The following is a 57,090-nucleotide window of genomic DNA, read 5'->3' on the forward strand; positions in this document are numbered from 1 at the left end:
CTCTTTATCTCGGCATATGCGCTCATGGTCTCGCTGGCTGTGCTCGGATTGGTTCCGTTCGCCCTCGTCTTTGCCGCCGCATTCATTCCGGTACATCTGTGGGCTTCGCGCCGCGCCATGCTGGCCGGCCTGACGTCCGAGAGCCTCTATCGACTGCAACGGTGTTACCGGGCGCTCTTCGCCACCATTGGCATCGTCATGATTGCGATGGTCGCTTTGTCCTAGCCGGCAGTGTCGGGTTCCACACAACAGGCGACTTTCCGGCCTCGAGGTTCCATGCTTTCCGTAATCGTACCGGTCTTCAACGAAGCAGTCACATTGCCGCACGTGTTGGCGATGGTGAGCACAGCACTTCCCGCCGTGGCTAAGGAAATCATCATCGTCGATGACGGCTCCTCCGACGGCACCCGCGAGTGGCTCAAGGCCAATTTTCCGACCGGTTCTCGCTGTGCCACGTCCCTGACCGTCGACATCGACGGAGGTCTGGTCTTCACCGAGGAACCGGGGATTGCCCCGGTCACGGTGCGCGTGTTCCATCACGACAGAAATAGCGGAAAAGGTGCCGCGCTGCAGACCGGGCTGGCGGCGGTCAAGGGCGACGTCATCGTCATCCAGGATGCGGACCTTGAATACGATCCTGCGGATTGGACCGTTATGTATGATCTTATCGTCAGGCGAAAAGTTGCAGATGTGGTCTACGGCTCACGCTTCTACGGCCGGCCTCATCGGTCGCTCTATTTCCACCATTATCTGGCCAATCGCTTCATCTCCCTGGTGTTCAATCTTCTCTACAACCAGACGCTGACGGACATCGAGTGCTGCTACAAGATGTTCACGCGAGACGTCATGAGCCGGCTGCGTCTGACCTGTAACGACTTTGGCTGTGAAATTCAGCTCAGCGCCCAGATCGCGCTTGCCGGCCGCTGGCGTATCTACGAGATCGGCATCAGCTATTTCGGCCGCACCTACGAGGAAGGCAAGAAAATCGGATGGCGCGATGGCGTCAAGGCAATCTGGTATCTCGCCCGCTTCCGGCTCTTTTCCTGAACCACTGACGGCGGGGCAAACCAAAACATGCGCCGCAAACGCTGAGCTCGTCAGCGTCCGCTATCGGCAGCCGAGTTGATTTTCTCCAGTTCTGCCGCAAGCGTCCTGGCATACTCCGCGGTCTCAGCCCGCGAGTGTTCGAGACTTCTGGCGTATTCGGTCGTGGCGTCATTCGCCTCCCGCAGTTGAGCCACCGTCTCTTCCAGGGATCTCGCGTAACGCGCCGCCTCCTCGGCACTTTTCGACCGCTCTTCCAGGGCGACCTGCAAGCTGTGCACATATCGGCCAACCTCGCCCTTCAGGGCATCGCCGCCGGCGGCTTCCTCGGCCTGGGCCCGGGACTGTTCGAGGCTTCTGGCGTATTCGGCCGCGGCCTCGTTCGCCTTCCGCAACTGGACCAATGTGTCTTCCAGGGAGTTCGCGTAACGCGCTGCCTCCCTGGCATCCTTCGATCGCTCTTCCAGGGCGACCTGCAAGCTGTGTACAAATCGACCGACCTCGCCTTTCACGGCGTTGCTGTTGGCGGCGATGATCGCCTGGGCGGTGCTTCGCTCGAGTTCCATTTTTTCCAGGTGCTCGATGCCAATCGTCACCAGGCTTGATGGAAATTCGCCGTTCTGCCGCCTTATCCAGTCGGCGCTTCCCACGGCCACAATGGCCAGAGACGCGTAGTCGAAAGTCAGCCCGGTCTGCTTCGCCACGACGCTGGCATGGCCAAGGCCATCCCGGTCCTGAAAAAGAATGGCGTCGAAGTGCTTGGCGCGGAGGTGTTTGAACAACTGGATCGTTGAAGCCAGAAAGGACGGCTGGTCCAGCGGGATATCTCCGTCGAGATATTCGATGTCGAAGGAATGGCTTTCGGCAAAGGCCGCGAAGGCATTCTCGTCTGCCTCGGTAAATGCGCCGATGTCGACGATGGAAACGTCGATGCCGGCGGCTATGGCGGCGTCGACCGCGGCTCTCGCCGCGCCGTCACCACTGACAGGCTTCCAAAACAGGTCGCCGACAAAGCATATTTTTCGCTGGCCCGCACGCCGGCGCATGACGCGTAGGCCAGGATGGCCAGTTGATCGCGGCGGCGCAGGAGGATGCTGAATGCCGGCATGGACATCGTCGAATGACTGCTTCACCGCACCGAAAACGGCTGGATCAGGCGCGCGGCCTTCGGTAGCGCGACGCAGTTCGGAATAGATCTGCGCGATCCATGCAGACCACACGCCCTGACGGCAATCCAGGTCCTCGGGCTCCTGATGGTGCCGCAGTTCCCGCGACAGAAAGCCGTCGATCTCGGCAGCGGCATCCGGGATGGATCTTGGCCACGCGATCTTGAGTTCATCGCCGAGACGGCGCGCGACCGACCTCCAGTCGTCCAGCAACGTCGAATAGTCGCAGAACGCCCTGTCGACGTCGCGCGTGTGTTCCTCGGCAGCCAGATTGTACCGCAACCACAGCAGGCCTCCCCGATCCAGAGGCCAGGATTGCCAGTCACCTGCCAGGCTCTGTCGCTTCGCCAGCGACAGCGCTACTTCCATAGGATTGCGCGAGATGACGACCGCGGCGCACCGTATTTCCAGCTTGGCCAGCGCGGCGCGCCACAAGGGAAACAGCAGCGATATCCGCGGATCCTTCAGCACGAAGAGCGGGTCGTTGCCATATTCGTCGGCGATCAGATCTTTCAGCCTGTCGACGAAACCCTGTGCCGCAGGGCTGTGCAGCCATTCGCTCGACGGTCCCTGGACATCGTTTAGCGGCGTTTCAGCCAGGTCCAGGATCTGGTCGTTGAGGCGCACTGCGGCTTCAGGTTCCCAATGGCCGATCTCGTTGCCCAGACCCGCGGGATTGAGGTTGCGCGGCAAGGAGGCACCGAGAAAACTGAGCATGCGCGCCAGCGCGGATGTGCCGCTGCGGTGCATCCCGACGACAACTATGGCGGTTCTGCTGGTCATAAAAGTTCCAAGGCTGCGCGTTCGACACCTGACGGCGATCGAACGTTGCGTAGGGACGGCACCGTGCGCTCCCGATTGCCGTCGGGGAAATCAGTTGAAGTGTTGGCAACGATGGAACCCGCATGCATAGTCGCCGCCTGGCGCTGGTAACCGGCATATGATGTTCGGGGCAAATTTTCATCTCCTGATAGAAGCAGGACTTGGAGGAGATTAGAGAGATGCACACCCGAGCACCAGTGACCTCCGCTGACCGAGACAGGGCCCGGTCGATCGTTTCAAAGGTACCGCATTGGCACCACAAATTTGAAGTGTACCCCGGCGTGGTCACGCCGGGTTCTTACGATCCCCAGTTCCTGCTCGAAAAACTGCGATTGCCTGAAGATATGACCGGCTTGCAGGTGTTGGACATAGGCCCGTCGGACGGCTTTTTTTCGATGAACATGGCGCGCCGCGGAGCGGGGGTAACCGTAGTCGACTATCGGGCCAAAAATGGCCATGGATTCGAAGCCATGGAGCAACTTACCGGTCTGAAATTCGATTACAGGCAGATGAACCTGTACGACATCCCCAGCTCTGATATTGGCGAGTTCGATATCGTGCTGTTTCTGGGCGTTCTTTACCATCTGCCCGACATGATGCGCGCGCTGAACATCGTTGCGCAGCTGTGTCGGAGCCGCCTGCTTGTTGAAACCCAGTTCGAACCGGACCTGATGCCCGGCGTCGCGGTTGCGCAGTACTACGAAGCAGGGACACTTGCCGGCGACATCACCAATTTCTGGGTCCCCAACAGGGAATGCCTCTTTGCCATGTTGCGCGACGTCGGCTTTCAAATCGATCGGGACGAGAGCTGGGGCAAACGCCTTCTGGTGGACGCGTCATCAACCACCATGGCAAGGACGAAGATGGGCCTTGCCTACGGGCTCGTACCCACCTGAGGGATCGGCAGCCAACATCGATCAGTGCGGCCGCACGGACCTCCCACAGGCGACCCTGAAGTCGTCTATCGTTTGTCGTCCGCTTCCAAATGTGTAGCAGCCACCTGCTACCAGCGACCGGAACTCCGGTGCTACATGTTATGGATGGCGAACCTCACCGAGGCGGTGTAGGCTCACCTCAAAAGAAGAAGAATTGAGCCGTACCCTCGGCCAAGCCCGAGCGAATCTGGGAGGATTCATGGTTGAGATCATCTCCAAGCGGGATGGCCCGCGGCGCGAGGACGTCCAGGTCAAAAGACTAATCGAGCAGAACCGCTCGACCATCGTTCGCCTTGCCGACCAGATCAGCGGCGGCGGCTATTCGGCTTCCAGGCAGCCACGCCAGCAACCCAAGGCGGAAGGCCTGATCATCCATGTCGGCGGCAGCGCGGCAACCGCCTCCGAAGCGAACCCGTCAATCCGTGTCACCATGAACGGCCGCGTGATCTCCAAGGATCAGAACACCGGCCGCCAGCTTCATCATATCGGCGACGTCCGCAACCGGGATGGCGACCAGATCTTCGTCCTGGCAACGAAGCAGAACGGCTTTTTCTCGCCCGTCGACGAAACCATCGCCCAGGTCCTTGCCGAGCTCGATGGATCCCGGCTCACCGCGACCTACACCGAAGACCAGCTTGCCGCCGACATCGGTGCGAAACTCGGCATCGACTGACGACCGGCATTCGGGCGTCCCTGCGCGTCCAATCCGCGACAGCATACAGAAATGGCATACCTCAAAGGTACTGTGATGGCTGAATGAGACACGCGAACGGCCCCGATCAGACGAAGACCGATGCTCTTCCGGCGCGCGCTGCAATGGCCACCGGACAATTGTTCCTGGACAACATCGACTATGACGAGCGCGCCACCATGCGCGCCTGGGAGAGTTTTCTTTCCGACGAGCCGACTTGCGCCCGCGATCCGGTCCACGTCCGCTCGCTGATCCACGATTCCTGGTACCGTAGCGCCACCGGTGGCATCAATGCGCAAGGCATCGAAGCGCCGCTGAGCAGCGATCGAAACGAGATCGAATACCTGACCCGCGCCAATGCCGAACTGCTTTCGGCGGCGAGGCGGTCATTCGCGTCGCTTGGCCAGTTGCTGGACGGAACGGGAGCGATGCTGGTGCTTGCCGACAGCGATGGCGTGCTGATCGACGCCATCGGCGACAAGAAGACATTGCATGACGGCATGGACATCCATCTGGCCGTCGGCGGCAAATGGAACGAGGATGCCGTCGGAACCAACGGCATCGGCACCGCGCTGTGGACCGGCCAACCGATTTTCGTCCACGCTGCCGAACATTTCTGTGCCGGCATCAAATCCTGGACCTGTGCCGGCGCCCCGATCCGCGACCCCCTGGACGGCAAGATCATCGGCGTTGTCGACCTGTCGGGCTATTCGCCGATCTTCCGGCCGCATAACACGGCGCTCGTTGCAGCCACCGCCAGGCAAATCGAAAAGGCTCTCGCCGAACAGCAACAGGAGCAGCGCACGCGCCTGCTCGAAGCCTTTATTTCCTCGGCACCCAGCTACCGCCGGAAGGACGGGTTGGTGATCGTCGATCATCGTGGCCGCGCGATCTTCTGCAACAACGTGCCCAACGGCGACGCGACGGAGATGATGGACGGCCCGATGGAGCCGGGCCGCGGTCGTTGGCTCATGAACCTGCCGGCCTCCGGCTCGGAGACCGATCTCGCCAACGCGCTGCCGGCGCATCTGCGATCCTGCCATGTCACGCCGCTGAAGCTGGATGGCGACCTTCGTGGCGCGGCTCTAGTGTTTCCCTCCGTACCGGCCGTCTCCAGCATGACGGTGATGCGTCGGGAGGGGGACAAACACCTGCGGGCAGCCGCGGCGATGATCATCGGTGAAAGCGAAAAATTGCTGGCTGCCGTCGATGTCGCTTCCCGGGTGGCTGGATCGAACGGTGTCACCTCGCTGCTGATAGAAGGCGAAACCGGTGTCGGCAAAGAGCTGTTTGCACGGCTTGTCCATGCCGGCAGCCGGCGCACCGAAAACGACCCATTCATCGCGATGAACTGTGGCGCTATCACCAAGGAGCTGTTCGGCAGCGAATTGTTCGGCCACGTGGGCGGAGCCTTTACCGGAGCTTCGCGGGACGGCAAGCCGGGCATCTTCGAACTCGCCAATGGCGGTGTGCTCAGCCTTGACGAAATCGGTGAGTTGCCGCTCGAAATCCAGCCCTTCCTGTTGCGTGTCCTGGAGGAGCGCGTGGTTCACCGCATCGGCGACTCGAGGGGCCGTCCGGTGGACGTGCGACTGGTCGCCTCGACCAATCGCGATCTCAAGCAGGAAGTCGCGGCCGGACGCTTCCGCAGCGATCTCTATTACCGGATCGGCGCGGTCTCGATTCATGTCCCTGCGCTGCGCGAGCGCGGCGACGACGTGCTGTTGCTGGTCGAACATTTCAATCGTCAGATCGCAAAACTGGCGGGCACTGATCCGTTGGCGTTTTCAAACGAGGCGCTCGACGCGCTGCTGGCCTATCGCTGGCCGGGCAATGTGCGCGAATTGAAGAACCTGATCGAGCGCCTGCATATACTGGCGCGCGACGGCACGATCGGACTCCAGGACCTTCCCGGGGAAATCAGTGCGGGCAATCGCAACACCATGGCCATGCACAGTGACCATCCCACGGCCATGCTCGAAGCACCCGTGTGTACATTCGAGGATGGAGAACGCCAGGCGATCAAGAATGCGCTTGTCGCTGAGGGCGGCAATCTCAGCAAGGTTGCACTGAGGCTCGGCATTTCGCGGCCGACGCTTTATCGCAAACTCGGCCAATACGGCATCCGGCGCGGCTTCCTCTAGGTCCAATCACCGGCAAGAAACCCGCGGCATTCGCGCCGCGGGTCGGGGAAGTTCGTCGACTGAAATGCCTTCAGGGAACCTCGACTGAAATTGCGTTCAGGGAACGATGACACCGCGGCCGGTGAACCGGCGGTTCTTGAAATCGTCGAGCGCGGTGTTGATGTTGGCGAGATTGTATTCGGTGTAGTGCATCTTCACCTTGCCGTCGGCATTGAGCTCCATCAGTTCGACAAGCTCGGTGAAATTGCCGACCAGGCTGCCGCCGATGTTGATCTCCTCGATGACGAGATGCGCGGTCGGTACGTTGATGTTGCCGCCATAGCCGACGACGAACAGTTGCCCGCCCTTGCGCACCATCTTCCAGCAGATGTTCTCGACACCGAGTTCACCGACGAAATCGATCACCACATGCGCGCCACCGCCGGTGATCTGGCTGACTTCCTCGACAACGTTTGGCCCGCCATCGAGGACGAAGTCGGCGCCAAGGTCCTTAGCCAGCACCCGCGCTGCCGGCTCGCGATCGACGGCGATGATGCGGCAACCCGAAATCGCGTGCAGCGATTGCAGCGCGATATGGCCGAGCCCGCCTATGCCGAGCAGCACGCAGTAACTGCCCGGACGCAGGAGCTTTGCGGCGCGCTTGGCGGCGCGATAGGCGGTGATGCCGGCATCGGCCAGCGGCGCCACCTCGATCGGCGTGATGTTGGCATTCAGCTTGATCAGCGAGCGTTCGCTGGTGATGAAATACTCGGCGAAACCGCCATTCATGCCAAGGCCGGGGAACTGGCCGTTGTCGCAATACATGTCCTCGCCATGGCGGCAGTTGAGGCAGATGCCGCATGAGCGGAAGGGGTGGCAGATCACCGCGTCGCCACGCTTGACCGATCGGACGCCGCTGCCGACCTCCTCGACCCAGCCGGCATTCTCGTGGCCCATGATGTAGGGCAACAGCGTGCCTTCGGGATCCATGGTCGGCTTCCACACCCCTTCAATGATGTGCAGGTCGGTGCGGCAGAGGCCGGCGGCGCCGACCCGCACGATCACCTCGTCGGGCGCGGTGATCGTCGGCGCCTTGACCTCCTCGATCCTGAGTTGGACGTTCATCTTCGGATCGTATTCGTAGAGTCTGGCAGCTTTCATCGTCGTATCCTTTCAACGTCGAAATCGTTGCGTTGCAATGTTGCTTCAGGCGCGGCCGAGCTTTTCCGAGCCGCCGCCACGCGCCGGTCCGGCCGTCGGGTCCTCATCCTCGGCGAGATCGCCAATCAGCGTTTCGGTGGTCAGGATCAGCGTCGCCACGGAAGCTGCGTTGGCGAGCGCGGTGTAGGTGACGCGGACCGGATCGATGATGCCTGCCTCGAACATGTTCTGATACGCGCCGGTCGAGGCGTTGTAGCCATAGCCGCCATTGATGCGGGTGACCTCGACCACCACGGCTTCGGGATCGGCGCCGGCATTGGCGGCGATGCGCCACAGCGGCCGCGACAGGACCGAGCGCACCAGGCGCACGCCTTCGGCGACATCGCCATCGACGCCGGCCGCCACCTTGTCGAGCAGCGGCGCGATCTGCGCGAGTGCCGAACCGCCGCCGGCGACGACCCCCTCCTCGGATGCGGCGCGAACCGCATTCAAGGAGTCCTCGATCAGCTGAATGGTCCGCTTCTGCTCGACCGGCGTGACACCGCCAGCATAGAGGATCGCGGTGCCGCCGGAGAGCTTGGCCAGGCGTTCGCGCAGCTTGTCCTGGTCGATGTTAGGCTGCGAGGCTTCATACTGCCGCTGTACCTGGGCGCGGCGCGACGCGATTGCGGCATGGTCGCCGCCGCCGCGAATGATCGAGGTGTAGGACGAACTGGTCTTCACCCGGTCGGCCGTCCCGAGATCCTCGGCGGTGACGTCCTCCAGCCGGCCGCCGAGATCGCGGGCGATCACCTTGCCGCCGGTGATAATGGCCAGATCCTCCATCATCGCCTTGCGCCAATGGCCATATTCCGGCGGATGGACGACGAGGTACCGTCCCGGTCCCTGCTTGCCGAGCAGCGTCACCACCACTTCCGGCGACATTTCCTCGGACACGACCAGCAGCGGCCGGCCATCCTCGTCGGCAATGCGGCGCACCGCATCGAGTTGCCCGGGTTCCTTGATCTTGAGGTCGGTCATCAGGATGTAGGGCCGTTCGAGCACGGCCTCCATCTTCTCCTGGTCGGTCACCATGTGATGCGAGAGGTAGCCGCGTTCGAAGGACATGCCCTCGACGACATCGAGCGTGGTCTCGGTGGTGACGCTGAAATCAGTGGTGATGACGCCTTCGGCGCCCACCCGCTGATGGGCTTCCGCCACCAGCGCGCCAAGCTTGGCGTTGGTCGCCGCGATATTGGCGACCGAAGCCAGGATGCCGTTGCCGTTGGCGGGTTTGGCCGAAGCCTTGAGCGCCGCCACCACAGCGGCGACGGCAAGGTCGATACCCTTGCACAGATCGACGGATTTCACCCCGCGCTCATTCGCCTCGACACCGCCCTGGATCAGCGCGTTGGCGAGCACGATGGCCGTCGTGGTGCCGTCGCCGGCGATCTCGTTGGTCTGCATCGACACTTCGCGGACGACCTGCGCGCCCATGTTTTCGAAGCGGTCGTGCAGTTCGATCTCGGAGGCGATGCTGACACCGTCGCGGGTCACCATCGGCGTGCCGATCGGCCGGTCGATCATGGCGTTCATGCCTTTGGGGCCGAGCGTCGGCTCGACGGCGGCGGCGAGCCGGAAGACGCCACGGGCGAGAGCGCGGCGGGCCTCGGAATTGTGAAGCATTATCTTGGGCATGATTCCTCCTTCCGCCTTACGGGCGGGTTGTTGGTTGGGGGCCTCGTGCGAGGGAGGCCGTTGCTGTCAGCGCTGCTTCAGGCGGTCGGTGCGGTCCTGGCCGGCACGCGATCCAGAATGAAATCGACCAGCGTCGGTTCGCCGTCGACCACCTCCAGTTCCTTGTATCTGGTCTGCTTGAGCCCCCGGCACAGCGCGCCGTTGAACTCCATGTTGATGCGCACACCGCGCAGCTCGGCCAGATGGGTACCGAGTGCGCCAGGCGGTATGCGCTGCCCTTCCCAGGTCACAAAGACCGGATCGTCCGCCCGGCGATCGGGAAAACGCTCGAGCAGAGCCGCCCTATATCTCGGCTTCTGCTTGGCCGCCTCGCCCGGCTCGAACCGCGCGACGTCGTAGGCCGCAAGATCCATGCCGAGGATTTCGCGATCGGTCAGACCGTGCTGGCGCAGGCCGCGCAAAACCGCTTCCTGGCGCCGCTTGAAGGCCTTCATCCTGAAGGTCTCGCGCAAGCCGCCGAGATCCTGGTCCTCGGCAAGCACGGCAAAGATGTCGCCGAATGTGTTGCCGGCTTCCATGCCGCGATTGACCTCGTTGGCGAACATGTGGTCGTGCAGCTTGACGCGATAGGCCGGCGCCCAGGAGAGCTGGTCGAGCGCCTTGCGGACGCCGTCCAGCATCAGGAACGCGAAGTTGGGCGAACACCAATAGGTCGGCAGGCGGAAGTCTATCTCGACGCTGCCGTCGCCCGCCACGACGGCCCGCTCGACGAAGCCCATCTCGGTGATGGGCTCGTCGAGTTCCGGGTCGTTGACCTCATCAAGGCGCCGCCAGAGTTCCTTCTCGCGGCTGCCGGAAACGCTGGCGGTTGCCATGGCTTCTACTCCGCAGCGATGCTGAAGGGCGTGCTGGCCAGCGCCTTCTTCTTCGCCTCGACGTCGATGTTGTAAAGACGCGCGGCGTTGAGGCCGAGGATCTTCTCCTTGATCTCGTCGGTCAGCTGCACGCCCCGTTCGGCGGCGATGTCCTGCGGGATTTGATAGGCCCAGAACTTGTCGACCAGCCAACGCGGCGTCCAGATCGCGTAGTCGGACCCGAACAGGATCTTCTCCGGCCCGAGCCAGAACAGCAGCTCGGCGATGACCTCGCCGAAATAGCGCGGGCGCGCATGAATGAACGGCAGCGCCACCGCCAAGCCGCCATAGACGTTGGTTTCCTGCGTCGCGATCCAGCAGAAATCGTCGAGGCGCGGCAGGCCGCAGTGCTCGACAATCCAGTTGAGGTTCTGGAAGTCCGTCGCCGCGTGGTCGACATCATGGACGTCGAAGGCGTCCTTCGAGAGCGGGATGATCGTCGGGCCCTTGTGGACGTGGATGTTCCTGATGCCGAGCTTGTCGCAGAGTTCGAAGCATTTGTAGGCATCGGGATCGGTGAGCTTCCAGCCCTTGGAAGCGCCGTTCCATTCGGCCGTGTACATCTTCACGCCCTTGACGTCGTAGGTCTCCTTGAGGAAGTGGATGTATTCAAGCGCCTTCTCGCCGTCGCGCGGATCGAAGGCGCCGTTGACGATGAAACGCTCGGGATAGCGCTTGGCCACCTCGGCGTTGCGCTCGATCGTGTTGAAGCCGTTCTTGTAGAAGTCCTTGAGATAGGTCGACTGGACGATCGCCACATCGTCGGGACCGTCGATGAACAGGTCGCGATAGAGATCATCTGCGCTGTATTTCTCGAACTTGCTCTTCTCCCACAGCTGGTCCTTCGGGCTCAGGCCCGTGTGATAGGCATAGAAGCATTCGATGAACTGCTTGCCGTGGATGTTCTTCTGGTTTTCCGGGCTGCCGTCCCAGAAATGAGTGTGGCCGTCGACCACGAAAATGTCCTTGCCTTCCGGTGTCCTGTACATTGTTGCCTCCGCAGCAATCGCGTTGATCGGTTCGGCGCGCCGCTCCCGGCGGCGCGCCGGATTTTCGTGGCGGCTATTCGATGTATTCGAACATCTCGTCCATGTTGCCGAACAGGATCACGGTGTTGTCGTCGACGCGAACCATGCGGCCGTAATGGGTGGAGGTGTTGACCTCGAAGGTCTCGGCCGAAATCTCGCGGCCGAGATATTCACCGATTGCGTCCATCTTGAAGATCAGCTTGCCGTCACCGTCGATGCGGATCAGCGCGGGCTGGTAGGTGATGGTCACCCCCGGCTTCTGGCCCATGAATTCGGCGATGGCGCGAGCCTCGACCGAGTCGTTCATGGTGACGCCGCACTGATGCGAAATCGTCTGCTCGAAGGTGATGTCCTTCATCGACTTGAAGATGTTGGAATGGGTTGCGTCGCGTGCTGCTAGTGACATGACAAGTTCTCCTGTTTCAGCGCTTGAGGCCGAGTTCGCCGAGGATCTGGCCAATCCGCTCCTCGGATTTGGCGCGGACATCCGCGAACGCGACCGGCTTGGAATGCGGCATCGACCAGATCGGCTGCAGGCCGGTGGCTGCCTTGTCGGCGAGCGCGCTGTGTTTCTTGACCCAGCCCTGGAAGAGCTTCCTGTTGGCCGCGCCATGCTTCTCGTCATTGGCGAGCATGTGGATGAGGTCGATCGTGTTGGCGAGGTTGCGCTCGTAATCGGCCTCGGCCGCCGAAATCACCGCCGGGGTGATGAAGTCATGGTTGGCGGCGGCGATCTGCATCAGGAAGCCGGAGCGGAACACTTCACCCACCAGCGGCTCGAAGACGATGTTGATGGCGAAATACTGTTCGAGATAGTCGGTCGCGCCCATGATGGTTTCGACCGCCTCGCGCGTGCCTTGCCAGTTTTTGTCCTCGAGCCAGGCCTTCTTGCCGAGTTCGTCGTCCCAGCCGGGGAGGTCCATGCCGATCTCGGCAAGGTAGAGCGTGATGTCCTGGGCAAGCCTGAGCTTGTAGGACGAGTTGGTCAGCGTCGCGTTGTTGATCATCTGGGTGTAGCCGTAGCGCTGCGCCTGCATCAGCGAGGTGCCGAGCCCGAATTCGGCGTGTTTCCAGGCGCCGAGCTGCGTCTGCAGGATCTTGACCCAGGCCTTGTCGAAGGTCTTCGGCGCGCCCGATTTGCGGGCATTGTTGATGACGCTCTGCACCATCGTCTCGATCTTCGACTGGCGCTGGTAGTGCGTGCGCTCCCATTCCTGGTCGGGGGCGCGGAAGGCATGCCAGTTGGAACTCTGCGCGGCGGTGTTCTGCTTGACATAGGCGCCCTTGCCGTCGGCAAACGAGATGATCCAGTCCTGGATCAGGTAGCGCTCCGGGTCGGGCTGAACGTCGACCGTCATGTCCTCGTAGTGGGTGGCTCGCTGGCCTTTCGGGTCGAAATACCGGTATTTCCGGCTATCGGAATCGGCGAAGATCGCCGCGCCGGCGGCTCCGGATCCGACTGAACTCGAGGTTGCAGGCATAGTCTCTCTCCCTTGTTGCAGTTGTGGTTGGCTTGGCACGGCCGCCCTCAATGGGCCGGCGTTGCACCTGCCGATGTGGTGAACTTGTCGAAGAAGATCCGCTCCGTTTCGAACCCGTTCATGAACAGGACCGGCTGCAGCGCATCGATCATCGGTGGCGGGCCACAGGCATGGACATCCCCCTGCCCGTCGACCGCCAGTTGCTTGAGCTTGGCGTCGACGCTCTGGTGCACGAAGCCGCGTTCGCCCTGCCATTCGGCGTCGTCATTCGCGTGCGACAGCACGGGAATGAAGGTGACGTCGGAATGATTGCCGACCAGCTCGGCGATCCTGTCGAGATAGAACAGGTCGTTGCGGGTGCGGGCGCCGTAGAAGAAATAGACCGGACGTTTTTCGCCGCTCTTCAGGTGGTCGTTGAGGATCGACCAGATCGGCGACATGCCCGACCCGGCGCCGACCAGGATCAGGGGTCCTTGCCGTTCGTCGCGGCGGAAACAGGTTCCGTAGGGTCCGACGACGGTGACTTCGGCTCCGGCCCTGATGCCTCCGGAATCGAGTTCTCCCGAGAACTTTCCCTCAGGGTATTTTTTGATGATGAAGGAGAGTTTTTGGGTTTGGTCCGGCGTATTTGCCATGGAGAACGAGCGCGTAATCGTCTCCCCTTTTTGCGTGGTAACCGTGATGTCGACATATTGCCCCGCCCAAAACTTCATCGGGGAGCCGAGTTCGATTTCGATGCCGCGAATGTCGTGGGTCAGTTGCTCGATGCGAGCAATCCGGCCCTTGTACGTTTTCACGGCGATCGCTTTCGCCAGAATCTCCTCGTCGTAGTTGAGAAGCTCGACTTCCAGGTCGGAGTAGGCGATGCAACGGCACAACAGGACGTGCCCGCTCTCCTTCTCCATGTCGTTCAGTGCGAAGGTCGAGTATTTCAACATGTCGACTTCGCCTTCGAGCAACACGCTTTTACAGGCCGAGCATTGCCCTTCCTTGCAGCCGTGCGGCAGGGCGATGCCCTGGCGGAATGCGGCGTTGAGCACCGTTTCGCCATTCTCGACCTCGAATTCGACGTCGACTGGGCTGAGCCTGACCGTGTGGGTTTCCGACATACGGACCTCCAGTGAAAGGTAGGGGCGGGACGAACCCGCCCCCCTTTGGCCTGATCAGTTGCAGGGATTGATCGTGAAGCCGGCCCGGTATTCCGCCAGGTGCTTCTCACGGTCAGCGGGCGACATGGCACGCAGCGCGTTGAGCGGCGACCCGAGCGTGTTGCCGCGCACATCGTCGAGCGTCCACATCTCCTTGTCGTCGAAGCGCAGATGCGGCTGCGGAACCAGCGTCTTGCCGTCGGAGCGGACGAAGTTCAGGTCCTTGATGGCATCGGCCAGATCCCAGCCGTCATAGAGCGTCTCCCATTCGCGCTTGCCGCTGAAGCGGCCCATCGCAGGTGTCGGACGGCCCTGATACTCGTCGGCGAAGGCGACCGTGGCAGTCCAGCGATCGAGCTCGTGGGCGAAGGTGTAGAGTTCGCCGTTGATCTCGCCGACCACCATGTCCTCGCGGATCAGGCAGGGAACGAGGCAGGACCAGCAGCGGTGCGGATAGACGTAGCCGACGTCGCTGTTGAACAGGAGCACCTTCTCACCCTTGTGGCTGAGCTTGGCGTACCATTTCCAGAAGTCGCCGAACTCGGCGTACCAGCCGGGATATTTGTGCTCGAACCACTCGAAGTCCTTGTCGGTCTGGGCTTCGATGCGCCAGAAATTGACCGGCCAGCCGACCGCGAAGAACTGCCCGACCTTGTGGACATAGTTCTTCTTGGTGATGCGTTCCCAGGCCGCCTGGACGTCGTCGTGATGGACCTTGATGCCGTATTTCTCGAGCGGCAGCATGTAGGTGCGGTAGTAGTCCTCATAGATCCAGCGGTGCCACATTTCCGCGTAAGACTCCTTGTTCTTGTCGCGGTTGGTGGTGCCGTATTCGATGAAGGTGCCGATGGCGGCATCGACGATCGCGTGGTTCTGCCAGAAGGCGTAGCGCAGGTCGCGCTCGAGCAGCAGGTGGTTTTCCGGTTCCTTGAGCGCCGCCATCAGCAGCGAGTGGCCGTTGCCGATATGCCGGCTCTCGTCCGATTGCACCGACAGGAAGACGGTCGGAAGCGCATAGTCACCGTTGCGGGCGGCCTCCGAAGGCATGGCGACGAACAGCGTGTTGGTGAAGGCGGTTTCGGCCACCACGGTCAGGTACATGCAGGCGGCGGTCATCGTGTCGCCGGTGATGAAACCTTCGGCGAACTGGCGGCCGATGGTGGTGGCGTAGCACTTTCCGAAGGCTTCTTCGGTGATGTCTAAGCCGGCTGGGTCGATGTAGTTCTCCATGTACCATTTCTTCAGGTTCATCTGGATCGTCGAGTGACGGAACTCGTCGATCATCTGCATGGTGAAGCCGGTTCTGAGTTCCTCGCCAGGTGCGATGCGAGCGACCATCGCCATCGAGCGGGCGGCGGAGATTTCCGGGAAGGGAATGATGGCCAGGAAGAGCTTCATCCACTCGACCCAGCGCGGTTCGACGTTGCGGAACATGTCGCCGCGCAATGCGGCATCGAGCGCGCCATAGACGCGGTTGTCCTTCTCTTCCTGCATCGGAAAGTAGGACCGCAGGACCTGCTTCATCGGGTCGCGCGGCGTCTTGTTGATCTTGTAGTCGGTCGGAAATGTCATCGCTTCCTGCACGTAGGAAGGATTCCAGCCGAGATCGGCAATCTTCTTGGTCGCCTCGCCGACGGAAATTCCGCGTTGCGAGGTAATCTTGTTGAGCGTCAGAGACGTCATGGTCATAAGCCTCCACCAGGTTTGAGCCGTGGGTACCTTGACCCCGGCATGAAGCGGCACAAAGCACCGCCAGTGAGAGTGCGAACGGCATGACAAAGGGTTGCGCATTGAGGCGCGACTCATGGTCCGGCCATTCAAGTGGATCGCGGCAAAGGTTTTCGAGGCGTTTTGGCAGGGACCCGCGGCGCCAACCGCATTTGCGATGGCGTATCGAAGCGCTGCTTCCTCCGTTCCTTCGTTCTTTTGGCACCGCGACGAGCGCGATGGGCTTCTTGTGAAAACAATCAAAGCAAGCGTCGTGCCAGTTTGAAAACGAGGTCCGCGGCCAACGCTTAAAACAGGATCGCCATCTTTTCGGCGCATGAGCAGGCTGCAAACTGTAACGTTATTTTACAGATGTAACTTACGACTGTAATATTATCCATATATTCGCAACCGCAACATATCTAGTTAGCAGTTGCAACAAATATCAAAATACGCAGACCATCTATTTAATTCTTCGTCTTTCTCTACTATTTGATGCCAACGGCCCATGGGCGGGCCTGGCGCTGGAGAGAGACCATGCCGAACGATAAGGACAGGGGCGGGCCGCCCCGACCAATGTCCAGCCATGCCGACGGCGTCACCGGCGATCTTGTCAAGCTCATGCCCCGCGATCTGGTCTTTGTCATGCGCTTCATGGGCGAGAGCCAGCACCGCCTGCAGAGCCATTTCCAGGACTTCATCCGGGCCGAGCTTGCTGCCGGCGGCGTCACCTCGGAGACGCATCCGATGATCCATCTGTTCATCGAAAACCATGCGATCCTGCTGCGCGACTTCGTATTTTCCGGCGTTTCGTTGACACGCCAGTTCCGCGTCGACGAGGTCGAGCGGCTGACCGGAGACACGACATCGATGATCCGCGTCGACATCTGGGATCAGCTCAAGAGCCACATCGAGACGGCCGAAAAACAGTTCCAGTCACAGGCCGGCACATTGCCCAAATTGCTGTCGGCTTTCGAAAAGCCACCCGGGCCTTTGGGGAGCGAGAAATGACCGGCGGACCCGATACTGCCGGGCCTGACGCGCTGCTTGCTCGCCGGCTTGATCTCGTCGCCGGCGTCTGCGCCCTCACCGCCGAAGCAATGCGGCTCAACCAGAAACGCGCCGGCATTGAAATGGACGTACTGCGCCTGGAACTGGAAATCGGCAGAAGCGGCGCCAATGCGCAACTGGTGCAGGATTTGCATGAGGCACAGCGAAGTGCTGCGGCGATCATGCTGGCATGCACGGCTTGCGAGGACCGCATCGTCGCGGCCGAAGGCGACATCGAGGACGTCGATCGTCGGCTTGCTGCAACAGCGAACGAGAACTGACGGGAGAGATGGCATGAACCAGCAGACGATGCAGAACCTGACCTTGTTCGACCTTCTGGCCCGCAGCTGGCAGCGGCAGTCGGCGATCGCCGATCTGCGCTTCAGCGCCGACGGTTCGGCTGTCGCCTTCACCTCCATCGACGGAACCGTCGCCATCGCCGCGGTCGCGGATCACGAGCCGCCGGAGTCGCGGATCAGGGTGAGCAACGATCTCGGCCAGACGACGATCCGCCCCCGGGAAAAGTCACCAGTGCCATTGATCGCCACGGCGGCGTTCGGCGATGGCGACGTCCCCCTCGCCGCCCATGCGCATTCCGGCTTTCTGGTCGGCGCGGCCAACGGCGAAGCGTCGCTTCTGACCGTCGGCGGTGAAGTCGCGGAACCCCTGGCCAGGATCGACGGGCCGATCGTGGCCATGGATCACAGCGCCCGGGCGATGCTGACAGCCGTCAGCAACGGAAAGGATGTCTTCCTGTCGAGTGGTCAGGGCGATGCGGTGAAGCTGAAACATGCCACGACATCGTCCATGGACGCCCTTGCGTTCTCGCCTGGTGGGAGACGCCTCGCCTGCGGCCTTGATGAGGGGTTGTCGATCTGGTCGGTCGAAGGCGACGCTGCCTTGATACGAGACATTTCTCTTTCATCGCGCCCGGTATCGATCCGCTGGAGCGGCGACGGGCGTTGGTTGGCCTGCGGGCTGGAGACCGGCGGCTTTGCGCTGATCAGCCTGGCCGATGGCCAAGCCGATATCGTCGCGGGATTTCCATCGCCGGTTCGGACGGTATGCTGGAGCGCGCCGGCAAATGCGCTGTTTGCCTCGGGCGCGTTCCGGATCGCCGGCTGGTCGATGACCGCCCCGCCATTTGGCGGCGAAACCTCGGGCGCGTTGGAGACGGGTCGGACCGGGCTGGTTCTGGTCGAAGCGGTGGCGGCGCACCCCGAGAAGATGCTGATTGCCGCAGGCTACGCCAACGGCCGTATCATCGTCGCCCAGATCGGATCACGAGACGAGCTTCTCGTCAGACCCCTAGGCAGCGCTGTCACCGCTCTCGCTTGGTCCGGCGACGGGCGGCATCTGGCGATGGGATCTGTCGACGGCACCGCCGCGATCGTCACCTTTCCCGCGCAGATGTTCAAATAGCGGACGCAGTCCACATGAAACAGGAGGATGACATGCAGACCGAACTTACCGCCGAGGACGAGAGCAAGGACGAATTTTTCGAACGGTTGGCCAAACTGTCGGAAGAGATGGTGGCCAGGCATGGCAAGGATTTCAGCATGGGTGCGCTGGTGCTGGCGGCCCGCTGGATCGCCGAAAACCGGCTCGGCAAGCTGAAAACCAACTAGGCTGACGGGACTGTCCGTTCCTCAGCCGACGAGGCGATCCCGTGGAGCGGAGTCGCCGCCGTTGCTACGTCATGGTTGCAGCGTGCCAGGCGGCGAGATCGTTCATGTTGCCTCTGCCGCTGTCTGATGCCAGGCGGTTCGTTCAAACGCTGTCATCGTACGTCGAGCACGGACCTTCGTGGCGCAAACCACGGCAAGTGCGATGAAGAAGAGGATGCCTGGATCGGCGCTGCCACCCGACAGTGAGCTGGCAATCATCCCGGCGAGGGAAGCATTCCTGACGCTCGTCACGACCGCTTCGGTTTCTGGGTCCACCCATTCCCGCATCCCTCCCAATCCGCCGACCAGGACGCCGAGCAGGATCGCCATCATCAGCGATCCGAACAGGCCAAGTTGGGAAAGGACTGCGATCGGCCAGCTCGATGCCCTGGAACTGCCGAAACCGACGCCAAGGCCGCTGGTGTCCAGGAAGGACTGCAGGCTCTTGACGTTCCAATAGGTGCGCTCATGGCCTGAGGCAGAATCGGCTTTGTTGATGATGGTACTGTTGATCAGCCTGACGAAAGGCTCCAGGGCTCCGGCATGGTAGAGGCTGATGCCCATGATGGCGACCACGCCTATCGCCATCAGAGCGGTTACCATTATGTCCTCGCGCTCAACCCGCCCCCTGAGGACTGAAACCAACATCGAGAAGGCGACCGGAAGGCACAGGAGAGTAAGACCGACGTAAGCGGTCGATGAAGTCGACAGAATGGTCAGGAAGAGCAGGATGCCCGCCAGCCACTGGGCAAGGCGTGACTTGGTCTTTCGCCAGTAGGTGTAGCAGAATGCCAGGCAGGCGAGGGAAACGCTGGCGAACGAAGAGGCCTCCGCAAATGGTCCCGTGATCCGCACGAATCCTTGCTCGACCGCTTCCGTTATGAGTGCGTAATTGGCGGTTCTGATCGGGGCCAGCAAGTCTCCCGCTCCTGCATTCTTGCCGATAAAATCGACCAGCCCCATGCCCGTGTGCAGACCGCACCACAAGAAGAAGCCGCGGCGGACCTGGTCGATCCTTTGGGAGTGGAGCAGCAGCACACAAAGCGCGATGGCGGTGAGCCCGCCAAGAATGAAGTAGCCCGTCTGTGAGGTGTTGGCCGAAACCGGGGCCAAGGACGCTTCTACGACAGCGCCTCGGGTTTTCGACTGCACGAAGACGGCGGTCTGTCCTGCGAAGAATCTTGGAAACAGCCATGCCCCGATGATTGCGTAAGCCATGAGGCTTGTGAGAACCCAGACCGGGCGGATGCTCCCGAACACACTTCCAAGGTCGAACCAGATGCGCCGCCTGACTGTCACGGCCATGACGAGCAGGGCCGCAAACATGGTGTAGATCAGCGGAGACGATCCTCCTAGAAAGGTTAGCGTCACGAGGGCCGTCGCACCGAACGCCTGGGACGCGATCAGGCCGATGATCAGCATTCCCCCGGAATAGCGGGCGAGGACCAAAACGGCCACGCACACCAGCAGCCCCACGAAAGAGACCTGCATTGTCGATCGAGCCTCCCGCTTGGTTTGGCCCCGGACTGTTCGGACGCAGGAAGCTGTCCGACCGCCCATCTTTCGGCAGATGGATATCCCGGGCAAGAGAGCCAAAGGACGTAGCCTGAGACCCGTATCTGCAGGACGTGCGGGAACTCCCTGCGGTAGGTACCACAGCGTGATCGTCCGTCCGGCGTATGCTTAAAGGTTGAATAGCTGAATGTCCCGGTCACGGCTGCTGCGTTGTAAAATGCACGGCAGCAGATCAGAGGATATGAAAAGAGTGCCTTTTCGTTTTCGAGCGAGGGGTGCTTGCTGAGTTTGTTTCGCGATAGCAGTCCGGCCTACGCCTCCTGCAAACGGCTAACCCTCGGTCCGCGAACGCCTACTAAAGAACGCCTCGACCAAAGAAAATAGTAATCTTACAGTACGGTTGCAGGCTTGTTTTTGCTTTCAGTTGCAAAATCCTGTGTTAATGATGAAATGTGGGAGCGCTGGGCAAAGGGCGGGTTGTTTGAGTTCCAGCACCAGGAGGAGAAGCGGTATGACCACTCAGGTTGTACAGGGCGTATTCGGTCCCAAGCAGGTCACGAAACTCAAGGAAGTTTACGAGCGGGCGCGGGTAGTGGAAGCAAATTATCCCGAGTCCCACATTGCCAGCAAAGCCGCCAAAAGGCTTATAGAGGCCTTCGAAACCGTGATCCACGTTGACGGGACGGTTCTGGATGTGAAGTGGCTAAGCGAGGCCAATCCCCAGGGAAACGCCTGAGACCAGGCCTCGTCTTGAGGTCTGTGAAGCTATATAGTGAAGGACTTCATTTCTCCCACGTCAGCATGCCCGCAGGCGGATCCTGCTTGCCGCCCCAAATCAACCTCTTGGGACCTGGCTTGACGGCGGGTTCGCCGCGCGGAGCTGCGCCCTGGGAATGGCCGCGCTGTCCCATTCAAGGTCTCGCAGCGCTCCCGGACCCACTGTGTACGTTTCATACACAGACTTAAAAATTTTACCGAAAATTAACCTAGGTTAGAGACTGCTTATGGATAGCTCATAGACTGCCCAAGCTGCTGTACATGTCGGCAGCCAAGAACTGCTCAAGGCTCCAGGTTGGGGTAACGGCCTGAAGCTTTAAAATGGGTTGGGTATCAAGCTTTCAATTCAAGAGATGAGGGGCTTTGTTGGGCGCCGCTAAGCGGCTTTCGTTGGGGAAAGGGTGGGTATAAGTATGGGTTCAACAGTAGGACTGCACAACTACACTTCGACAAATCAATCGGGAGTTCCGTCTAGCGGAATAGAAAATGTCCACGAGCAGGCAGGCAAGCAATACCTTCTCATGCTGGACGGAAGGGCACTGGACCGTGAGTGTCTTGCATCGGCCCTCGAGGATCACGAACTCGGCATGTCGGTCGTCGCCATGGGTTCGATCGAAGAATGGCGCATGAAGAAGGGGGCAGCCCCTCCACTTGCAGCTATACTCTTCAACCTTGGCGGCCGGAAGGTCACCGATCATGGCATCGCCGACGAGATCAGGCACATTTCGTCCGAGTTCAAATCGGTCCCCGTGGTCATCCTGGCTGACACCGAAGACCTTGGACAGATATTGACGGCTCTCGAATGCGGCGCACGCGGCTACATTCCGACCTCGGTCGGGATCGACGTCTGTGTCGAGGCGATCAACCTTGCGGCAGCGGGAGGCATCTTCGTCCCGGCGAGCAGTGTCCTTTCCATGCGGCACCTCATAGGTTCAGGTAGCCGCGACACGCAGCCTTTGACGGGCATGTTCACGCTCAGGCAGGCAGAGGTCGCCCAGGCGCTTCGGCGCGGCAAGGCGAACAAGATCATCGCCTACGAACTGAACCTGCGCGAAAGCACCGTGAAGGTCCACATCCGAAACATCATGAAGAAGTTGAAGGCCAGCAACCGCACGGAAGTGGCCTACAAAGTCAATGATCTCTTCGCAGAGGGCGCTCTGGCCGAAGAGTGATCGCAAACAATAAGGCGACCCGCCTTGGGTGAACCCTGGCGGGTCGTATTTGTACCGCACTACAGATTCATTCAATGACGGCTGATGGATTTCCGTTGCCTTGAATGGCGTCGGGAGCCGCCCGAGATATACGGTAGCGCTCCGACGCGGATCGTTGCCCCTAACTCTCGACAGTGTGCCGCAGGTGGGCATTTGCGGAGTGCTCCGAAACGCCTGGATCCCTAGCGATGATCTGGTTCCGTAGCACCCTGAAAACTGTTCCATTTGCTCGGCGTCAGTCGGTACCCGCCTTGTGTATCCACCATAAGTGCTAACCGCTGACCTTATGGAGAACGCGAAATCCTGAGCCGAGCATGTAGACTTGCTGCCGGAATGGAGTGGTCGGCATGTCTGAGCAAAGCCTTCGTTTTCGCAAATCCGTCCGCCTGCAGGAGCGCGGTCGTGAGCTGATCCCAGGCGGTAGCCACACCTACGCAAAAGGCGAAGACCAGTATCCCATCCTCGCGCCGGGCTTCATCGAGCGTGGCTTGGGATGCCATGTCTGGGACGTCGACGGGAACGAGTACATCGAATACGGCATGGGCAACCGTTCCGTCGGGCTGGGACACGCCTACCCGACCGTGGTCAGGGCCGTGGAGACGGCCCTCCAAGGTGGGTCCAATTTCACGCGGCCCGCCAGGATCGAGGTCGACTGTGCCGAGACGTTCCTGGAGCTCATCGGCGCGCAGATGGTGAAGTTCTGCAAGGACGGATCGGATGCGACTTCGGGAGCCGTTCGCCTTGCCCGCGCCTACACGGGTCGCGATCTCGTTGCCTGCTGCGCCGACCATCCCTTCTTTTCGACAGACGATTGGTTCATTGGGACCACACCGATGAATGCTGGAATCCCGGATGCGGTCCGAAAGCTCACCGTCACTTTCCGGTACAACGACATCGCCAGCGTAAGGGATTTGTTCGACAGGCACCCCGGCAAGCTGGCCGCCCTGATCCTCGAGCCTTCCCGCGGCGACGATCCGGTGGACGGATTCCTGCATGAAGTCCAGCGTCTCTGCAGGGAAAAGGGCGCACTGCTCATTCTCGACGAGATGATCACCGGGTTCAGATGGCATGCGGCCGGGGCGCAGAAGCTCTATGGCATAGAGCCGGACTTGTCGACATTCGGCAAGGCGCTTGGCAATGGGTTTTCGGTCTCGGCCCTGGCGGGCAAACGCGAATACATGCGGCTCGGCGGCCTCGAGCATACAGACCGCCCAAGGGTGTTTCTGCTGTCGACCACGCATGGCGCCGAGACCCATGCGCTTGCGGCGGCGATCGCGACCATGCGGACTTACCAGAACGAGTCCGTGATCGAACACCTGCACCGTCAGGGGACGAAACTGAGGACGGGGATCGCAGAGGCTGCCAGACGGCATGGGGTGGATGGGCACTTCAAGGTTGTCGGCCGTCCCTGCTGCCTGGCATATGCCACGCTCGACCCCAACGGCAAGCCGTCACAGACATACCGCTCGCTGTTCCTGCAGGAGACGATCAGGCGTGGAGTGCTCATGCCGTCTCTCGTCGTCAGCTACACCCACGACGACGCGGCCGTCATGAAGACGATAGAGGCCGTCGACGGTGCCCTGGCGGTCTATGCGCAGGCCCTGGAAGCGGGACCGAGCCGTTTCTTGGTAGGCCGCCCGACGCAGGTTGTCTTCCGCCGTTATAACAATGGTGACGGCCGAGCTGAAATGACTGAGAACCCTCCAGCCGCGAATAATGCGACCATGGGGCAATCTGAAGCCCGGCTCGCGGCAACATCCTGACGCCACGAAGGCGTTGCTTTCTCGTTCTCTTGGACCAAAGACGGACCCTTATGCGGCAATCCCGCATTGTTTCCGCATGAGGCGATGGGACAGGATCTCACTTCGGCTGCGGAAGCAGCAAGGTGCGGGCTGTCAAGGCCCTTCAGGCGAGGTCGGTAAAGGACACGGGCCAAAGCCATCGCTGGCTTGCACAGGCGCCTTGCTGCCGCGGAATCCGCCGGTCAATCTACAGCAGGAACTGGCTTGGGGAAGGTGTATATCCCTACCCATTTAACGGCTTCCTCGATCGTATCGAAGTTCTTGTGCAGCCCGCTCAGCAGCCCGAAGCCTGTCTCGAGGAACCACTTGCCTTTTGTGCAGTAGGCTTCTTCGTCGATTTGGGTAAGTACGGCGACCAGCTGGTCGGATTTCCACACCAGAACCCCGGATTCTCCGCCCTCGACCGTTCCGATGCGAGCTTCGCTGAAAGAGAATCCCGGCGCAATGTTTGCATTGCCCATTTTGATAAAAATCCCTTCAATTTCAAAATGGAAGGCAGAAAAAGGCAGAAAGGTAAGCCATAGGATCGATGGCCCGCTTCTGTTGTATTTTTAACCCAGTGGTAGCGATTTAAGTAACAGATCGTTCGGTCAGTTCAACCCCCTTTTCACCCGATTCATTCGGTCATCCACCATTCTCTTCTCGGCGAAAATATATGTGAAAAGCCGCTAAAAAATCTTGACCTTTCGAAGCGTGAACGCCTCGGCGAAATGCTCGGGTGCCCGGCATTCCATCCCGCGCAACCTGGCAAGCCCGGCGAATGTTTCGCGGTCGAACCAGTCCTTGGAGCGCTGCGTCCCGAAGTGCTCGTGAAGGAGTTCGATCTTACGTTCCAGCACGTCGGCCGTAAGCGGCACGTAGGCGTTGGGCTGGCAAAGATCACCGTCCCATTTCGGAATCTCGTATTCGAGCACCAGATGGTCGCGGAAGACGTTCCAGGTCAGTTGGTTGACCTCCCGGTGGTCCTGATGGGCGTCGAACCTGGCGTGGGTCAACACCACGTCGGGATGAACCCGCGATCTTAGATCCATCAGCCACTGCTTGATGGATCGACTATGGGCCGGAAAGTAGCTGTCTTCGAAATCGGCGACGTGGACCGTGGACGAGTGCGATCCCTGGAGAAAGGCCTCGGCCGAAGCCCTGGCTTCGGCAGACCGCTGGGCGCCGGCGCTCAGCACGCACCAGTCGACATCCAGTTTGACCCCCGACGCGATCAGCCCGAGTATCGTACCTCCCGCACCGATCTCTATGTCGTCGGAATGGGCACCAAGGCAGAGGATCGAGAGTTTCTCCCCGCGACGTGCGAGGCCAAGTCCCCTCATGATGCAGCCATCACCATGCTGCGCCGGATTTTCTCTGCGGTGACCCTCCTATTCCAAGGCATGTCCCCCTTTTCGACCATGTCTTCGAGCGATTGCCAATCACGCAGCGTGTCCATCGAACGCCAGAACCCGTCATGCTTGTACGCCATCAGCATGTTGTCATCGATCAATCGCTTGAAAGGTTCGATAACGAGTTCCTCGCCGTCACGCATGTAGTCGAATATCTCGGGACGGAACACGAAGTAGCCGCCATTGATCCAGATCTCGGACGTCTCCGTCGTGCGGAACTCACGCACGCGACCGTCTTCAGCGATGTCGGCCAAATGGTATGTCAGCGGCGCGCGCACGGCGAGGAAGCAGGCGATCTTGCCGCTGGCCTCGAACTTCGCGATCACATCGTCGAGGTCAACATTGGTCAGGCCATCGGAGTAGTTGGCCAGAAACATCTTCTCGTTCTTGACGTGATCCTTCGCAGCCCAGAGGCGTTCTCCAATGTTGCGCCAGATGCCCGTATCGAGCAGGGTGATGCTCCAGTCCTTGACCGTGTCACCCAGCAGCTTCACGTCCTGGCCTCCGTGCGTAACCACGCAATCGGAAAAGGTCTGTGGCCGGGTGTTCAGGAAAAAATCCTTGATGACGTTGGCCTTGTAGCCCAGGCACAGCACGAATTCGTCATGCCCGTAATCGCTGTACCACTGCATGACGTGGCGCAGGATCGGCTGGTGGCCGAGCGGAATCATCGGCTTTGGTATGCTTTCGGAATAGTCGCGGATCCGCGTCCCGCGGCCGCCGCAGAAAAGGACGACTTTCATCTCCGTAACTCCGATAGATCGATCACTGTCACAAAAGGAATTGGCACCACGAATTTCGCGCCCCAGGCGGCGACATGGTGCATCTGCTGAATGATCTCGTCCTTCAGGTTCCACGGAAGGATCAGGATGTAGTCTGGCTTGGCCTGGTCGATCGCGTCGATGGGCTTGATCGGGATGTGCATGCCCGGCGTGAAGCGGCCGTGCTTGTAAGGATTGCGGTCCACCGTGAAGTCGAGGAAGTCGGTGCCGATGGCGCAGTAGTTGAGCAGCGTGTTGCCCTTGCCAGGCGCGCCGTAACCGCAAATCGTCTTGCCCTCGTTTTTGACCGAAACCAGGAACGCCAGGAGATCGCGCTTCGCGCGTTGCGCCTTGTAGCCGAAAGAGGCGTAGGTCGACATTTCCGTAAGCCCATGTCTTTTTTCGCGCTCGAGGAGTTCGGCGACACTGTCATCCGTGGCCCAGCTGCTGCCCTCGTTTGCGAGATAAACACGCAACGAGCCGCCATGGGTGGGCAGTTCCTCGACGTCGATCAACCGCAGCCCGTGGCGGGCCGCCATCAGGTCGATCGTCAGCAGTGAGAAATATGAAAAATGCTCGTGGTAGATGGTGTCGAACTGGTTCTCCATCATCAGCCGCTCGATGTGCGGGAACTCGAGAGTGACCACGCCCTCCGGTTTGAGCAGGATCTTTATTCCCGCGACGAAGTCATTGAGGTCGGGCACCTGCGCCAGGACGTTGTTGCCGATGATCAGATCGGCGCGGAGTCCTTCGGCCACCATCTGAAGTGCCAGCCGCACCCCGAAGAAGTCGACCCGGGTGGGCACGCCCTTCTCGACCGCAGCGCGCGCAACGTTGGCCGCCGGCTCGATGCCAAGCACGGGAACGCCGAGCGGCAGGAAGTGCTGCAGCAGGTAGCCGTCATTGCTTGCGAGTTCTACCGCGAAGCTGTCGGCGCCAAGCCCAAGTCGCTTCGTTATCGCTTCGCAATAGGCTTTCGAGTGGGCCACCCAACTTGTCGAGAAGGAAGAGAAGTAGGCATATTCGTTGAAAATGGTCTCGGGGCTCACATACTCCTTGAGCTGCACCAGGTAGCAGCGCTCACAGACCAGGACATTGAGCGGATAATAGAGTTCCATCTGGTCAAGCTGGTCGGCCTGCAGGAAGCTCTCGCAAGGTGGCGACATGCCCAGGTCGACCAGACTGTGGCGCAGGCGCGATCCGCACAGCCTGCAGCTGACATTGCGGCGTGCCGTGTTCTGGTCGCGAGCAATTTCGACAGCCTGAATATTCATTCCGTACCCCTCTGTCGCCCTGGTTTGAAAAAACGGAGACGCGGTGGCCTGACGATGAACCTGTGCCCGCCGCGCTCCGCAGGGAGTGCATCTTTTCAACGCAGGTTAGGACGGGGCGCCCCGCGAGTTCGATTTGCCAATCCGTTGGGTGCCTTAATCCTTATAGGGAAACGGCGGGGGCAATGACGGCGCAAGGACCTCCGAACGGGGTAATGCGGTCGACCCGGCATACCGCGATCGGAGAAGCCACCTAAGGCTTAGGTAGCTCTTCCAGCCCAGGCAGGCGGTGCCGACAATCCGACCGCGGTGCTAGCCCGGCTAACTAGGCCCGGCTACTGGGGATTTAGGCAGACATGCGGTTTACCGAAACGGAGCTGAAGGGTGTCTGGCTGATCGAGCCGACACCGGTGGTTGACGATCGCGGTTCATTCACCCGAACATTCTGTGAAAAGGAGATGGCCGATTGCGGGCTGGCGACGCGCTTTGTCCAGCACAGCCGTGCACATTCGGTCAAAAAGGGAACACTCCGGGGCCTGCATTTCCAGGACGACCCTTACGCCGAGGTGAAGCTCGTCTCCTGTGTCCGCGGCGCGATTTTCGATGTCGTGGTGGATCTGCGCCCGAACTCGCCGACACGCTACAACTGGCTGGGCTTCGAGCTGACGCCCCAGAACATGCGGCAGGTCTACATCCCTGCCGGCTTCGCCCACGGGCTGCAGACCCTTACGGACGATGCCGAGGTCTCGTATCTCATATCGCAATTCTATACGCCCCATGCGTCGACGGGCGTCCGCTACAACGACCCTGTCTTTTCGATAGCCTGGCCCTTGATGCCGACGGCGATGTCGGAAAGGGATAAGGCGTGGCCGTTGCTCAAGCAGAGAACGGCGGCTGGAGCCTTATGAAGCCGCGGCCAGCAGACCGTGATCCGACAGCATTTTGGCGGCGGCGGCCAGTTCCCTGAACGACAGACCCGAGCGCTCCGCCATCGCGAGAAGCGAATGCTGGCCGTCGGCGAGATTGAGCACCCAAAGCAGGGACATCGAGGTTGCTCCCGAAGACGCCTGCCCGCCCAGGGCGGCGTAGAGGCCGCGCTTGCCGAGTTGTGGTTCGCCCTTGGGACAGAGGTTCAACGGCGTCCAATCCCCTTCGACGATGTCGATCACGTCCGTCAGGATACGGAAGGAATCCTCGAGGTACTCCGGCTTGATGAAGTCGAGATTGTCAGCCGAGGTGTGGTATTCGGGGAAGGTGCCGTGGACGCTCCGCTGGAACATGCCGACCGGAAGGTTGAAGCCCGGCGAACAATATTGCCTCTCGTCATAGCCGTAGGGGGAGAAATCCATCAACTTTGCCCCGGCTTCACGCCCCAGCACATGAGCCATGGCGCGATCGATGACGGCATCGCCACGCCGGCTGCGTTTGTATGCAGGGCGTCCCGCGTCCCCCAGGCATGACAGCACCAGACCGTGGTCGATGAGATGTGTCCGGCCCTCGTTGCGAGACAGCCACGCGATCGACCCGATCGTGCCTGGAGCGAACAGGAAGCGGTAGCTGTATCGTGTTTTTCTTGCCTTCATGCTTTTCGCAAGGGTTGCCAGCAGGGCCAAGCCCGAACAGTTGTCGTTGGCCAATGAGGGATGGCAGATGTGTGCCGAAAGAAGGAATTCCCGCTCGGTCTGCCCGCGGTGCAGGTATTCGCCGTAAGTGAGGCTGCCGTCCTTGAGCTCGGCATCGATCTCCACCCGGTAGAGACCGTCGGGCATTTTGGCGACACCGTCATAAGCCATGCAGAAGCCCCATGTCGGGGCATAGTAGCTGGTGCGGTAGGGGATCAATTGCGGCTGTTCAGGCAGCGTATGGATATGCGACATCAACTCGTTGAGCGGCAGGACCCCCTTGAAGGGTACGCTGTAGTTGACGACATGCAGGTTGGAGTCGGCAAAATCCAACACCGTTTGCCCGTCCGGGCCTATGATGCTGGCCGAGCGGACGTTCCATTCCTTTGGAACAGTCCAGTCGAACACCTGCGTGCCGGTGGGCACCTCACGCCGTTCCAGGTCGACGTGCCCCGACAGGATATCCAGCGTCTGCCGCACACCGTCCCCGGTGATGCTCCTGCAAATCGGAAACAGACGTTCGGCCAAAGCATAGATTTCCTGGCCGAGGCCGGTGGAAGACGGCGGCGCGCCGAGTCCCTCGGGGGTTATGTGTTCCATTCCGGTTAGCTTGCCGCTGCCTCCAGCTTTCGCGAAGGTTCAGTGACCCGCATCCGCTCATCCAGAAGCCGGTTGGCCAGAAGATACCGGATGTGGCCGATACGCTGGAAGCGCGGTCCTTCGAATTCCTCGAGAGTGACATTGGACTTGCCGTAGGCCTGGTAAAGCTGCTCGGCGCCCTTGCGCGCATCCCACTGCGGCTTGAAGGCAGGAAGGGAGCGCGCGATCTTGCCGAAGTCGACGCGGTAGGACCGCTTGTCGGGTCCAGCATCCGAGGCGAATTCAAGCCGGCAGCCCGGCACGACTTTGGCGACAATCTCGGCTATGTCGCGGATCCTGTAATTGTGGTCCGTCCGTCCCACATTGAAGGCCTCGTTATGGACGACCTCGCGCGGCGCTTCCAGCCCGGCGATGAACGCCCTGGAAATGTCCTCGATGTGGACGATCGGCCGCCACGGTGTCCCGTCCGACTTCAGGAGGATCACGCCTTTGGTGACGGCCCAGGCGACCAGATTGTTCAGCACGATGTCGAAGCGGAGCCGGGGTGACACGCCGTAGGCGGTGGCGGGCCGGAAATAGGTCGGAGAGAAGCTGCTGTCGGCCAATTCGGAAATATCCCGCTCCGAAAGCACCTTGGACCAGCCGTAGGGCGTGACCGGGTTCAGCTCGCCCGTTTCATCGACCATCCCCTCGCCCGCCTGGCCGTAATTGCTGCACGACGAGGCGAAGAGGAAGCGCGACACGCCGGCCTCCTTGGCCGCCTTCGCGAAACGAACGCTGCCCTTGTGGTTGATCTCGTAGGTGATGTCCGGATCGAGGTCGGACAGCGGGTCGTTGGAAAGAGCCGCCAGGTGGATGACGGCATCGACCCCTTCGAGGTCGCGCGCTTGCACGTCCCTGACGTCCTTTTGGATGGAGGGAACGGAAGCCTGCTCTCCGCCCGAAGCAAAGGTGCAGCGCCGGTAGAGATCGCTGTCGTAACCCGTGACCGAATGCCCCGCGCGGAGCAGCATCGGCACCATCACCGAGCCGATATAGCCTTGATGGCCCGTTACCATGACTTTCATCGCACACCTTTCCCCAACGGATATGATCGCGCAGAGGCTACTTGGGCTGAAAACAGTGAGGGAGAACGCCAATAGGCGATCAGGATGGCCCGTTGGACGAAGCCTTGCCGGGCGCTACCTCTTTCGGGTGGTGCGCGCCTAATCCTTTCGGCGATCGGCATGAGCCGGATCCACCCCAGTTGGCGAACGCCGCTGCCTCGCCTTGCTGTCTTGGCGCACACCTGGCCTTCGCTGACTGCGCGCAGCTTGTGCACGGCGTTGGCCTTGCTCCATAGGACCCTAAGGCGTGAGTTCCAGAATCCAGTCCGGGTAGCCGCGGCTGTTGAGCTCTGGCGGCTTGAAAGCTGTGCGCTCCGCCTTGAAAGGGGAACCTTCGACATCCGTCAATTCCCCGCTGGTGGGATCGCGCCAGCGGGCGTGGACGATAGTCTCCGAAAGCTGCGCGAGGTCGACGGTGACGCCCTCGTTGCTGGGCATGTATACGACGGCGTAGGAGCCGTCCTTGGTCATCGCGGCAACCGCCCTCCCCATGTCCTTGCCCATGCCATCGACAAGCAATCTGTTCTTGCTGTCGGGTTCGAGCAGCCACCATTTTATCGACGAGATGAAGGCTATGAGCACCTCCATGCTCTTTGCGCCGGGACTGTCGAGGGCCTCCTTCCACTCCATGGTCTGCCGATGGAGGCCGGGCCCGTCGAAATGCCATATCGGGTTGTTGCCATAGAGGTGCCCGAATGCGCCCGAGAGGATCGCCTGGTAAGCCTGGATGCGGATCCGGTACTCGTCGGCATCGTATTCGAATTCGTAGGCAGTCTCGATCAGGAAGAAAGGCATACCCCTGCCGAGATCGTACTCCCTGATCGCTGCCGTATAGACCGGGCCATACGTGAAGACGTTGTTCACCTTCAGCCAGGTTTCTTGACCCCAGAAATCGAGCGGCGCCGTATCGGAATGGCCGTGGAAAGTGCTGAGAGCATCGGGGTCCTCGTCCATGATGCCTTTGGCGAGAGCCCTGACCAGATCCTTGTCCGCAGGATTGTAGTCGCCGCCGTTGACCCACATGATGTTATCGAAGCGTCGGTAGCGACGTCCAACGAAATGGCCGTAGGCGGCAAGCTCCCCTGCCCCCGCAGCCGCCATTTCCTGATACCAACCGTCACCGCCACCGCCATATCCGAGATATGCCGGAGCGAGCAGCACCAGGAAACCAAGATCGCAAGCCCTCTGCAGGATGCGATCGGCATGGGCGAAATATGCCTCGTTGGGAACAACGAAATCTTCGTTGTCGGCGAATGGTCTGTCGCCATACGCGTCTGCAGGCGCGTTGCGGGAAAATCGGTGCTCGAGGAGGTTGACCAGCACGGTGTTGAACCCGCGAGCCTTGCGGTCCTCAAGGTAGAGGTAGGCGTCCTCGTCCGTCAGGTCGCCGATCAGCGACCAGGGCGAGTCTCCGTGCATGAAGAACGGATGGCCTTCCCTGTCGACCGGGTAGTTCTTTCCGGATTCGACCCGCAGCGGGAACTTTGTCCCGCCAGAGCGCTCACAGGCCAAGCTTCCGGTCGCCATGGCCGCCAAAAGGGCGCTGGCCATCAGAACAGATGCGAGGCGCACTGCCTTGATGCTCCTCTTGCTCACCCGGGGGTCGGCGCTGCGGACACTTCGCGGGCGGCAGCGTGTTGGGATTTGAATTCCGATGAATCCATGATGCCGAAGGCCAGGTCCTCGCGTGTCATGGTCCCCGCGCGCAGCTGCCGGGAATAGGTTTCTATGCCATAATCGTCAGCGGGACGGTTGAGAAACAGCATGTAAAGGAAACCGATGTAGGCGCGGTCCGTAAGGCCGATCGTAGCATAGCTGGTCTGGAACTCGTCCGAGCGCATCAGTTCCACGGCCATTCCAGCGATCGTCCTGTCCCCGCTTTCAAGAGCAGCCGACCACTGATCCACGCTTTCGGTGTCGCCCTCACGCCCAAGCACGAGGCAGTATGCGAAGCTCGCCTGCCTCACATATACGGACTTGTTCGCGGCCGTCGTCTCTGGGTCGCACTCCCGATGCGGCTTGGGCAGCGGCTGCGGGCCGCGGGTGAAGTCACGCACCGTCTTGTAGGCGGGCTTCGGCTCGCCGACCCTCCATTTGCCGTCGGATGCAGGGGTGAGCCTCACCAGCCCCATATTGGCTTCGAAGCCGGGGGCCCAGTAGGTCTCATCGAACAGTTCGTAGATTTGCGCGGCCTCGACCTTGTACTTCTCGTTGAGCTCGCGAAGCCGCGTCATTGTCTGCTTGATGCCATCGGCCTGCTGCCGCTCGCTGCGCTGACTTCCATTGGGACTGTTGAATTCGGTGACCCAGATCGGCTTGCCGTATGCCGAGATTTCGCGGAAAGCCCATTCCGGGTCGTCGCCGTACATGTGCCAGACCGAGATGTCCCAGGCGATCCCGTCCTGCTTCATCCGCGCGAACGCGCCGGTGTGGCCCCATCCGGCGGTGCCAATCGCCTTCCTGATGCTTGGATCGACCTCTGTCATGCCGTCGGACAGACCTTTGAGGACGGCGCTCACCTTCACCCAGCGCGGGCCGTAGTAGTCGAGCGCTCCTGTTCCTCCTGCAGGTCCCCATGCACATGGATATTGCGAGCCGTCGTCACGTTTCTCGCAGGGCTTGATGATGGCGTAGTTCTCCATTTCGTTGCCAAGTTCCCAAACGCGGATGTCGTTCTTGAACCTGGTGCCAAGGGCGATCGCCAGTTTCCGGGTCTTCCCGTAGAGCTCTTCCGGGCTATCCTTGTCCAGGTCCATGCCCTCGGGAGTGATCAAAGGCAGGATCTCGATCCCTCTCGCCTTTCCGGCGTCGACAAGGGCGGCAAGCATATCTGCATTGTCTCCGCTGGTTACGTTGACCCTGTATGTTTTCAGGCCGAGATTCTTGACGAAGTCGAGCTGCAACTCAACCGGGATGCCCGGATAGGCGGTTATCGGATGGCCGTTGACGCCCCAGAGGACATCTGCGGCAGCAGGCGCAACGGTCGCCAGCAGGCAGGCCGCAGCGGTTGCGAAACGAAAGGACATGGCAACAGCCTCCGCTGCCCGATTTCAAACTCAGCTGGATTGTCGGGCATGTGATCAGGGGTAGCAATTTGCTCATACGGGTGAACAGAGTACTTGCACTACCCCTTTCGGAGACTGCTCCTTAGGCCCGCGTCGTCAATGGACAGCCGCCGGTTGGATTACCTTGGTAGACTGCCAGCTTCCAGCGGCGGCGGCCTCCGCTGAAGTATTGTGACCTTCCGTAGCAGCTCCAGAATTGGCTTTTCCACAAAGAGATGCGTCAAAACACCGACAATAAGGCACAAGCATATGATCATAGGAGCGAAGGAAATCTGTGATACTCCCCCAACGAATGTCGCCTTTATCAGCCAACCATACCCCAGCATGACAAAGATGTGAGTTAGGTAGATGGCATAAGATGCATCCCCAAGCAGGATCACTCCCCGTCCGGCCTTCGATCGCGGTCGTTTGGTCTTGAGGAAGGCTCCCACTATCAAAGTTGCTGGAAGTCCCCATGCGATGACTCGCAATATGGCTGTATCACCGGGATGGCTAACGAAGACTGGAGAAATAATTATCAAGAAAAACCCGAGCGCGCCGAGTGCCGGTGGATATTCCCATTTACTTCTTGAGATAAATAATAGCGCTATGGCAATACCGAAGCAAAACTCAAGCACGATAGGGCTAGAGATAAATTCAGAAAAACTCGAATCCTGAATCCAACGCCCCAAAACAATTCCGCAGATCATAAGTAAAACTGTCGAGATGGACGTTTGAATAAGTTTCCCAAAAATGAGACATATCGCGAATGCGACATAAAAATACATCTCATATGAAAGCGTCCATGCAACAAATATTAATTTGTCTCCTGGTAGCAAAAATATAGAATTAAAAATTGAAAACTCGCCTATGTTTTTGTGCTTCAAAAATCCAACCAACGATATTGCCAGTATCCCAGCGCTGCAGATCCAATACAGCGGAAATATTCTCCTTGCCCGTTTGATCATGAAACGCCCAGGTGTTTCCGCAGCCCGACCAGGCGGAAAGCTCACATACACCATGATGAAACCGCTAATTACGAAGAAAAGATCTACGCCTGCTGCACCGAAGGTCGTCATCCAAGCCGGGCTGAACCGCCCAGCTTCCGATCCATCGGACATGTCGAGGGTGTGGCGAATGACGACGCCCGAGGCCGCGATCGCACGAAGTATCTGCAGTCCATACAGTTCGCGATCCTGCTGGTCCATCCCATCCGGTCCTGTGAGAAAGAGGGGTCAAAGAGGGGTCACTGACCCTACGTCTAACCGGCCTTATTACAAGGCATCCCTCCGACGTGGCCCTCCTACGTCCGACGAATGATCCCTGCTTGCTCGTTCGGCAAATATTCCGCCAAACCGACAGCCCCGATGACTTCAGTTGCTGGCGAGCCGGCTCAGGCGCAGACGGAGCACTTGGGTTTGCGCTACCGCTTTAGGCGGCTGTATTCCTCGCCTATTGGACGCCATGACTTTCAACTGGGTTTGTCCGACTATCCTCGGGACGCAGGCGGCGGGTCGCCTCGGTCGGGAAGGTACACGCATGCTTTCGGTGAAACGCGCACTCCTGATGAGCGTGGGCGAACGCTACGTGCTGCTCGTGACGAATTTTGCCACAGCAGCCTTGGTTTCCCGGATATTGACGCCCAAGGAGATCGGGGTGTCGGTGATCGCCATGGCCATCATGGCGATGGCCCTGTCCCTAAGGGAGTTCTCCAGTGCGAGCTTCCTCATCCAGCGCGAGGAACTCAGCCGTGAAGATATCCGCGGCGCCTCTACGGTAATGTTCATCCTCACCGGGGTCATCGCCGTCGCTCTCGTCGTCGTTTCCCCTCTTCTGGCCTCGTTCTACAGTGAGCCGACCCTCATCCCCTACTTCAGGGTTGTCGCGGCCTGCCTCTTTCTCGACACCTCTTTGACCCTGATAACCGCTCTGCTGCGGAGGGAAATGTCCTTCGGCAAGGTTGCGGCCATCGACATAGTGGCAGCGGTGACGAATTCCGCGGCCACGATCATTCTGGCATTGGCGGGCTTCAGCTACATGAGTTTCGTCTGGGCGTGGTTGATCGGCAGCGGTATTGCCGCAGGCCTCGCCTTCGCCCTATGGCCCCATTTCTGGATGTTCAAACCGTCCCTCGCCAACTGGCGAGGAATGGTTCTGTTCGGCGGATACAACGGCGCCATCGCCATTCTTTTCCGCATCTTTGATGCGCTGCCCCTACTCCTGCTCGGCCGCTTCATATCGCCGAATGCGGCAGCCTTGTTCAGCAGGACGCTCTGGATCGGCCAGATACCCGACAAACTGGTTATCGGAGGCGCCATGGCGGTCGTGCTGCCCGCCTTCTCGGCCGAGGTCAGGCAAGGCAGGGATTTGAAACGTCCCTATCTATCCGCCCTTTCCCTCATCACCGCCCTCCACTGGCCGGCGCTCCTCGTGCTGGCGGTTTTGGCGTACCCGACCGTGAACATCGTGCTGGGTCACCAGTGGACCGAGGTCGCGCCGCTGGTGCAAATCGTCGCAATCGCGTTGCTGTTCTCCTTCAGTTTCGAACTCAATTACCCCGTAATGGTTGCGATGGGAGCGATCCGCGACTTGTTCATCCGCGCGCTGATCGCCTTCCCAATTTCGGGCATTCTCCTCTCCGCAGCCATTGTCTTCGGCGGATTGCAGGCAGCCGCCTGGTGCATGCTAGTGACTGTTCCTTTCCAGGCATATATTGCTCTGAGCTTCGTCCGGCGCAGCCTGGGACTTGGACGCATGGAGATCGCCGCAGCGCTGGGCAAAAGTGCTGTCGTTGCCTTCGCGAGCGCGGTGCCTCCCCTCGCAGCCGTGGGGATTTCCGGTTCCGGTTTCGACCTCTCCAATATGGAAGCCATTGCGGCGGGACTGTTGGCGTTCGGGGGATGGTCGGCTGGATTGATCATCACCCGGCATCCGCTGCTCGATGAGATCATCAAGATTTTCCCGGGACTCCGGCGGGCACGGGTTTCGCTAGGTTGATACCGAAACCTATCGGGGATCCTGCGCCACCAACTCGCGGCAAGTCGATGCGAGGACTGCTCAGACGGAGGGCCCCGGAAGCTGTCCAATGAGCCTCGAAATTCTGATCCGATCCGCTCTCCTGCGCAATCTGTTGACCTTGTAGGTTAACCCCAGATACGCAGGAGGGATATTCAGACCGAGTTCCCCGCAGTTGCAAGATATCCGGCCCAGTACAGACCGTTCCTGGCTGTCGATGCGATGTGCCACCGCCGGCAGGAACTTCTCCGGCCCCGTATAGTGGCGGATCAACGCCCGATCCCAATAGCTTGTCTGGAATGCCGACTTCTGGACGTTGAACTCCACGGGAAGCGTCTCCCATGCACCTTGCGCGGCGAGGTTGAAGGCGCATTGGTCGATATGGGTGCATGAGCCGTCCCAATAGGGGCAGAAGTCCGCGTGCGACTTTAGAGCGGAAGAGAACCGTTCGGGAATTCCCGACCCGATCCATCGAGACACATCGATAGCCATAAAGCCGGAATTGAAGTAACGCCGTTCGAGGCCATGCTTGTCGCAATTCTCGAAGAATGCGCGGTTGTCGAGGCCTGTGCAGATGGAAAGGTCGGGCACGGCCGCGAGAGGTCGCGTCGTCGGGGCGACAGCTGCCAGATCAAGAGGCCGCACGGCCAGCGTATCATTGTCGAGATAACAGACGACATCGTGATCGCCCGAAACGGCGGCGATCGCTGCGGCTTTTTCAAAGGCAGTCGACGTTATGTGGCCATGACCGGGTAAACCCCGGTCGACCGTCGGAAGGCTGTGGGTCGCCAGCCGATGACCCTTCGCCTGGAGGATCCTGAGCACCGTCGGCGGGGGAGCCGAGCTGAACCCCGATTGGGCGATGTGGATGTCTATCCCGCGTGCATGATTTAGTCCCAACGCCACCGCGCTGGCATAAGTCAGGTCATCACGCTTGCCGTCGGTCAGGTAAACGACACCGATGCGCTTTTCGGTCATGAATTATCCTCCACGCGCACGGCATCCGATCCGAGGCCGAACAATCGTGATGGCAGCCACATGGCCGGTCACATCGTTTCTCAATGCCGGCTCCAGGCCTCCGCCAGGCGCGTGCGGATGTGGCCGAGCGGATTGGGCAAATGGGCCAGATAGTCTACCGGCGGAATGTAGGCCAAGCTTGGCGAGAGCTGAGCCGCAAATTTAAGCAGATCAAGACCAGCTGCTCGCTCACCGCGCGCGATGTGTGAAAGGCCGGACCAGTATGCGCGCTTTCCGAGATTTCGGTAAACGCCCCTGCGCAACCGTTCCAGCCCGGGCACGGAAGCTGCCTCGTGCGAGAAAAAACTATCGAAGGTGAGTTTCTTCTCGATCATGTCCCGCTTGAAGTCCTGCCAGAATATGGAGGACAGATTCGCGCCGTGCACCCGCCGTATTCCGTGAATCGCCTTTGTTAGCGCCGCTCTCCGGCCCAGTGAGAGCCGCAAGAACATTTCCAAGTCCTCGCTGAACGATATCTCCGGCCTGAAATGGCCAACCCGTTTGAGGTCGGCGGTTCTCATCACCGCTGCGCCGCCTCCAAACAACACTTTGCTGGGAAGCGACCGCTCCAGGGCGAACGATTCCATGGACAGAAATCGCCAGTCATGTGCGTCTGAATTCTCCACTGCCGGGAAGGGCCGGTCCTCATGCCAAACCAGTTCGCCTCCACACGCAAAGGAAACATCGGGTTCTCGCTCAAGAACCGACAGGGCACGGTTAAAACAACCCTCGACGAGCAGATCGTCGGCACAAAGTATCACGAAATACTTCGAGATGGCCCAATCGATTCCCTCATTGCAGGATGCGTGCAACCCGAGATTTTTTTCCCGTGCGATAACCGTTATCCGCCTGTCATGGCTTGCCAGTTCATTTGCGACATCGACACTGTCGTCGGTTGACGCATTGTCAACGATCAGAATCCTGATGTCTTCTACTTGCTGGCGCACGATGCTCTGGACGGACTGCGGCAAGTAGCGCCCGTAGCAGTAATTTGGAATCACAACGTCGATTAGTGGCATTGATCAACCTTCGCGAATTTGTTGGACGTGGGAGCACATCTGCTTATCTGTTTCACTAAGACGGCGATCCGACCTTCGGTGTCGCTTTCGCGGATTCTTGCGTCGTCCATGCCGGCCGCTCTCAGCTTGACGACAAGATCGGACGGGACACCGCATGGGCGAAAACTTGTGTTCGAAGAAGAACCTCCTGGTCCAAGAGTTGTTGCCGGTATCGCGAAACCGTTTCGCGAACTTCCTGCGCTCGCAATTCCCGCTCGGCAAGGAGTACGTCCAGCCGCGACTCCAGCCATTCGACGCCGAAGGTTTCGACGCTGGTGCAAAAGGCCGATAGGCCGGTGTCGGCAGCAAGTGCGTCGTGCTTTTCGAGGTATCCGAGAGATATAACAGGGAGCCCGACCCGCAGGGCGCAAACAACATTGTGAAATCGGGTGGCGACCACGACGTCAGTAGTCTGCATTTGCGCCATGACGTCGTGGAGCGATGCAGACCGACTGAAAACGACCCGGGCCAAATCAGGGTCGGAAAGCCGGCCGCGAAGTCGCTCGATGAGATCGACCACCGCAACCTCGTCATTGTCCTGGCCCAGGATAAGTCGAATGTCGAAGCCTCTCGTCACAGTGCGTGCGACAAACTCCGCGAGCTTGGTAATGTACGTCTCATAGATCGAGTCATCTCCACCCGTGCGACCGCGGTAGTTCATCACGCCCACGCCAACAACAGTGGTCTCAGAGACCTCACGCTCGACGGTCAGGATTGGTAGTCCGAAAGCAAGATCGGGAAAAACCCGGTCGTTCGCAACATCAACTCCGAGGCTCCCGACGAATTCGCGTGAAATCCTATCGCGAAACGAACGATATGACGCGCAGCGGGCAGTCCAGGCGAAGAACACGCGACTGAGGGGGTGGTAGGCGGGCCCGGCCCCGATGCTCGCAAATGCGACGACACAGCCCCTTAGCCGCGCCATCAGGAACCACTTAAGGAAAACGTAGGGCATTCCAAACGGAGTGTCGCCAAAATCATCGAACGCGCCAGTTCCGGGCAGTATGACAGCATCAAAGCCACGAAGTTTGCGGAAGGCGCGGATCGGTCCCCACATCTTGTAGGGCACTCGACCGAGCATGCGGTTCGCCAAGTCGAGCCAACGCGACTTGATCGCCGGCCGCGTCAGTCTGATGGTCTCCACGCCGAAGGCTTCCTCGACGGATTCGGGCCATGTGCAAATCACGGAAAGGTCGGCCTCGGGGCAAATCCGCCTGAGCGTGTCGATCATTGCCTCGAGTGAGCCGTCATTGCCGAAATTGCCGACGCCAAACTGCCCTATCAAGCCAATCCGCATTCGCTTGGTGCTTGGCACTGCATGCGCGTGGTCGTAGCCATTGATCCATCGATGCGATCCGAGCTGAGGCTCAAGCACGGTTTCAGTTTGCGTTTTTTGGGACTGCATAAGAACCCGTAGCTTTCAAGTGAGTGAGTGAGGGCACTATAGAACCACCGGTCCGTTTCTTCGCCTCAACCTATGGGCTGAAGAACACCTCTTTTTGGGTGTGTCAGTGCCTGCGGGTTGCCGGGCGTCCAGCATTCGAAGCCTTGTCCGCGGCGCACCTTATGAGGCTGATCTGCGCCGAGAGCCCGTTGAACCTGCACGTCCAGCTGCGTCTGCGATCAGCAAATCCCTCCATTGCTGTAGAAACCGATCCTTGGTTGCAGCTGATGCCGTGTTGCGCAGCGAGCGGCTTGTTTCCGCTTTCTCCGCAGGGCTTCGGAAAAGTGCTTTTCGCATCGCGTCCGTGATCGCCGCGGGATCGTTCGGCGGCACCTGCAAGCATTGGCCTCCCACCGCCTCCACGAGCGCACTGTCCGCGGACACTATCGGCAGCAATCCCATGTAAGCGGCCTCCAGTGCCGGCATCCCGAAACCCTCGAGAAGGCTTGGCAGCACGAATGCCTCGGCGTTTGCATAGAGCCAGCGCAACTGTGCATCGGGCACGTAGCCCATGAGCCTTACTCCGGCGATGGTTGCCGCGAGCTCCGCGGTCTCTGCATGACCATCGCCACGCGACCCACACAAGACGTATTCTATACCCTCGCGATGGAATCCACCGTCTCGATACGCCTTCAGGGCGGCGATCTGGTTCTTGCGGGTTTCGAACGCGCCCACGGTAAGGAAATACCGACCGCTCAAGCCGGAGATTGCTTCCGCCGGGCCGTCAAACAGTTCGGTGCGCAGATACAGCGGGATTGTCGTCAGGAACCGGAAACCAGAGCCAAAAAGAGACTTGAATTGCTTCGCAGAGAAATTGCTGACGAAGACGACCCCCGGCTTGATGCGCCGGATCTTCTCGTAAGCGAGGTGGTAGTTGGCGCAAGTCCGTTCGCCGTAGAGGTCCCTGTGCGTCAGCGGACCGACATCGTGGCACAGGACGATATCATTCTCGGTCAAGCGTGACCTCAGGACGTAGAGCGGATCCAGAAACAGCCTGAACCCACGCTTTTCGACCCGGTCACGGATCAGGAGAAACTCGCTATCGCGGAGCCAGTTGATTTCCAGCATCATCAGCCGGGCGACTATCTTGCGGGCAAGACCCTCGGGAGCGAAGGAACCCAGCCGCCAGTAGCGGACCTTGGCCTGGCCCGGGACAAATTCCCCGGTGAGGTCCTTGGCAATGTGGTACGCGCCAGTCCTGTTCAGGATCGACAGGGAGTTGTCGAAAAGAAGCATGTTGGCGGATGCCCGCCTGCTCGCGGCGCGTAGGTCGTGCGGGTCGGGCCGCTCGTTCATCGTGCTCTCCTGGAGATCAACCCTTGGACTGGCTGCCGGTCAACTGCCGTACTCCCCGAAATCGGCGTCGACCTGAACCATGAGTTCGAGGTATTTCCACGCGATCCACCGCCAGGAATAACTACTCGCCCTCGCGTGCCCCTTGGTAACGAGCCGCTGCCGCAAGTCTGGGGCAAGCATCAGCAGGCGGATGGCTTCGGCCCACGACTGGACGTCGTCGGGATCGGCATAGAGGGCCGAATCCCCGCAGATTTCGGGAAGACACGGCGAGGTCGAGGCCACGACCGGGCAGCCCGAAGCCATAGCCTCGACAGCGGGCAGCCCGAAGCCTTCGATCCGTGACGGGAACAGGAAGCACAGGGCGCCTTCGAGCACCTTCTTGAAATCGTCATCCCCTATGCGGCCAGGGAGGACGATATTTCCGGGCATTTCAGGGACGTACCTCAGGACCGTGGTCTCGTCGACATCGCCTGGCATCCAGAGGTCGAGACCCATCCCGTCGAGGAGTGGGGCCAGCCTGGCGAGGAGCCCCATGTTCTTGTATTCCTGGTCCCGCCTGCCAAGGCAAAGGACATACGGCCTGCCCCGGTCGACGACCAGGGACGATCTCGCTGCATCCCATCTCTTCGCATGGTCGCTGCCATTGTAGGTGACGACGATGTTTTGCTGTGGCGCGATCCCGAAATCGACCAGATGGCTGCGCGAGAGTTGCGAGACCGTGGTGATGCGGGCGGCCCGCCTGCCAAGTGCCGGCAGGATCAGGCGGTGCGCCCACCGGAACCCCCGCGCGTAGCTCGACGGCATGAGCCTGGTGTGCATGTCGTGGATGCATGCGATCTGACGCCTCAGCACGACCGGAGCGAGGTTGCAGAAGCTCAGCAATCCTCCAGGCACATGCCAGGGCAACTGCGCCTGCACCCAGAATTGGGGAAGGCGCGGCCTGTTGAATTCTGGAACGACACGCACGGAGATGGCATTGAGGCTGAGAGGTTCGGAAAGCGGGCGCGGCACCACGAGATCGATCTCCAGGTCGCGACCGAGGGGATGCCCTTCCGAAATGAGGGCGTCGAGAGCCAAGGTGACCTCGCGGGCGTAACGGGCCACTCCGGTCGGCCGAAGCGTCGTGAAGTCTCCGTTTATCGTCCAGCGTCGTCTCGGCGCTTCCCGGTCCACGCACACCGCAGCGGAATGCCCGATCAGGAATTCGGCGCCGTCGGCAGCAGATCTGGCCAGGGGTGTGTCGGCTCGGTGTCCATTCACCTGTCTGGCCCGTCTTGGTGGCGGCGACTCCGTCGTGTCGAACTCGAGTTTGCCCATGTCCCCCTTCCCCGGTCCTTGCCGCACCTTGGGCCAGACTAGCATCCCCGGGGGCACCAAGGCCCTCAAACGTTTGAGGTAGGCACGCCGTCCGACCTCGCCTATCCGGATGATTGCCGCTTAGCCGGATGACCCGATGGCCATGGTGACCTGGCGCCTTTGCGGCTCCACATTGAAGGTTTCAAAGGGGGACGACATGGCGCGGCGTTGGACCATCAATGGGCGTTTTCTTTCCCAGCCGACAACAGGTGTCCAGCGTTATGCGCGCGAGGTCGTCCACTCTCTCGACGCCTTGATCGCGGAACAGGAGCCCCTCGCCCGCGGCCTCGAACTCAGTCTGCGCTGTCCGCCCGGGTCCGGGGACATCCCCCTGGCTTTCATCGAACGTCGCGAGATCGGCCGCACGAGCGGGCATGTCTGGGAGCAGGTGCAGCTCCCCTCATCCCTCGACGGCAGCGGACTGCTCAGCCTCTGCAACACCGGGCCGCTGCTTTCCAGCAAGCATATCGTCTGCATCCATGATGCAAATGTCTGGAATGCCCCGCAGAGCTACTCCCTTGCCTTCAGGCTTCTTTACAGGAACCTGTTGCCCGGCCTCGGCAAGACGGCGTGCGGAATTTCGACCGTTTCCAACTACTCCCTGGATGAACTGGTTCGCCGCGGCGTCATCCAGGAAGAACGGGCTTTCGTCGCGCCGAACGGCCATGAACATGCTTTGCGATGGAAGCCTGAACACTCGGCACAGACAAGGCTGGCGGCCTCGCGGGAAACCGTTGTTCTGATCGGCAGTGCCGCACCCCACAAGAATGTGGATCTCCTCCTGAACATGGCTGATCGTCTTGGCGAGGCCGGACTCAGAATAGCGATCGTCGGCATGTCGGATTCGCGCGTCTTCAGGTCAGGGACGGCCAGGACCGAAGCTCGAAACATCCACTGGCTCGGCCGCGTTTCCGATGGCGAATTGGCGGCCCTGCTCAGGGACTCGCTATGCCTGGCTTTCCCCTCGCTCACGGAGGGCTTCGGTCTCCCGGCCCTCGAGGCGATGGCCGTCGGCTGCCCCGTGGTGGTTTCGGACCGCGCCAGCCTGCCTGAAGTCTGCGGCAGCGCAGCCCTGTTTGCACCTCCCGACGACCCGAATGCATGGTTCGACAGTTTCGCGCAGCTTCGCGGTTCCCAGGCCTTGCGACTGCAGATGATAGGCAAGGGAAGGGCGAGGGCCTCGGCATACAGCTGGAGGGCGACGGCCTTGCGTTATCTCGAGGCGATGGCGGCCGCGGACGGCGTCGATGCGGACGCTAAGATCGTCAGGGCTCGCGAATTCACATGATCTCGTAAAGTGCCTGGACGGTCCCGAGTGATTCCAGGATCGCGCGGTCGAAGTTCTCCTCGGAGAAACGTCCGGCATTCTTGGCGCAAGCGCGGGGCGTGATGGCATAGCTGTTGTCTTCGAACCGTTCGACGGCCTCCTTGAGGTGATCGACGGTCTGAGCCTTGAACAGGACCCCTGTCGGCTCGGGGGATGATCCCAGGCGCTGTACGATGTCGACGGCCCCGCCGCGGCCGAAGGCAACCAGCGGCGTCCCGCAGGCCTGGGCCTCGGCCAGCGCTATGCCGAAATCCTCGCAACCTGCAAAGACCATCGCCTTCGCCCGTGCCAGGGTGTCCACATAGTCTTTCCGCGGCAGATAACCCGAGAAGGTGACGTTGGGACCAGCAAGCGCCCGCAAGCTGGCCGATTGCTGCCCTTCGCCAACGATGACCAGTCGCCGCGACGGCATCTCGTTGAAGGCCCGGATGACGAGGTCGGTGCGCTTGTAAGGGGCGAGGAAGGACGCCGAAACATAGTAATCGTCCTTGTCCTCCACACAGGGCAGTTCTCCCAGTGAGACCGGCGGGAAAACGACGCGTGCCTCGCGCCCGTAGATATGCTGGATTCGGGAGCGGACATAATTCGAATTCGCCAGCATCAGATCCGGACCGTGCGCGGTTCTCGTGTCCCACGTCCTCAGGCGATGGAGCATGTACCGATAGAGCATTCCCTTGGGCCCGAAGCCAAGCCGCCCTTGCTGAAGATAGGAAAACTGCTCGTCCCAGGCGTAGCGGACGGGGCTGTGCACATAGCAAAGATGCGGCTGGTCCGGCCTGGTGATCACGCCGCGCGAAAATGCGGCCGAAGACGAGATGACCGCATCGTAGCCTGTCACGTCGAACTGTTCGATCAGGAAGGGACAAAAGAAGAAGAGGGATCGATAGAATTTCTGGACCATCGGGATCCGGTTGGCCGCGGAGGTATGGAATTCCACGTCGCGGAAATATTGCTCCTTCACCTCGGCCGGCAGGAAATCGAAAAGCGTGAAGACTTCCGCATTGGGGAACTGCTTGCAGATTTGCGCCAGAACCCGTTCCCCTCCCCGGAAGTTCGGACACCAGTCATGAACGACCGCTATCTTCGCATACCTGTCGACGCCGGGTCCCGGCGCGGCCGGGAACTCCTCGATGGGCACATCGACCTTGGCCGCGACCGCCAAATCGGAAGAGCGTTCGTGGAGCATGGTTCCCCCTAGCCTCGTCAGGCCAGCAGTCTCCATTCCATCTTGTTGCCCCGGCAAGTTGTACGATCGGTTACAGGTTGTTCCGGACGCATGCCTATCTAATACTTATGGCTGTGGGTCGTTTACAGGAATACTCCGAAAGCCTGTGTCCGGGGGTATGCCAAGCTCCTTCCGTCACCTTTTATGCAGGCTGTTTCGGCCCCCTCGCCGGTTTAGGTTCGGCGGGAACCGAAGCTGGATCGAGCATGAGACTAGCAGTGATCATCCCGACCCTTGGCCGCCGCGGACAGGTCGCGCGCCTGCTTCGGTATTTGGGTGACCAGACGAGACTTCCTGACGAGGTCATCGTGTCGGCGCCAGACGCCACGCACGTTGAACTGCCGGAAGATTGTCCTTTCCCTTTGTCGCTCGTTTTCGGACCGATGGGATCGTCTGCCCAGCGGAACACGGCTCTCGTACCTTCCCTGGCGCGCTTCGACATCATCACATTCTTCGACGACGATTTCGTTCCGTCCACCGAATACCTGGAACAGGTCGAGAAAGCTTTCGTGGAAAATGACGGATGGGCGGTGGTGATGGGCACGGTCGTCAGGGACGGGGCCACGAATGCCGGCCTCACCTGGGAAGATGCCGAAGCCGCCTTGCGAGAAACCCGGGGCAAAAAACATGATGGACCACCGGTGGTCGACCATGTCGGTGCGTACGGATGCAACATGTCCTTCCGGTCCTCTTTTGTGGGAGATTTGCGCTTCGACGAGCGCCTGGTCCTGTACGGCTGGCAGGAAGACATCGATTTCACCAGCCAAATGAGGTCCAAAGGTCGCGTGGTCTGCGTCACTGCAATCACGGGCGTCCACCTCGGTATCAAGACAGGCCGGGTCAGCGGAAAGCGGTTCGGCTATTCCCAGGTTGCGAATGCGATCTACCTGATCAGGAAGGGCTCCGTTCCGGCCTCTTTCGCACTTCCCCTGATGTTCAGGAATATTGCGGCCAACCTCGCAAAGAGCCTGCGGCCCGAGCCGTATATCGATCGCAGAGGCAGGCTCAGGGGCAACATGCTGGCGATCCTGCACATCGCCATGGGACGAATCGAACCCGAGTACATCCTGAAAATCTGACGGCGGGAAAGACAATGCGGAAATGGCTCTTGAGAGTGGCGGCGGCTTCATTGGCGGCGGCGGCTGCCTGCCCCTTGCCGACGATGGCTGGCGAGTATCTCCTCGGACCCCAGGACAAGGTCAGGCTCAAGGTTTACGAATGGCGCGCATCACGCGACGTGATCTTCGAATGGACGGCTCTCAACGACAGCTTCGTTGTCGGTGCCGACGGCACGCTCTTCCTTCCATTTGTCGGCCAGATACGGGCGCAAGGCACCGCCCCCGGCGACCTCGCTCGCGCGATCGGCGACCGCCTGATGCAGCAGATGGGACTCGGCCGCCAGCCGGATGTCGCCGTCGAGATTGTCCAGTACAGGCCGTTCTACATAGTCGGCTACGTCACGCAGCCCGGCGAGTTTCCCTTCAGGCCGGGACTAACGGTCCTGCAGGCGCTGGGAATCGCCGGCGGCCTGCGAACACGCGAGGAGGACATGTCGAGGCTCGAGCGTGAAGTCATCGCGGGCCAGGGCGACGTGGGTTTGCTGGCGCTGAGCAATGTCAGTCTGCTCGCCCGCAAAGCGCGGCTGGAATCGGAACTGGCTGGCAGCGACGACATCGCCTTCCCTGCACAACTGAAGGACAGAGCTTCGAACGAGACGGTCGCGTTGGCGATGGAGCAGGAGCGCAAGATCTTCGCCGTCCGCAAGGACGCCATGGCGACGCAACTCCGTGCCCTGCGAGAACTCAAGGATTTCCTCGAAAAGGAACTGACCTCGCTCGGCCAGCAGATGGCCTTCCACGACCAACAGATCGAACTGATCCAGAAGGAACTCGCGGGTGTTTCGGCCCTTGTCCAGAAGGGGTTGGCGGTTGCACCGCGGGAACTCTCTCTACAGGGAACGGTCGCACAGATGCAGAGCGACAGGTTGGTTGCCGAGACGTCGCTGTTGCGAGTCAGGCAGGAGATAAGCAAGACCGACATCGAGATCCTCAATCTCGGCAATAGCCAAGCCAGCGAAGTCGCCGCTGCCTTGCGCGAGACGCAGCTGCAGCTCAATGAAGTGACCAGCAAGGCCAACACCGCGGTGCAGTTGCTGCACGATACCGAGGTCACGGCCCCTGCTCTGCTCGCTCTTAGAGAGCGCGCCGAAAGGGCCAAGCCGATCTTCAAGATCGTGAGGACGACGGACAGCGGCTCGCAAGAAATCATGGCTGAGGAAACGACGCCGATCGAGCCAGGCGATACCGTGAAGATCGATATCCCCCCGCCCCCGTCCGGCTTGGCCGCCCTACCTGCAGGCGACAGCGTGCAGACAGAGACGCTCCCGATTCAGGGCACCAACTGATCAAGCTTGCTCAGTGAGGCAGGTCCACAACTCGCCGCACCCATTGGCGCGTGTGGGCTTCGGAAGCTGAAACGCGGCTGGAGGCCGCCTGGAAGCACCAAGAACACAAGGGCGCAAGAAAACTGGGGGCGATGCTCAACCGGATCATCTGCGCAATACCCTGGCACTTGCCATGCACTTTGAGGCCGCATATCAGTGAGCACACGCTGACGAAACCTTCCCTGCCGCAGTGAGGCGATCAGTCCTGCGGGTATCACTGGAGATTTCGGTGCTCATGAGTGTAGTGGCTGTATCGGCGGCGGGCGTTTTGTTGGGACTGCGGTTCAAGGCTCCAGCCCTGATCGCGGCGACTGCGCTGCTTGTGATCGGAAGCTTTGCCTGGAATGGCCTTGGGTTGCCCGGCCATGTGACCGTCACCAAATTCCTGATCCTGGCATTCGTATTGGCTTGCGCCTACATCATCGGCCTTTCCCTGTCCGTCCACTGGAGGCAGAAGGAAGGGTGAGCGGTCGGGACTTCAGGCTGCCCTGTCGAAGCGCATCACTGCGAAAACCGTCCTGAACAGGATCACGATGTCGAGCCAGACCGACCAGTTCCGCACATACTGGCTGTCCAGCGCCACGCGGTTGGCGTAGTCCATGCTGCTTCTTCCGCTCACCTGCCAGAGACCGGTGAGTCCCGGCCTTGTCCGAAGGTATTCCCCCAGGTGGTCGCCGTAGCGTACGAGTTCGTCCTTTACGATGGGCCTTGGGCCCACGCAGCTCATGTCGCCACGGATGATGTTGAAGAGCTGCGGGAGTTCGTCGAGGCTCGACTTGCGCAGCATCCACCCAAGCAGCGTGACGCGGGGGTCGTTCCTGATCTTGTGGGTCTCTTCCCACTCCTTGCAGACATCGGGGTTGGCTTCGAGATATGCTTTCAGAACTTCTTCCGAATTGGCGACCATCGAGCGGAACTTGTAGCAATCGAACGGCTTTCCGCCGAACCCGATACGGCTGTGCGAGAACACTGCCGGGCCTCCTGCCGTCATCCTGATCAGCAGGGCAACGACGATCATCACAGGCGCAGCCATGATAAGCGCCGTGCCCGCTATGACCAGATCCATGATCCGCTTCAGGCGACCTCCCATGGGAGGGTTCGTCGTTCCCGACCTGATGGCGGGCGACAGGTCTGTCAATACTGCCCCGGCACTGTTGTGGTCGGGCGCAGGAACAACGTGCAGGACTGCCGTTCGGCTGTCAGCCGCCACGGGAAGAGGCGGCTGAACCCAGATCGGGGTTCCCTGATGCGACTCGAAGGTGTTTGTTGACATGGGACGGTTGCTGTTCGAATTGTTCCGGACACTCTTCCAAGGTCGGGGCTTGTCGGCAAGAAAGGCAAAGGAGGTAGCGTGACGCCCCAGGGCTACCCCCTAATCCCAAGGAATGATCCCCCTACACGCTTTTGCGACTTCCGAGGGAGGAATGTCTCGCCATCAGTTTCATGCGGGGCTTGGACTTCATCGCGCGGGCCTTCGTCAGGAGCACGCCCAGGATGGGCGTCCTGCTGGCCTGCAGCGTCCTGACGAGTTCCCGCAGCGTTTGGACATGTGTCTTGCCCCACTGGGCAACGACGACGACGCCGTCCAGGACGGATCCGACAATCAGTTCGTCGGCTCCCGAGGCAAGCGTCGGCAGGTCCAAGATGACAATGTCGTAGGCGGCAAGTTCGTAGGCGGCAAGGTCGCGAGCGGTCAGATCCAGGAGGAACGCCTCCATGTTGCTTGGTGCCAGCAGGTGCCTGGCGTCCACCACCGAACTTGGAAGCAAGTCGAACGGCCGCCCAGGAGCGCGGACGATGTTGAGCCGGACAGGGTCCTGGCACGGTTTGTCGAGGGCGCCCGACGGGCCGAGCAGCCGCGTGGTCAGTGTCGGTCGCCTGATGTCGGCGTCAATTACCAGCGTCTTCAGCCCAGACATCGAATATAGCGTGGCAAGATTGCTGGCGACCGAACTCTTCGAACTGTCGTTGGATACCGCCGTCAGCCCAAGCAACTTGATCGGGCGGCTGGTTTCCGCAAGGCTGATTTCGGTTCGCACTTTCCTGAGACTGTGGCTGTATCGGGAGTGCGGATATCTTGCGACTTCGTCGAGGTGGCCGGATTCCCTTCTCCTGGTGGTGGGCGGCAGCTCTCCGACGCATTCGACACCCAAATTCTCCCGGATGAGTCGTGCTGACCTGATGGTCCAGTCGAATGTATGCCTCACGAACGAAAGTCCGATACCGAAAATGAGCCCGGCAACCGCCGCGAAAGCCAGCATCAACTTCGGCCTTGGAGTGCTCGGATAGAGCGGCGCCGTCGCAGCCGTGATCACCCTTGCGTCGGCGACCGGGTACGACTGCTGGCTTACCGAGTTGGTGTAGGCCTGCAGGAAGCTCTCGTACATCTTCTGGTAGGTTTCAGCAGTCACCTCGAGTTCTTCGAGCGTCGGCACAGCGTTCGCCCCACCTTCGTCCGTGGCTTCACTGCCGACGCTGTAATCGTGGCGTGACCGGAACTCTTGCGCCTTCGCCATGGCCTCGTTCATCTGGGTGCGCAGTTGTTTAAGGCGCATCTCGAGCCAGGCGCCGCCTTCCCTTGCCGCGTCGGCCTTGGTTTCGATCTGCTCACGCACGAAGGCATCGGCCGTGGCGTTCGCAACCTTGGCTGCACCTTCGGCATCGAGAGAGGTGAAGGATATGTCTATCGCGTAGGAAACGCCGACTCTGCGGACGTCGAGGCCATTGCGGAAAATCAACATGCTGCGCCGGGACTTCTGGTAATCGGTCAGCGTAACGGGTGTTTCAGGCACGCCTTGGCCGAAACGCTCCGCAAGCGACGTCAGCCACGCGCTTTTCCTGAGCTCGGAAGCATCGAGCAGGACTGTTCCTATCTTCTTGAATCTTTCCCGCAAAGTCGGAGTCTGCGGACGGTTGAACTGGGGGTCGTCGACAAGTTTCAACTGGTCGAGGACCATCGCGGCGATCTTTTCCGACTGCATCACTGCTATCTGGCTTTCCACCTGGGCGGTGTCCAACGACAGATCTACTTCGCCACCCTCCTGCAGGTGTTGTGGCAATTTCGGCTCGATCAGAATCTGCGCGCTGGCGATGAAAGTTGGGTCGGTGGTCGAATTGTAGAACCCGGCCACCAAGAGAGCCGCAGCAAGGCAGGCGATGATGGTTCCAACGTAGTGCCGCAGAAATTCGGTTATGTCGGAGAGGCCAATAAATTCCTGGCCGGCGGAAGCCTGCTGCTCCGCCGGAGGCCATTGATTGGGAAACATGCGGTTCATTCAAATTCTCCTGCAGGCGCGCGGGAAATCCTGCGCGCACGCCGTCCCCATGCAGGCGGTCCCCATGCAGGCGGTCGATGACATTCAGCCGATGTTTTCATTGAAAGCTGAGGCCCCTCGATCCCAGACCGCAGCGAAAAGATTACGCCTGCGTCAGGGAAGGTTAAACGCCGCCAATTGGCGTAGGGACCCTACGCCCTATGGGAAGGGAGAATGCCCGGCAGCCCTGCTCTCGTCCTGTCGACAAAAGACAACTGCTGTTCCAGCAAGGCCTGCCGTGCGCGGCTGAGTGCCAGGTCCCGCGCGAGGGAATCGATCCGCGCGGATATGCGTTCGGGGCTCTCGCCATTTTCCATCGCCGCCAATGCGAACGCGGCGCAGTCCGTCATCTTTTCCACGGACGGACGCAGTGCCGCGGATTCCCTTTCGATTTCCACTTGAATGAGCTCGAGAAGCCGAGCCAGGCGACCGAACCGCCTTTCGTCGACATCCTCGCGGAACGGGAACCTGAATGCGGTCAGCGGCATCTTGCAGCCCACCTTTTCTCATCAGCGCCCGAGCAGGACGCACCTTACAGAATACAAGACCCCCGTGCCAGGACGAGACATCCTTTCGGCCATCGGCGGTCATGCTCCTATTGGATGAGGGGGTGCAAACCAGCGTGTTAGGGCTACTCGAATTCATGAAGGGGGCTGCGTCCGGCGGCGTGCTAGGACTGTCCCCCTGTAACTGCAGAGCGGAAACCGTGACCGTGACCATAGTCGGCCAAGCCAGGCCAAACACATTCGCCTTCGAAACCAGTGCCCTTGTCAAAGCCACTGGCTTCCGGGAATACGACGCGCGCTGGTGGTTCGGGCAGCCAGGCTCGGACAAGGAACCCGAACTCAATCTGATGGGCGTGCAGGCGATCGGCATGGGGCTCGGCACCTTGATCCGCCGAATGGGTGTTGGCCCGGACATCGTCACCGGCCATGATTTCCGCAGCTATTCCATGGCGATCAAGATGGCGCTGGTCTCCGGCCTGATGGCGGCCGGCGCGCGCGTCAAGGACATCGGCCTGGCACTTTCTCCCACGGCCTATTTCGCCCAGTTCGCGCTCGACGCTCCGTCGGTGGCCATGGTGACGGCCTCCCACAACGAAAACGGCTGGACCGGCGTGAAGATGGGAGCGCAAAGGCCTCTGACATTCGGGCCCGATGAGATGACCGCTTTGAAAGCGCTCGTGCTGGACGGCGATTTCGATCTCATAGGCGGGGGAAGCTATGAATTCGTGTCCGGATTTCGCGAGAGATACATCGAAGACCTGACTGCCGGAAGGAACCTCGGCCGAAAGCTGAAGGTGGTAGCGGCCTGCGGCAACGGAACCGCCGGCGCTTTTGCACCGCAGGTGCTGGAAGGCATCGGCTGCGAAGTCATCCCGCTGGACGTTGAGCTCGACCACACGTTTCCGCATTACAACCCCAATCCCGAAGACATGCAGATGCTGCACGCGATCAGGGACAAGGTTCTGGAGACAGGTGCCGATGTCGGGCTCGGCTTCGACGGCGACGGCGACCGCTGCGGCGTGGTCGACAACGAGGGCAACGAGATTTTCGCGGACAAGGTCGGCGTCATGCTGGCGCGAGACATCTCCGGCCTGCATCCGAAATCCGTCTTCGTCGTGGACGTCAAGTCGACGGGACTTTTCATGACGGATCCCGTCCTCCTACAGAACGGTGCAAGGGCGGATTACTGGAAGACCGGGCACTCCTACATCAAGAGGCGCGTTGCCGAACTCAATGCCATCGCTGGTTTCGAGAAGTCGGGGCATTTCTTCTTCAACCCGCCGATCGGACGCGGCTACGACGACGGGCTCCTCACCGCGATCGCGGTCTGCGAGATGCTCGACCGCAACCCGGGCAAGACACTCGCCGACCTTTACCGCGATTTGCCGCTGACCTTCGGCACTCCGACCATGTCGCCCCACTGCCCGGACGAGGTGAAGTACGGGGTGGTCGCGAAAGTTGTTGGGGAATTCACGAAAATGAAGGGGGACGGGATCGAGTTCGCCGGCCAGCCGCTGGCCAATCTCGTCACCGTGAATGGGGTGCGTGTGGTTGCCCAGGACGGCACATGGGGCCTGGTCAGGGCTTCTTCGAACAAACCGGAGATTGTCGTCGTGGTGGAAAGCCCCATCTCGTCTGAACGACGCCGCGAGATGTTCGAGGCTCTCGATGCCGTGCTGCGCCGCAATCCAGAGGTCGGAGCCTACAACCAGACATTCTGATGGGAATTGGCTGAGAGGAATTGGATCATGCCGGACCGGATCGTAAGCTTCGTCATGAGCGGGGGCGTCGGCTCACGGCTGTGGCCGCTTTCGCGCGAAGACAATCCCAAGCAATTCCACGACCTTTCGGGCGACGGCTCGATGCTTGCGAAGACTGTTCGACGCCTCAAGGCGCGGCCGGACGGCGAGACGCCGATCTACCTGATAGCGTCCGAACGGCATGCCGACCGCGTTATCTCGGACATTGCTCCGCTCGGCCTGAACGGCGGCAGACCGATCTTCGAGCCGGTCGGCCGCAATACCGCCGCCGCGGTCGCCATAGCCACCCTGCAAACGATCTCCGAACATGGCGCCGACGCGCTTGTGCTGGTGGTCCCGTCCGACCATCAGATATCGACCGAAGCGCAATTCTGGGAAACCGTCGAGGCGGGCGTGCCTGCCGCCGATGCAGGAAGTATCATCGTGTTCGGCATCAAGCCGACGCACCCCGAAACCGGATATGGCTATATCGAGGCCACGGCAAATGGTGACCGAGTAGCCTCGGTCTCGCGCTTTGTCGAAAAGCCGGACGCCGAGACGGCACGCCAATACCTGGCTTCGGGACGATTCTACTGGAACGCCGGCATCTTCCTTTTTCGCGCCGACGCCATGCGCAAGGCGTTTCTCGATTTCCAGCCGGACATCTGGGACACAGCGGAACGGGCCTACAAGACAGCGCGGAGCGAGGTCTCGGGCCTGTACCTGCCGCAGGGCTTCTACCTGGCTGTCCCCTCGACGTCGATCGACTACGCGATCATGGAGCATGCGGACGACATCGCCATGGTCACGGCTTCCTTCCGCTGGAACGACCTTGGATCGTGGCAATCGCTGCTGGAAGCCAGCCCGACCGACGGTGACGGCAACGTCGTCATGGGTGACATCGTCGCCATGGATTGCGGCAACTCCTACCTCAGAAGCCAGGGCAGGCTGCTGACCGTCGTCGGAATGAAGGATGTGGCGATAGTGGCGACGCCGGACGCGGTGTTCGTCGCCCCCGTCAGCCACAGCCAGCACGTGAAGAAAGTCGTCGAACAGCTGGAGAAGAGCGGACGCCTCGAAACGAAATTCACCGCCTCGGAAGACCGGGTCATCATCAGCGGCTCATGGCGCAAGCGGGTCGAACACTGGCTCTTCGAAGAAACCCTGCCGCTGTGGTCCACTGCCGGTGTCGACGATGTCTATGGCGGCTTCCACGAGGCGCTCGGCTTCGATGCAAGGCCATTGGGCAAGCCCAAGCGCATGCGCACGATGGCTCGCCAGATCTATGCGTTCGCGGTGGCCAAGGAACGCGGCTGGACTGGACCGGCCGATAAACTCATCGACCACGGTATCGACTTCATCGCCAAATACGGCCGCACCGACCGTGGCGGCTGGGTGCGTACTCTCAATGCCAACGGCAGCGTGGCTGATCCGACCGAGGACGCCTACGACCATTCCTGTGTGCTGCTGGCGCTGGCACATGCTCATCGATGCGGCCATCAGGATGCCCTGAGGCTTGCACAACAGACTTTTCATTTCGTCGATACCCATCTCGAGGACGACAGTCTGACCGGGTTCCTCGAGAGCCCCGGCTCCAACGGGGCACGGTTTTCGAACCCGCACATGCATATGCTGGAATCCTTTCTTGCCTGGCACAGTGTCACCGGCGACCGTGCCTATCTGCGTCGGGCGGCACGCGTCATCGATCTCTTCCGGTGCCATTTCTTCGACCAGGAAAGCTGGACGCTGGGGGAATATTTCGACGTCGACTGGCTGCCCTTGCCGGGCGACAAAGGACAGTGGACCGAACCAGGGCATCATTTCGAATGGGCCTCGCTCCTTGTCGAGTTCGCGCGGGCGAGCGGGCAAAAAGACCTGGTCGCCTACGCCAGGAAGCTCTATTCGTCGGCGGTCGCCAGTGGATTGAACCGAGCCACGGGTCTGGCCTACGCAGCCGTATCGCGGCAGGGAATGCCTCTCGACCGGTTCTCCCGCAGCTGGCCGCAATGCGAAGCCGTCAAGGCAGCCGCCGCCCTGGACGGCATTGGCGGGCCTGATCTGAAACCCGAGATCGAAGCTCGTGTCGCGCGCCTTTTCAGATGGCATATCGATCCCGCACCGCTTGGCTTGTGGGTCGACAGGATCGACGAACGCGGAAGGTCAGTGGCGACGGAAGTCCCGGCAAGCATCTTCTACCATCTGGTGACGGCGTTGATGCAGTATCTGGACAAGACCGGCGGACAGGTCGAGCCTTTCCCGCTTCCAGCTTTGGATGCGGGCAAGACAGGTCTGAAGCAGGTCCTCAGCCGCCGCTAATGCGCCGATCCTGGGATACGATGTTCGTGCCATTGTGGTCGTGTACGGCGAACCAAAGCGACGCCAATCCAAAGAGGCTACGAGCAGCTATGCTTTCTCCTGCGTCGGCTTGTAACCACGGTAGCCCAGAGGTGGTAGGGAGGTAGTAACTACGGCTAATTCGGTATCCCGTGCCTCTGTGTCGTGGCTGCAAACCGGGATAGTATGCTTACAGGATGCCTGAAAGAGAGGCATTGAGCGACCTCTTCCGATCTTGGAGTTGCGGCTAACTCGTCGAGGCGTTGTAATTTTGAGCCTATGAACCTTCATGTCCGAACGGTTGAGACGCAACTATGGCAAAAAAAAAAGCGCGTTCCAGGCCCAGCGGTGATCTCCTGAAGCTGCTCGCCACCAGGCCGAGAGCGGTGGCGCTTGCCGCGCTGCACGTGAGTGAATCCGTGCTGCTGGAACTCGAATCCTCCGAGGTGTTGTCCGCGGCAGAGATCAGGGGATTGCTGAAGGACGCGTCGACGACGTTACGAAATGCCGCCGAACAGGTCGACAATCGCAGCTGCCTCATTGCCAGCGAAATCGTCGACTCCATGCGGGAAAGTTTCAAGAGAAACAAAACCTAGTCCTGCCGCCACGTGCCAATTCCGAAGCGTGCCGGTGGCGAGCCGGTGGAACCTGCGCATTTTCATCGAAAAGCGCCGTCGCAGCACCGATCGATAGTTTGCCATCAACGGATACTCATCACATCAAATTTGATGTACATTCCATCAGAGGGAGGTACTTTGGGGCATCGGGCGGGGCTATAGATGACGTACGCTACACATCCTTTTTTGCGCGGGAATGAAAATCGTCCATCGTATGTCGGACTTAACGACGACGATGCGGCGCTTATCAAGACGTTGGGATTCACGCCAAAGCGCTATCTGGCGGAGACGGTCATCGTCAATCAGGGCGAGGACAGCGATCGCATGTTCATAGTCGAGTCGGGCTGGGGGTGCATCTCTCATGAACTCGCCGGCGGGCAGCGACAGATCCTGGATTTTGCACTGAGAGGCGATATCGTCCTGCCTCAATCGTACTCGGGCAGCGCCCTTGAAACGTTCGTAGCTCAAACCGAACTTACGGTGCTGGTGGCTTCGACCAAGACATTTACCCTTGCAGCCATGCAGTCGCCCCATCTCTTCTCCCTTGTTCTCGAAACCCTCGTGCACAACGGAGCGGTCATCGCTCAACATCTCACCAATGTAGGACGACGCAGCGCCTTGGCGCGGACAGCGCATCTCTTCCTCGAACTGAAGGCGCGCCTGGAAAAAACCGGCGCTGTCACCA

The 57,090-nt window shown here is 60.4% G+C and carries 50 protein-coding genes (2 of these 50 only partly in view); 22 read left to right on the forward strand and 28 right to left on the reverse strand.

Annotation, left to right across the window (positions count from 1 at the left end):
- Together HNQ71_RS06380 and HNQ71_RS06385 are read left to right on the forward strand one after the other, a co-directional pair.
- Nucleotides 1–225, forward strand: the 3' end of a protein-coding gene (locus HNQ71_RS06380; protein WP_184871686.1) for a UbiA family prenyltransferase. The gene continues 687 nt to the left of window position 1, outside the view; only the last 225 of its 912 coding nucleotides appear in the window; its start codon lies off the left edge, out of view; it ends in the stop codon at nt 223–225.
- Nucleotides 226–276: 51 nt separating this feature from the next.
- Nucleotides 277–1,047, forward strand: a complete 771-nt coding sequence (locus HNQ71_RS06385) for a glycosyltransferase family 2 protein (RefSeq protein WP_184871687.1) — start codon at nt 277–279, stop codon at nt 1,045–1,047.
- 50 nt (nt 1,048–1,097) lie between these two features.
- Here HNQ71_RS06385 and HNQ71_RS06390 read toward each other — a convergent pair whose 3' ends face one another.
- Nucleotides 1,098–2,993, reverse strand: a complete 1,896-nt coding sequence (locus HNQ71_RS06390) for a sulfotransferase family protein (protein WP_184871688.1) — start codon at nt 2,991–2,993, stop codon at nt 1,098–1,100.
- Nucleotides 2,994–3,211: 218 nt separating this feature from the next.
- Between HNQ71_RS06390 and HNQ71_RS06395 the strand changes: the two genes are divergently transcribed.
- The 3 genes from HNQ71_RS06395 (at nt 3,212) to HNQ71_RS06405 (ending at nt 6,802) form a co-directional block, all read left to right on the forward strand.
- The gene (locus tag HNQ71_RS06395) at nt 3,212–3,928 is read left to right on the forward strand and encodes a class I SAM-dependent methyltransferase (RefSeq protein WP_184871689.1); all 717 of its coding nucleotides are present in this window, start codon (nt 3,212–3,214) and stop codon (nt 3,926–3,928) included.
- A gap of 238 nt (nt 3,929–4,166) precedes the next feature.
- Nucleotides 4,167–4,640, forward strand: a complete 474-nt coding sequence (locus HNQ71_RS06400) for a hypothetical protein (protein WP_184871690.1) — start codon at nt 4,167–4,169, stop codon at nt 4,638–4,640.
- Nucleotides 4,641–4,723: 83 nt separating this feature from the next.
- Entirely contained in the window at nt 4,724–6,802 is a 2,079-nt protein-coding gene (locus tag HNQ71_RS06405) for a sigma-54-dependent Fis family transcriptional regulator (protein WP_184871691.1), read from the forward strand.
- Between the two features lie 96 nt (nt 6,803–6,898).
- Here HNQ71_RS06405 and HNQ71_RS06410 read toward each other — a convergent pair whose 3' ends face one another.
- The 8 genes from HNQ71_RS06410 to HNQ71_RS06445 all read right to left on the reverse strand — a co-directional run bounded on the left by HNQ71_RS06410 (nt 6,899) and on the right by HNQ71_RS06445 (nt 15,879).
- Nucleotides 6,899–7,942, reverse strand: coding sequence for an NAD(P)-dependent alcohol dehydrogenase (locus tag HNQ71_RS06410; protein WP_184871692.1), 1,044 nt, complete (start codon nt 7,940–7,942; stop codon nt 6,899–6,901).
- A gap of 45 nt (nt 7,943–7,987) precedes the next feature.
- A complete protein-coding gene (gene groEL, locus HNQ71_RS06415) occupies nt 7,988–9,619 on the reverse strand; it encodes a molecular chaperone GroEL (RefSeq protein WP_184871693.1) in 1,632 nt (543 codons plus the stop codon).
- Nucleotides 9,620–9,696: 77 nt separating this feature from the next.
- Entirely contained in the window at nt 9,697–10,494 is a 798-nt protein-coding gene (locus HNQ71_RS06420) for an iron-sulfur cluster assembly protein (protein WP_184871694.1), read from the reverse strand.
- A gap of 5 nt (nt 10,495–10,499) precedes the next feature.
- On the reverse strand, nt 10,500–11,522 hold the full coding sequence (locus HNQ71_RS06425) for an amidohydrolase family protein (RefSeq protein ID WP_095080701.1): 1,023 nt from the start codon (nt 11,520–11,522) through the stop codon (nt 10,500–10,502).
- Nucleotides 11,523–11,595: 73 nt separating this feature from the next.
- Nucleotides 11,596–11,967: an MmoB/DmpM family protein gene (locus HNQ71_RS06430; RefSeq protein WP_095080699.1), complete on the reverse strand. Its 372-nt coding sequence runs from the start codon at nt 11,965–11,967 to the stop codon at nt 11,596–11,598.
- A 16-nt stretch (nt 11,968–11,983) separates the two neighbouring features.
- Nucleotides 11,984–13,042 (reverse strand): aromatic/alkene monooxygenase hydroxylase subunit beta, encoded by a 1,059-nt coding sequence (locus HNQ71_RS06435; RefSeq protein WP_184871695.1) that lies wholly within the window; start codon nt 13,040–13,042, stop codon nt 11,984–11,986.
- A gap of 47 nt (nt 13,043–13,089) precedes the next feature.
- Nucleotides 13,090–14,151: an NADH:ubiquinone reductase (Na(+)-transporting) subunit F gene (locus HNQ71_RS06440; protein WP_095080695.1), complete on the reverse strand. Its 1,062-nt coding sequence runs from the start codon at nt 14,149–14,151 to the stop codon at nt 13,090–13,092.
- A gap of 54 nt (nt 14,152–14,205) precedes the next feature.
- Nucleotides 14,206–15,879 (reverse strand): aromatic/alkene/methane monooxygenase hydroxylase/oxygenase subunit alpha, encoded by a 1,674-nt coding sequence (locus HNQ71_RS06445; RefSeq protein WP_210333749.1) that lies wholly within the window; start codon nt 15,877–15,879, stop codon nt 14,206–14,208.
- Between the two features lie 555 nt (nt 15,880–16,434).
- On the opposite strand from HNQ71_RS06445, the gene HNQ71_RS06450 reads away from it, so the two are divergent.
- Genes HNQ71_RS06450 through HNQ71_RS06465 form a run of 4 tightly spaced genes read left to right on the forward strand, consistent with a single transcriptional unit; the run spans nt 16,435 to nt 18,575 of the window.
- On the forward strand, nt 16,435–16,908 hold the full coding sequence (locus HNQ71_RS06450) for a hypothetical protein (protein ID WP_184871697.1): 474 nt from the start codon (nt 16,435–16,437) through the stop codon (nt 16,906–16,908).
- Entirely contained in the window at nt 16,905–17,228 is a 324-nt protein-coding gene (locus HNQ71_RS06455; protein WP_184871698.1) for a hypothetical protein, read from the forward strand. The genes HNQ71_RS06450 and HNQ71_RS06455 overlap by 4 nt, the downstream gene beginning before the upstream one ends.
- A 13-nt stretch (nt 17,229–17,241) precedes the next feature.
- Entirely contained in the window at nt 17,242–18,369 is a 1,128-nt protein-coding gene (locus HNQ71_RS06460) for a WD40 repeat domain-containing protein (protein WP_184871699.1), read from the forward strand.
- 32 nt (nt 18,370–18,401) lie between these two features.
- Complete coding sequence (locus HNQ71_RS06465) at nt 18,402–18,575, forward strand: hypothetical protein (protein ID WP_184871700.1); 174 nt, start codon at nt 18,402–18,404, stop codon at nt 18,573–18,575.
- A gap of 102 nt (nt 18,576–18,677) precedes the next feature.
- Here HNQ71_RS06465 and HNQ71_RS06470 read toward each other — a convergent pair whose 3' ends face one another.
- Complete coding sequence (locus HNQ71_RS06470; RefSeq protein WP_184871701.1) at nt 18,678–20,105, reverse strand: hypothetical protein; 1,428 nt, start codon at nt 20,103–20,105, stop codon at nt 18,678–18,680.
- 535 nt (nt 20,106–20,640) lie between these two features.
- On the opposite strand from HNQ71_RS06470, the gene HNQ71_RS06475 reads away from it, so the two are divergent.
- From HNQ71_RS06475 to HNQ71_RS06485, 3 genes are all read left to right on the forward strand, one after another.
- A complete protein-coding gene (locus HNQ71_RS06475) occupies nt 20,641–20,865 on the forward strand; it encodes a hypothetical protein (RefSeq protein ID WP_184871702.1) in 225 nt (74 codons plus the stop codon).
- Between the two features lie 454 nt (nt 20,866–21,319).
- The gene (locus HNQ71_RS06480) at nt 21,320–22,078 is read left to right on the forward strand and encodes a LuxR C-terminal-related transcriptional regulator (RefSeq protein ID WP_184871703.1); all 759 of its coding nucleotides are present in this window, start codon (nt 21,320–21,322) and stop codon (nt 22,076–22,078) included.
- Nucleotides 22,079–22,464: 386 nt separating this feature from the next.
- A complete protein-coding gene (locus tag HNQ71_RS06485; RefSeq protein WP_184871704.1) occupies nt 22,465–23,880 on the forward strand; it encodes a glutamate-1-semialdehyde 2,1-aminomutase in 1,416 nt (471 codons plus the stop codon).
- A gap of 221 nt (nt 23,881–24,101) precedes the next feature.
- On the opposite strand, the gene HNQ71_RS06490 is transcribed toward HNQ71_RS06485, so the two are convergent.
- The 4 genes from HNQ71_RS06490 to HNQ71_RS06505 form a co-directional block, all read right to left on the reverse strand.
- Nucleotides 24,102–24,380, reverse strand: coding sequence for a hypothetical protein (locus HNQ71_RS06490; RefSeq protein WP_246461219.1), 279 nt, complete (start codon nt 24,378–24,380; stop codon nt 24,102–24,104).
- A 207-nt stretch (nt 24,381–24,587) separates the two neighbouring features.
- Nucleotides 24,588–25,241: a PIG-L deacetylase family protein gene (locus HNQ71_RS06495; protein ID WP_184871705.1), complete on the reverse strand. Its 654-nt coding sequence runs from the start codon at nt 25,239–25,241 to the stop codon at nt 24,588–24,590.
- On the reverse strand, nt 25,238–26,053 hold the full coding sequence (locus tag HNQ71_RS06500) for a sugar phosphate nucleotidyltransferase (protein ID WP_095080663.1): 816 nt from the start codon (nt 26,051–26,053) through the stop codon (nt 25,238–25,240). The genes HNQ71_RS06495 and HNQ71_RS06500 overlap by 4 nt, the downstream gene beginning before the upstream one ends.
- Nucleotides 26,050–27,345, reverse strand: coding sequence for a class I SAM-dependent methyltransferase (locus tag HNQ71_RS06505; RefSeq protein WP_184871706.1), 1,296 nt, complete (start codon nt 27,343–27,345; stop codon nt 26,050–26,052). The genes HNQ71_RS06500 and HNQ71_RS06505 overlap by 4 nt, the downstream gene beginning before the upstream one ends.
- A gap of 353 nt (nt 27,346–27,698) precedes the next feature.
- Between HNQ71_RS06505 and rfbC the strand changes: the two genes are divergently transcribed.
- Nucleotides 27,699–28,250 carry a dTDP-4-dehydrorhamnose 3,5-epimerase gene (gene rfbC / locus HNQ71_RS06510; protein WP_184871707.1) on the forward strand — a complete coding sequence of 184 codons (552 nt, stop codon included), beginning with the start codon at nt 27,699–27,701 and terminating at the stop codon, nt 28,248–28,250.
- Here the strand turns inward: rfbC and HNQ71_RS06515 are convergent.
- The 5 genes from HNQ71_RS06515 to HNQ71_RS06535 all read right to left on the reverse strand — a co-directional run bounded on the left by HNQ71_RS06515 (nt 28,245) and on the right by HNQ71_RS06535 (nt 34,922).
- Nucleotides 28,245–29,564, reverse strand: a complete 1,320-nt coding sequence (locus tag HNQ71_RS06515; protein WP_184871708.1) for a DUF4910 domain-containing protein — start codon at nt 29,562–29,564, stop codon at nt 28,245–28,247. The genes rfbC and HNQ71_RS06515 overlap by 6 nt on opposite strands.
- 5 nt (nt 29,565–29,569) lie before the next feature.
- On the reverse strand, nt 29,570–30,631 hold the full coding sequence (locus HNQ71_RS06520; RefSeq protein WP_184871709.1) for an NAD-dependent epimerase/dehydratase family protein: 1,062 nt from the start codon (nt 30,629–30,631) through the stop codon (nt 29,570–29,572).
- 279 nt (nt 30,632–30,910) lie between these two features.
- Entirely contained in the window at nt 30,911–32,242 is a 1,332-nt protein-coding gene (locus tag HNQ71_RS06525; RefSeq protein WP_184871710.1) for an apiosidase-like domain-containing protein, read from the reverse strand.
- 20 nt (nt 32,243–32,262) lie between these two features.
- On the reverse strand, nt 32,263–33,696 hold the full coding sequence (locus tag HNQ71_RS06530) for a DUF4214 domain-containing protein (RefSeq protein WP_184871711.1): 1,434 nt from the start codon (nt 33,694–33,696) through the stop codon (nt 32,263–32,265).
- A gap of 158 nt (nt 33,697–33,854) precedes the next feature.
- Complete coding sequence (locus tag HNQ71_RS06535) at nt 33,855–34,922, reverse strand: acyltransferase family protein (RefSeq protein WP_184871712.1); 1,068 nt, start codon at nt 34,920–34,922, stop codon at nt 33,855–33,857.
- Nucleotides 34,923–35,253: 331 nt separating this feature from the next.
- On the opposite strand from HNQ71_RS06535, the gene HNQ71_RS06540 reads away from it, so the two are divergent.
- Nucleotides 35,254–36,711, forward strand: coding sequence for an oligosaccharide flippase family protein (locus tag HNQ71_RS06540; RefSeq protein WP_184871713.1), 1,458 nt, complete (start codon nt 35,254–35,256; stop codon nt 36,709–36,711).
- Nucleotides 36,712–36,771: 60 nt separating this feature from the next.
- On the opposite strand, the gene HNQ71_RS06545 is transcribed toward HNQ71_RS06540, so the two are convergent.
- The 5 genes from HNQ71_RS06545 to HNQ71_RS06565 all read right to left on the reverse strand — a co-directional run bounded on the left by HNQ71_RS06545 (nt 36,772) and on the right by HNQ71_RS06565 (nt 42,861).
- Complete coding sequence (locus tag HNQ71_RS06545; protein ID WP_184871714.1) at nt 36,772–37,707, reverse strand: glycosyltransferase family 8 protein; 936 nt, start codon at nt 37,705–37,707, stop codon at nt 36,772–36,774.
- 80 nt (nt 37,708–37,787) lie between these two features.
- Nucleotides 37,788–38,765 (reverse strand): glycosyltransferase family 2 protein, encoded by a 978-nt coding sequence (locus HNQ71_RS06550; protein ID WP_184871715.1) that lies wholly within the window; start codon nt 38,763–38,765, stop codon nt 37,788–37,790.
- A 121-nt stretch (nt 38,766–38,886) separates the two neighbouring features.
- Nucleotides 38,887–40,209, reverse strand: a complete 1,323-nt coding sequence (locus HNQ71_RS06555) for a polysaccharide pyruvyl transferase family protein (RefSeq protein ID WP_184871716.1) — start codon at nt 40,207–40,209, stop codon at nt 38,887–38,889.
- Nucleotides 40,210–40,368: 159 nt separating this feature from the next.
- The gene (locus HNQ71_RS06560) at nt 40,369–41,544 is read right to left on the reverse strand and encodes a glycosyltransferase (RefSeq protein ID WP_246461221.1); all 1,176 of its coding nucleotides are present in this window, start codon (nt 41,542–41,544) and stop codon (nt 40,369–40,371) included.
- Nucleotides 41,545–41,583: 39 nt separating this feature from the next.
- Nucleotides 41,584–42,861 carry a glycosyltransferase family 4 protein gene (locus tag HNQ71_RS06565; RefSeq protein WP_184871717.1) on the reverse strand — a complete coding sequence of 426 codons (1,278 nt, stop codon included), beginning with the start codon at nt 42,859–42,861 and terminating at the stop codon, nt 41,584–41,586.
- Between the two features lie 136 nt (nt 42,862–42,997).
- Here HNQ71_RS06565 and HNQ71_RS06570 point away from each other — a divergent pair, with 136 nt between their 5' ends.
- Entirely contained in the window at nt 42,998–44,188 is a 1,191-nt protein-coding gene (locus HNQ71_RS06570) for a glycosyltransferase family 4 protein (RefSeq protein WP_343068065.1), read from the forward strand.
- Here HNQ71_RS06570 and HNQ71_RS06575 read toward each other — a convergent pair.
- Entirely contained in the window at nt 44,181–45,413 is a 1,233-nt protein-coding gene (locus HNQ71_RS06575; protein ID WP_184871718.1) for a glycosyltransferase, read from the reverse strand. The two genes, HNQ71_RS06570 and HNQ71_RS06575, sit on opposite strands and share 8 nt — an antisense overlap.
- Before the next feature lie 245 nt (nt 45,414–45,658).
- On the opposite strand from HNQ71_RS06575, the gene HNQ71_RS06580 reads away from it, so the two are divergent.
- From HNQ71_RS06580 to HNQ71_RS06590, 3 genes are all read left to right on the forward strand, one after another.
- Nucleotides 45,659–46,531, forward strand: a complete 873-nt coding sequence (locus HNQ71_RS06580; protein ID WP_184871719.1) for a glycosyltransferase family 2 protein — start codon at nt 45,659–45,661, stop codon at nt 46,529–46,531.
- 14 nt (nt 46,532–46,545) lie between these two features.
- Nucleotides 46,546–47,856, forward strand: a complete 1,311-nt coding sequence (locus HNQ71_RS06585; RefSeq protein ID WP_184871720.1) for a polysaccharide biosynthesis/export family protein — start codon at nt 46,546–46,548, stop codon at nt 47,854–47,856.
- A gap of 274 nt (nt 47,857–48,130) precedes the next feature.
- Entirely contained in the window at nt 48,131–48,361 is a 231-nt protein-coding gene (locus HNQ71_RS06590) for a hypothetical protein (RefSeq protein WP_184871721.1), read from the forward strand.
- A 12-nt stretch (nt 48,362–48,373) separates the two neighbouring features.
- Here the strand turns inward: HNQ71_RS06590 and HNQ71_RS06595 are convergent, their stop codons facing one another.
- The 3 genes from HNQ71_RS06595 to HNQ71_RS06605 all read right to left on the reverse strand — a co-directional run bounded on the left by HNQ71_RS06595 (nt 48,374) and on the right by HNQ71_RS06605 (nt 51,697).
- On the reverse strand, nt 48,374–49,168 hold the full coding sequence (locus HNQ71_RS06595; protein WP_184871722.1) for a sugar transferase: 795 nt from the start codon (nt 49,166–49,168) through the stop codon (nt 48,374–48,376).
- A gap of 121 nt (nt 49,169–49,289) precedes the next feature.
- On the reverse strand, nt 49,290–51,170 hold the full coding sequence (locus tag HNQ71_RS06600) for a GumC family protein (protein WP_246461223.1): 1,881 nt from the start codon (nt 51,168–51,170) through the stop codon (nt 49,290–49,292).
- 191 nt (nt 51,171–51,361) lie between these two features.
- Nucleotides 51,362–51,697 (reverse strand): hypothetical protein, encoded by a 336-nt coding sequence (locus HNQ71_RS06605; RefSeq protein WP_184871723.1) that lies wholly within the window; start codon nt 51,695–51,697, stop codon nt 51,362–51,364.
- A gap of 218 nt (nt 51,698–51,915) precedes the next feature.
- Here HNQ71_RS06605 and HNQ71_RS06610 point away from each other — a divergent pair, with 218 nt between their 5' ends.
- The 4 genes from HNQ71_RS06610 to HNQ71_RS06625 form a co-directional block, all read left to right on the forward strand.
- On the forward strand, nt 51,916–53,436 hold the full coding sequence (locus tag HNQ71_RS06610) for a phosphohexomutase domain-containing protein (protein WP_184871724.1): 1,521 nt from the start codon (nt 51,916–51,918) through the stop codon (nt 53,434–53,436).
- Between the two features lie 27 nt (nt 53,437–53,463).
- Nucleotides 53,464–55,770 carry a mannose-1-phosphate guanylyltransferase/mannose-6-phosphate isomerase gene (locus HNQ71_RS06615; protein ID WP_184871725.1) on the forward strand — a complete coding sequence of 769 codons (2,307 nt, stop codon included), beginning with the start codon at nt 53,464–53,466 and terminating at the stop codon, nt 55,768–55,770.
- Nucleotides 55,771–56,102: 332 nt separating this feature from the next.
- Nucleotides 56,103–56,384, forward strand: a complete 282-nt coding sequence (locus HNQ71_RS06620) for a hypothetical protein (protein WP_184871726.1) — start codon at nt 56,103–56,105, stop codon at nt 56,382–56,384.
- 183 nt (nt 56,385–56,567) lie between these two features.
- Nucleotides 56,568–57,090, forward strand: partial view of a Crp/Fnr family transcriptional regulator gene (locus HNQ71_RS06625; RefSeq protein ID WP_184871727.1) — the 5' portion only. It continues 197 nt past the right edge of the window; the window shows 523 of its 720 coding nt (coding positions 1–523); it begins with the start codon at nt 56,568–56,570; the stop codon falls past the right edge of the window.

It is taken from the genome of Mesorhizobium sangaii (genome assembly GCF_014207355.1).
Taxonomy (GTDB): Bacteria; Pseudomonadota; Alphaproteobacteria; order Rhizobiales; family Rhizobiaceae; genus Mesorhizobium; species Mesorhizobium sangaii.

Coding starts and splice junctions, on each gene's coding strand:
- HNQ71_RS06515 (WP_184871708.1), bottom strand. CDS start 29,564: ATGGAACACATAACCCCCGAGGGACTCGGCGCGCCGCCGTCTTCCACC.
- HNQ71_RS06435 (WP_184871695.1), bottom strand. CDS start 13,042: ATGCCTGCAACCTCGAGTTCAGTCGGATCCGGAGCCGCCGGCGCGGCG.
- HNQ71_RS06530 (WP_184871711.1), bottom strand. CDS start 33,696: ATGTCCTTTCGTTTCGCAACCGCTGCGGCCTGCCTGCTGGCGACCGTT.
- HNQ71_RS06575 (WP_184871718.1), bottom strand. CDS start 45,413: ATGCTCCACGAACGCTCTTCCGATTTGGCGGTCGCGGCCAAGGTCGAT.
- HNQ71_RS06465 (WP_184871700.1), top strand. CDS start 18,402: ATGCAGACCGAACTTACCGCCGAGGACGAGAGCAAGGACGAATTTTTC.
- HNQ71_RS06400 (WP_184871690.1), top strand. CDS start 4,167: ATGGTTGAGATCATCTCCAAGCGGGATGGCCCGCGGCGCGAGGACGTC.
- HNQ71_RS06430 (WP_095080699.1), bottom strand. CDS start 11,967: ATGTCACTAGCAGCACGCGACGCAACCCATTCCAACATCTTCAAGTCG.
- HNQ71_RS06535 (WP_184871712.1), bottom strand. CDS start 34,922: ATGGACCAGCAGGATCGCGAACTGTATGGACTGCAGATACTTCGTGCG.
- HNQ71_RS06395 (WP_184871689.1), top strand. CDS start 3,212: ATGCACACCCGAGCACCAGTGACCTCCGCTGACCGAGACAGGGCCCGG.
- HNQ71_RS06405 (WP_184871691.1), top strand. CDS start 4,724: ATGAGACACGCGAACGGCCCCGATCAGACGAAGACCGATGCTCTTCCG.
- HNQ71_RS06605 (WP_184871723.1), bottom strand. CDS start 51,697: ATGCCGCTGACCGCATTCAGGTTCCCGTTCCGCGAGGATGTCGACGAA.
- HNQ71_RS06390 (WP_184871688.1), bottom strand. CDS start 2,993: ATGACCAGCAGAACCGCCATAGTTGTCGTCGGGATGCACCGCAGCGGC.
- HNQ71_RS06520 (WP_184871709.1), bottom strand. CDS start 30,631: ATGAAAGTCATGGTAACGGGCCATCAAGGCTATATCGGCTCGGTGATG.
- HNQ71_RS06595 (WP_184871722.1), bottom strand. CDS start 49,168: ATGTCAACAAACACCTTCGAGTCGCATCAGGGAACCCCGATCTGGGTT.
- HNQ71_RS06565 (WP_184871717.1), bottom strand. CDS start 42,861: ATGGGCAAACTCGAGTTCGACACGACGGAGTCGCCGCCACCAAGACGG.
- HNQ71_RS06615 (WP_184871725.1), top strand. CDS start 53,464: ATGCCGGACCGGATCGTAAGCTTCGTCATGAGCGGGGGCGTCGGCTCA.
- HNQ71_RS06550 (WP_184871715.1), bottom strand. CDS start 38,765: ATGCCACTAATCGACGTTGTGATTCCAAATTACTGCTACGGGCGCTAC.
- HNQ71_RS06420 (WP_184871694.1), bottom strand. CDS start 10,494: ATGGCAACCGCCAGCGTTTCCGGCAGCCGCGAGAAGGAACTCTGGCGG.
- groEL (WP_184871693.1), bottom strand. CDS start 9,619: ATGCCCAAGATAATGCTTCACAATTCCGAGGCCCGCCGCGCTCTCGCC.
- rfbC (WP_184871707.1), top strand. CDS start 27,699: ATGCGGTTTACCGAAACGGAGCTGAAGGGTGTCTGGCTGATCGAGCCG.
- HNQ71_RS06600 (WP_246461223.1), bottom strand. CDS start 51,170: ATGAACCGCATGTTTCCCAATCAATGGCCTCCGGCGGAGCAGCAGGCT.
- HNQ71_RS06445 (WP_210333749.1), bottom strand. CDS start 15,879: ATGACCATGACGTCTCTGACGCTCAACAAGATTACCTCGCAACGCGGA.
- HNQ71_RS06490 (WP_246461219.1), bottom strand. CDS start 24,380: ATGGGCAATGCAAACATTGCGCCGGGATTCTCTTTCAGCGAAGCTCGC.
- HNQ71_RS06495 (WP_184871705.1), bottom strand. CDS start 25,241: ATGAGGGGACTTGGCCTCGCACGTCGCGGGGAGAAACTCTCGATCCTC.
- HNQ71_RS06410 (WP_184871692.1), bottom strand. CDS start 7,942: ATGAAAGCTGCCAGACTCTACGAATACGATCCGAAGATGAACGTCCAA.
- HNQ71_RS06425 (WP_095080701.1), bottom strand. CDS start 11,522: ATGTACAGGACACCGGAAGGCAAGGACATTTTCGTGGTCGACGGCCAC.
- HNQ71_RS06545 (WP_184871714.1), bottom strand. CDS start 37,707: ATGACCGAAAAGCGCATCGGTGTCGTTTACCTGACCGACGGCAAGCGT.
- HNQ71_RS06485 (WP_184871704.1), top strand. CDS start 22,465: ATGTCTGAGCAAAGCCTTCGTTTTCGCAAATCCGTCCGCCTGCAGGAG.
- HNQ71_RS06455 (WP_184871698.1), top strand. CDS start 16,905: ATGACCGGCGGACCCGATACTGCCGGGCCTGACGCGCTGCTTGCTCGC.
- HNQ71_RS06500 (WP_095080663.1), bottom strand. CDS start 26,053: ATGAAAGTCGTCCTTTTCTGCGGCGGCCGCGGGACGCGGATCCGCGAC.
- HNQ71_RS06555 (WP_184871716.1), bottom strand. CDS start 40,209: ATGCAGTCCCAAAAAACGCAAACTGAAACCGTGCTTGAGCCTCAGCTC.
- HNQ71_RS06505 (WP_184871706.1), bottom strand. CDS start 27,345: ATGAATATTCAGGCTGTCGAAATTGCTCGCGACCAGAACACGGCACGC.
- HNQ71_RS06585 (WP_184871720.1), top strand. CDS start 46,546: ATGCGGAAATGGCTCTTGAGAGTGGCGGCGGCTTCATTGGCGGCGGCG.
- HNQ71_RS06620 (WP_184871726.1), top strand. CDS start 56,103: ATGGCAAAAAAAAAAGCGCGTTCCAGGCCCAGCGGTGATCTCCTGAAG.
- HNQ71_RS06440 (WP_095080695.1), bottom strand. CDS start 14,151: ATGTCGGAAACCCACACGGTCAGGCTCAGCCCAGTCGACGTCGAATTC.
- HNQ71_RS06590 (WP_184871721.1), top strand. CDS start 48,131: ATGAGTGTAGTGGCTGTATCGGCGGCGGGCGTTTTGTTGGGACTGCGG.
- HNQ71_RS06475 (WP_184871702.1), top strand. CDS start 20,641: ATGACCACTCAGGTTGTACAGGGCGTATTCGGTCCCAAGCAGGTCACG.
- HNQ71_RS06580 (WP_184871719.1), top strand. CDS start 45,659: ATGAGACTAGCAGTGATCATCCCGACCCTTGGCCGCCGCGGACAGGTC.
- HNQ71_RS06450 (WP_184871697.1), top strand. CDS start 16,435: ATGCCGAACGATAAGGACAGGGGCGGGCCGCCCCGACCAATGTCCAGC.
- HNQ71_RS06570 (WP_343068065.1), top strand. CDS start 42,998: ATGGCCATGGTGACCTGGCGCCTTTGCGGCTCCACATTGAAGGTTTCA.
- HNQ71_RS06460 (WP_184871699.1), top strand. CDS start 17,242: ATGAACCAGCAGACGATGCAGAACCTGACCTTGTTCGACCTTCTGGCC.
- HNQ71_RS06540 (WP_184871713.1), top strand. CDS start 35,254: ATGCTTTCGGTGAAACGCGCACTCCTGATGAGCGTGGGCGAACGCTAC.
- HNQ71_RS06560 (WP_246461221.1), bottom strand. CDS start 41,544: ATGAACGAGCGGCCCGACCCGCACGACCTACGCGCCGCGAGCAGGCGG.
- HNQ71_RS06385 (WP_184871687.1), top strand. CDS start 277: ATGCTTTCCGTAATCGTACCGGTCTTCAACGAAGCAGTCACATTGCCG.
- HNQ71_RS06470 (WP_184871701.1), bottom strand. CDS start 20,105: ATGCAGGTCTCTTTCGTGGGGCTGCTGGTGTGCGTGGCCGTTTTGGTC.
- HNQ71_RS06480 (WP_184871703.1), top strand. CDS start 21,320: ATGGGTTCAACAGTAGGACTGCACAACTACACTTCGACAAATCAATCG.